This window comes from Dongshaea marina (genome assembly GCF_003072645.1).
Classification (GTDB): domain Bacteria; phylum Pseudomonadota; class Gammaproteobacteria; order Enterobacterales; family Aeromonadaceae; genus Dongshaea; species Dongshaea marina.
In genome coordinates, this window is sequence record NZ_CP028897.1 from 306,995 (window position 1) to 364,665 (window position 57,671).

47 protein-coding genes, 3 tRNA genes and 3 rRNA genes (2 of these 53 running past the window's edge) are annotated in these 57,671 nt (G+C 53.4%); 45 read left to right on the top strand and 8 right to left on the bottom strand.

What is annotated here, in order from left to right:
- The 7 genes from DB847_RS01630 to DB847_RS01660 all read left to right on the top strand — a co-directional run.
- Nucleotides 1–11, top strand: the 3' end of a protein-coding gene (locus DB847_RS01630) for an outer membrane protein assembly factor BamD (protein WP_108649148.1). Its footprint begins 727 nt before the window's first position; only the last 11 of its 738 coding nucleotides appear in the window; its start codon lies off the left edge, out of view; its stop codon occupies nt 9–11.
- Nucleotides 12–647: 636 nt separating this feature from the next.
- Nucleotides 648–2,187 (top strand): 16S ribosomal RNA (locus DB847_RS01635).
- A gap of 66 nt (nt 2,188–2,253) precedes the next feature.
- Nucleotides 2,254–2,330 (top strand) — tRNA-Ile (locus DB847_RS01640).
- Between the two features lie 97 nt (nt 2,331–2,427).
- Nucleotides 2,428–2,503, top strand: a tRNA-Ala gene (locus DB847_RS01645).
- 194 nt (nt 2,504–2,697) lie between these two features.
- Nucleotides 2,698–5,589 (top strand): 23S ribosomal RNA (locus DB847_RS01650).
- A gap of 71 nt (nt 5,590–5,660) precedes the next feature.
- Nucleotides 5,661–5,775 (top strand): 5S ribosomal RNA (rrf, locus tag DB847_RS01655).
- Together the 16S, 23S and 5S rRNA genes with 3 tRNA genes alongside form the textbook arrangement of a ribosomal RNA operon.
- A 48-nt stretch (nt 5,776–5,823) precedes the next feature.
- Nucleotides 5,824–5,900 (top strand) — tRNA-Asp (locus tag DB847_RS01660).
- 112 nt (nt 5,901–6,012) lie between these two features.
- Here the strand turns inward: DB847_RS01660 and DB847_RS01665 are convergent.
- Nucleotides 6,013–6,780, bottom strand: a complete 768-nt coding sequence (locus DB847_RS01665; RefSeq protein WP_108649149.1) for an AraC family transcriptional regulator — start codon at nt 6,778–6,780, stop codon at nt 6,013–6,015.
- Nucleotides 6,781–6,879: 99 nt separating this feature from the next.
- On the opposite strand from DB847_RS01665, the gene DB847_RS01670 reads away from it, so the two are divergent.
- Entirely contained in the window at nt 6,880–7,782 is a 903-nt protein-coding gene (locus tag DB847_RS01670; RefSeq protein WP_108649150.1) for a DMT family transporter, read from the top strand.
- 95 nt (nt 7,783–7,877) lie between these two features.
- Nucleotides 7,878–8,450, top strand: a complete 573-nt coding sequence (locus DB847_RS01675) for a hypothetical protein (protein ID WP_108649151.1) — start codon at nt 7,878–7,880, stop codon at nt 8,448–8,450.
- 102 nt (nt 8,451–8,552) lie between these two features.
- Here the strand turns inward: DB847_RS01675 and DB847_RS01680 are convergent, their stop codons facing one another.
- The gene (locus DB847_RS01680) at nt 8,553–11,717 is read right to left on the bottom strand and encodes an HD domain-containing phosphohydrolase (RefSeq protein WP_159084327.1); all 3,165 of its coding nucleotides are present in this window, start codon (nt 11,715–11,717) and stop codon (nt 8,553–8,555) included.
- A 103-nt stretch (nt 11,718–11,820) separates the two neighbouring features.
- Here DB847_RS01680 and recC point away from each other — a divergent pair, with 103 nt between their 5' ends.
- From recC to DB847_RS01725, 11 genes are all read left to right on the top strand, one after another.
- Entirely contained in the window at nt 11,821–15,147 is a 3,327-nt protein-coding gene (gene recC, locus DB847_RS01685; RefSeq protein WP_108649153.1) for an exodeoxyribonuclease V subunit gamma, read from the top strand.
- On the top strand, nt 15,144–15,689 hold the full coding sequence (locus tag DB847_RS01690; RefSeq protein ID WP_108649154.1) for a UvrD-helicase domain-containing protein: 546 nt from the start codon (nt 15,144–15,146) through the stop codon (nt 15,687–15,689). Before recC ends, DB847_RS01690 begins: the two co-directional genes overlap by 4 nt.
- Nucleotides 15,671–17,737 carry a 3'-5' exonuclease gene (locus DB847_RS01695; protein WP_159084328.1) on the top strand — a complete coding sequence of 689 codons (2,067 nt, stop codon included), beginning with the start codon at nt 15,671–15,673 and terminating at the stop codon, nt 17,735–17,737. The genes DB847_RS01690 and DB847_RS01695 overlap by 19 nt, the downstream gene beginning before the upstream one ends.
- Nucleotides 17,686–18,696 (top strand): PD-(D/E)XK nuclease family protein, encoded by a 1,011-nt coding sequence (locus DB847_RS01700; protein WP_234418479.1) that lies wholly within the window; start codon nt 17,686–17,688, stop codon nt 18,694–18,696. Before DB847_RS01695 ends, DB847_RS01700 begins: the two co-directional genes overlap by 52 nt.
- Nucleotides 18,697–20,541 carry an exodeoxyribonuclease V subunit alpha gene (gene recD / locus DB847_RS01705; RefSeq protein WP_234418480.1) on the top strand — a complete coding sequence of 615 codons (1,845 nt, stop codon included), beginning with the start codon at nt 18,697–18,699 and terminating at the stop codon, nt 20,539–20,541.
- Nucleotides 20,538–20,684 carry a hypothetical protein gene (locus DB847_RS25280; RefSeq protein WP_234418481.1) on the top strand — a complete coding sequence of 49 codons (147 nt, stop codon included), beginning with the start codon at nt 20,538–20,540 and terminating at the stop codon, nt 20,682–20,684. Before recD ends, DB847_RS25280 begins: the two co-directional genes overlap by 4 nt.
- 118 nt (nt 20,685–20,802) lie before the next feature.
- The gene (locus DB847_RS24160; protein ID WP_159084330.1) at nt 20,803–20,964 is read left to right on the top strand and encodes a hypothetical protein; all 162 of its coding nucleotides are present in this window, start codon (nt 20,803–20,805) and stop codon (nt 20,962–20,964) included.
- Nucleotides 20,965–21,256: 292 nt separating this feature from the next.
- A complete protein-coding gene (locus DB847_RS24165) occupies nt 21,257–21,460 on the top strand; it encodes a hypothetical protein (RefSeq protein ID WP_159084331.1) in 204 nt (67 codons plus the stop codon).
- 525 nt (nt 21,461–21,985) lie between these two features.
- Nucleotides 21,986–23,059, top strand: coding sequence for an O-antigen ligase family protein (locus DB847_RS01715; protein ID WP_159084332.1), 1,074 nt, complete (start codon nt 21,986–21,988; stop codon nt 23,057–23,059).
- The gene (locus DB847_RS01720; protein WP_234418482.1) at nt 23,056–23,841 is read left to right on the top strand and encodes a Wzy polymerase domain-containing protein; all 786 of its coding nucleotides are present in this window, start codon (nt 23,056–23,058) and stop codon (nt 23,839–23,841) included. Before DB847_RS01715 ends, DB847_RS01720 begins: the two co-directional genes overlap by 4 nt.
- Complete coding sequence (locus tag DB847_RS01725) at nt 23,838–25,622, top strand: PglL family O-oligosaccharyltransferase (protein ID WP_159084334.1); 1,785 nt, start codon at nt 23,838–23,840, stop codon at nt 25,620–25,622. Before DB847_RS01720 ends, DB847_RS01725 begins: the two co-directional genes overlap by 4 nt.
- 38 nt (nt 25,623–25,660) lie before the next feature.
- Here the strand turns inward: DB847_RS01725 and DB847_RS01730 are convergent, their stop codons facing one another.
- Entirely contained in the window at nt 25,661–26,398 is a 738-nt protein-coding gene (locus tag DB847_RS01730) for a substrate-binding periplasmic protein (RefSeq protein ID WP_159084335.1), read from the bottom strand.
- A 135-nt stretch (nt 26,399–26,533) separates the two neighbouring features.
- Nucleotides 26,534–29,362 (bottom strand): excinuclease ABC subunit UvrA, encoded by a 2,829-nt coding sequence (gene uvrA / locus DB847_RS01735; RefSeq protein ID WP_108649162.1) that lies wholly within the window; start codon nt 29,360–29,362, stop codon nt 26,534–26,536.
- A 271-nt stretch (nt 29,363–29,633) separates the two neighbouring features.
- Here uvrA and ssb point away from each other — a divergent pair, with 271 nt between their 5' ends.
- The 25 genes from ssb (at nt 29,634) to tldD (ending at nt 55,367) form a co-directional block, all read left to right on the top strand.
- On the top strand, nt 29,634–30,227 hold the full coding sequence (gene ssb, locus DB847_RS01740; RefSeq protein ID WP_108649163.1) for a single-stranded DNA-binding protein: 594 nt from the start codon (nt 29,634–29,636) through the stop codon (nt 30,225–30,227).
- A gap of 264 nt (nt 30,228–30,491) precedes the next feature.
- Nucleotides 30,492–32,522, top strand: a complete 2,031-nt coding sequence (locus DB847_RS01745; RefSeq protein WP_108649164.1) for an EAL domain-containing protein — start codon at nt 30,492–30,494, stop codon at nt 32,520–32,522.
- Between the two features lie 2 nt (nt 32,523–32,524).
- Nucleotides 32,525–33,415, top strand: coding sequence for a type IV pilus biogenesis protein PilM (locus DB847_RS01750; protein ID WP_108649165.1), 891 nt, complete (start codon nt 32,525–32,527; stop codon nt 33,413–33,415).
- Entirely contained in the window at nt 33,412–34,038 is a 627-nt protein-coding gene (locus DB847_RS01755) for a PilN domain-containing protein (RefSeq protein ID WP_108649166.1), read from the top strand. The genes DB847_RS01750 and DB847_RS01755 overlap by 4 nt, the downstream gene beginning before the upstream one ends.
- Nucleotides 34,035–34,688: a type II secretion system protein GspM gene (gene gspM / locus DB847_RS01760; RefSeq protein WP_108649167.1), complete on the top strand. Its 654-nt coding sequence runs from the start codon at nt 34,035–34,037 to the stop codon at nt 34,686–34,688. Before DB847_RS01755 ends, gspM begins: the two co-directional genes overlap by 4 nt.
- Nucleotides 34,681–35,004, top strand: coding sequence for an agglutinin biogenesis protein MshK (locus DB847_RS01765; protein ID WP_108649168.1), 324 nt, complete (start codon nt 34,681–34,683; stop codon nt 35,002–35,004). Before gspM ends, DB847_RS01765 begins: the two co-directional genes overlap by 8 nt.
- A 5-nt stretch (nt 35,005–35,009) precedes the next feature.
- The gene (mshL, locus tag DB847_RS01770; protein ID WP_108649169.1) at nt 35,010–36,686 is read left to right on the top strand and encodes a pilus (MSHA type) biogenesis protein MshL; all 1,677 of its coding nucleotides are present in this window, start codon (nt 35,010–35,012) and stop codon (nt 36,684–36,686) included.
- A 2-nt stretch (nt 36,687–36,688) separates the two neighbouring features.
- Entirely contained in the window at nt 36,689–37,579 is an 891-nt protein-coding gene (locus DB847_RS01775; RefSeq protein ID WP_108649170.1) for an ExeA family protein, read from the top strand.
- Nucleotides 37,576–38,136: a hypothetical protein gene (locus DB847_RS01780; RefSeq protein WP_108649171.1), complete on the top strand. Its 561-nt coding sequence runs from the start codon at nt 37,576–37,578 to the stop codon at nt 38,134–38,136. The genes DB847_RS01775 and DB847_RS01780 overlap by 4 nt, the downstream gene beginning before the upstream one ends.
- 104 nt (nt 38,137–38,240) lie before the next feature.
- Nucleotides 38,241–38,753: a tetratricopeptide repeat protein gene (locus tag DB847_RS01785; protein ID WP_108649172.1), complete on the top strand. Its 513-nt coding sequence runs from the start codon at nt 38,241–38,243 to the stop codon at nt 38,751–38,753.
- Nucleotides 38,719–40,479, top strand: a complete 1,761-nt coding sequence (locus DB847_RS01790) for a GspE/PulE family protein (RefSeq protein WP_108649173.1) — start codon at nt 38,719–38,721, stop codon at nt 40,477–40,479. Before DB847_RS01785 ends, DB847_RS01790 begins: the two co-directional genes overlap by 35 nt.
- Nucleotides 40,466–41,692 (top strand): type II secretion system F family protein, encoded by a 1,227-nt coding sequence (locus DB847_RS01795; RefSeq protein WP_108649174.1) that lies wholly within the window; start codon nt 40,466–40,468, stop codon nt 41,690–41,692. Before DB847_RS01790 ends, DB847_RS01795 begins: the two co-directional genes overlap by 14 nt.
- Nucleotides 41,692–42,177 carry a hypothetical protein gene (locus DB847_RS01800; protein ID WP_108649175.1) on the top strand — a complete coding sequence of 162 codons (486 nt, stop codon included), beginning with the start codon at nt 41,692–41,694 and terminating at the stop codon, nt 42,175–42,177. The genes DB847_RS01795 and DB847_RS01800 overlap by 1 nt, the downstream gene beginning before the upstream one ends.
- Before the next feature lie 245 nt (nt 42,178–42,422).
- Nucleotides 42,423–42,866 (top strand): type II secretion system protein, encoded by a 444-nt coding sequence (locus DB847_RS26255; protein WP_108649176.1) that lies wholly within the window; start codon nt 42,423–42,425, stop codon nt 42,864–42,866.
- On the top strand, nt 42,866–43,381 hold the full coding sequence (locus tag DB847_RS01810; RefSeq protein WP_108649177.1) for a prepilin-type N-terminal cleavage/methylation domain-containing protein: 516 nt from the start codon (nt 42,866–42,868) through the stop codon (nt 43,379–43,381). The genes DB847_RS26255 and DB847_RS01810 overlap by 1 nt, the downstream gene beginning before the upstream one ends.
- Nucleotides 43,368–43,904 (top strand): type IV pilus modification PilV family protein, encoded by a 537-nt coding sequence (locus tag DB847_RS01815; protein ID WP_108649178.1) that lies wholly within the window; start codon nt 43,368–43,370, stop codon nt 43,902–43,904. The genes DB847_RS01810 and DB847_RS01815 overlap by 14 nt, the downstream gene beginning before the upstream one ends.
- Entirely contained in the window at nt 43,904–44,713 is an 810-nt protein-coding gene (locus DB847_RS01820) for a prepilin-type N-terminal cleavage/methylation domain-containing protein (protein ID WP_108649179.1), read from the top strand. Before DB847_RS01815 ends, DB847_RS01820 begins: the two co-directional genes overlap by 1 nt.
- A complete protein-coding gene (locus DB847_RS01825) occupies nt 44,703–45,149 on the top strand; it encodes a PilX N-terminal domain-containing pilus assembly protein (protein WP_108649180.1) in 447 nt (148 codons plus the stop codon). The genes DB847_RS01820 and DB847_RS01825 overlap by 11 nt, the downstream gene beginning before the upstream one ends.
- A 321-nt stretch (nt 45,150–45,470) precedes the next feature.
- Nucleotides 45,471–46,514: a rod shape-determining protein gene (locus tag DB847_RS01830; protein WP_108649181.1), complete on the top strand. Its 1,044-nt coding sequence runs from the start codon at nt 45,471–45,473 to the stop codon at nt 46,512–46,514.
- 42 nt (nt 46,515–46,556) lie between these two features.
- Nucleotides 46,557–47,423 (top strand): rod shape-determining protein MreC, encoded by an 867-nt coding sequence (gene mreC / locus DB847_RS01835; RefSeq protein WP_108649182.1) that lies wholly within the window; start codon nt 46,557–46,559, stop codon nt 47,421–47,423.
- Nucleotides 47,420–47,905, top strand: a complete 486-nt coding sequence (gene mreD / locus DB847_RS01840) for a rod shape-determining protein MreD (RefSeq protein ID WP_108649183.1) — start codon at nt 47,420–47,422, stop codon at nt 47,903–47,905. The genes mreC and mreD overlap by 4 nt, the downstream gene beginning before the upstream one ends.
- Before the next feature lies 1 nt (nt 47,906).
- Entirely contained in the window at nt 47,907–48,521 is a 615-nt protein-coding gene (locus tag DB847_RS01845) for a Maf family protein (RefSeq protein WP_108649184.1), read from the top strand.
- Nucleotides 48,503–49,972: a ribonuclease G gene (gene rng, locus DB847_RS01850; RefSeq protein ID WP_108649185.1), complete on the top strand. Its 1,470-nt coding sequence runs from the start codon at nt 48,503–48,505 to the stop codon at nt 49,970–49,972. Before DB847_RS01845 ends, rng begins: the two co-directional genes overlap by 19 nt.
- A 9-nt stretch (nt 49,973–49,981) precedes the next feature.
- On the top strand, nt 49,982–53,803 hold the full coding sequence (locus DB847_RS01855) for a YhdP family protein (RefSeq protein WP_108649186.1): 3,822 nt from the start codon (nt 49,982–49,984) through the stop codon (nt 53,801–53,803).
- 118 nt (nt 53,804–53,921) lie between these two features.
- Nucleotides 53,922–55,367, top strand: a complete 1,446-nt coding sequence (gene tldD, locus DB847_RS01860; protein WP_108649187.1) for a metalloprotease TldD — start codon at nt 53,922–53,924, stop codon at nt 55,365–55,367.
- A gap of 84 nt (nt 55,368–55,451) precedes the next feature.
- Here tldD and DB847_RS25290 read toward each other — a convergent pair whose 3' ends face one another.
- The 4 genes from DB847_RS25290 to DB847_RS01875 form a co-directional block, all read right to left on the bottom strand.
- Nucleotides 55,452–55,595 (bottom strand): hypothetical protein, encoded by a 144-nt coding sequence (locus DB847_RS25290; RefSeq protein WP_234418483.1) that lies wholly within the window; start codon nt 55,593–55,595, stop codon nt 55,452–55,454.
- Nucleotides 55,596–56,034: 439 nt separating this feature from the next.
- Nucleotides 56,035–56,382, bottom strand: coding sequence for a putative quinol monooxygenase (locus DB847_RS01865; protein ID WP_159084336.1), 348 nt, complete (start codon nt 56,380–56,382; stop codon nt 56,035–56,037).
- Nucleotides 56,383–56,529: 147 nt separating this feature from the next.
- Nucleotides 56,530–57,309: a heme ABC transporter ATP-binding protein gene (locus tag DB847_RS01870; protein ID WP_108649189.1), complete on the bottom strand. Its 780-nt coding sequence runs from the start codon at nt 57,307–57,309 to the stop codon at nt 56,530–56,532.
- A protein-coding gene (locus tag DB847_RS01875; RefSeq protein WP_108649190.1) for a FecCD family ABC transporter permease crosses the window boundary here: on the bottom strand, nt 57,306–57,671 show its end. It continues 669 nt past the right edge of the window; only the last 366 of its 1,035 coding nucleotides appear in the window; its start codon lies beyond the right edge, outside the window; the stop codon is at nt 57,306–57,308. The genes DB847_RS01870 and DB847_RS01875 overlap by 4 nt, the downstream gene beginning before the upstream one ends.

The window sequence follows — 57,671 nt, forward strand, 5'->3', positions numbered from 1 at the left end:
GCCGCAGCTAGATTTGGGACCTTCTATATAGACGAGTAAAAGGTGGGCTTAGCCCGCCTTTTCTTTTTTCTGAGCGATGAAGAGAGAGCTTCCGGGTAGCTTCAGCCTCTAATACTGCGGCAGTAGCCTGCAGACATGCCACTCACTCGCCTATCGAACTCAAGGGTGTCGACTATCATCACCGGTAGACTCTGGCTGTCTGGTATCACTATCTCTTCTTCAAGAACATAGAAAGCTGACTCAAAGTGGGCTTGAGCCGTAAGCGGCAGTTGCTTTAGTTCTCTACTTATTGGAACAGTTACTTTGTTGAGGGGCTGAAGTTAAGTTTCTGTGTGAATAATGATCGAAAAAATGCCTTTAAACTGTCTTTTGTATGCTTTTTGAGCGAACGAAAAAAACTTTATAAAAACCCCTTGCGCCGGGAAACGAGATCTCTATAATGCGCTCTCACTGACGGGGCACACGGCGACAAACGCTGAGTGTTCAAGGTCAAAACCTTAACGAGATTAAGGTTCGCTCTTTAAAAATTAGAACAGGCAATCTGTGTGGGCACTCGCAATGAATTGAAGCGATAAAACATATTTTATCTCTTTCTATTGTTGAGTGACTATATAAGTTAATTCAGTGATTAAAGAGAGCAATGATTTAAATTGAAGAGTTTGATCATGGCTCAGATTGAACGCTGGCGGCAGGCCTAACACATGCAAGTCGAGCGGAAACGAGGAGTAGCTTGCTACTTCGGCGTCGAGCGGCGGACGGGTGAGTAATGCATAGAAATCTGCCCAGTTGAGGGGGATAACCACTGGAAACGGTGGCTAATACCGCATAAGCCCTTCGGGGGAAAGAGGGGACCTTCGGGCCTCTTGCGATTGGATGAGTCTATGTGAGATTAGCTAGTTGGTGAGGTAAAGGCTCACCAAGGCGACGATCTCTAGCTGGTTTGAGAGGATGATCAGCCACACTGGGACTGAGACACGGCCCAGACTCCTACGGGAGGCAGCAGTGGGGAATATTGCACAATGGGGGAAACCCTGATGCAGCCATGCCGCGTGTGTGAAGAAGGCCTTCGGGTTGTAAAGCACTTTCAGCGAGGAGGAAAGGGTGCGTATTAATACTACGTATCTGTGACGTTACTCGCAGAAGAAGCACCGGCTAACTCCGTGCCAGCAGCCGCGGTAATACGGAGGGTGCAAGCGTTAATCGGAATTACTGGGCGTAAAGCGCATGCAGGTGGTCTGTTAAGCCAGATGTGAAAGCCCGGGGCTCAACCCCGGAATAGCATTTGGAACTGGCAGACTAGAGTCCTGGAGAGGGGGGTAGAATTTCCGGTGTAGCGGTGAAATGCGTAGAGATCGGAAGGAATACCAGTGGCGAAGGCGGCCCCCTGGTCAGAGACTGACACTCAGATGCGAAAGCGTGGGGAGCAAACAGGATTAGATACCCTGGTAGTCCACGCTGTAAACGATGTCAACTTGAAGCTTGTGACTATAAGTTGTGGGTTTCGGAGCTAACGCGTTAAGTTGACCGCCTGGGGAGTACGGCCGCAAGGTTAAAACTCAAATGAATTGACGGGGGCCCGCACAAGCGGTGGAGCATGTGGTTTAATTCGATGCAACGCGAAGAACCTTACCACCCCTTGACATACTGAGAATTTTCCAGAGATGGATTAGTGCCTTCGGGAACTCAGATACAGGTGCTGCATGGCTGTCGTCAGCTCGTGTCGTGAGATGTTGGGTTAAGTCCCGCAACGAGCGCAACCCTTGTTCACAGTTACCATCATTAAGTTGGGGACTCTGTGGAGACTGCCGGTGATAAACCGGAGGAAGGTGGGGACGACGTCAAGTCATCATGGCCCTTACGGGGTGGGCTACACACGTGCTACAATGGCGGATACAAAGGGCAGCGAACTCGCGAGGGTAAGCGAATCCCATAAAGTCCGTCGTAGTCCGGATTGGAGTCTGCAACTCGACTCCATGAAGTCGGAATCGCTAGTAATCGTGAATCAGAATGTCACGGTGAATACGTTCCCGGGCCTTGTACACACCGCCCGTCACACCATGGGAGTGGGTTGCAAAAGAAGTAGGTAGCTTAACCTTCGGGAGGGCGCTTACCACTTTGTGATTCATGACTGGGGTGAAGTCGTAACAAGGTAACCCTAGGGGAACCTGGGGTTGGATCACCTCCTTACCTATGCGCTTTATCATGCTAGTGTCCACACAGATTGTACTGTTCGATTTATATAAGAGTTTCTATGGGTCTGTAGCTCAGTTGGTTAGAGCGCACCCCTGATAAGGGTGAGGTCGGTAGTTCAAATCTACTCAGACCCACCAATTCATTCCGATGCATCGTTATGAAAATCGTCGCTTAGTGAACTAATCGTCCTCATTTCATGCCTTGTCTCGAAAGGAATTGGTATGACATAGAGTTGGGGCTATAGCTCAGCTGGGAGAGCGCCTGCTTTGCACGCAGGAGGTCTGCGGTTCGATCCCGCATAGCTCCACCAATTCTCGAGAAGTCAGAGAGATGCATTGATGTATCTCTGTGACTTTTCTTGTATAGAAAGTCTTGTTCTTTAAAAATCTGGAAAGCTGATTAAATTCAAAGTTCTTTAGACATAACAAGTGTCTTGGAAACTTGAGGCGGAAAACAACTAATACATTAGTTGCTTTATGACCCTGAGTTCATTTGGGGTTGTATGGTTAAGTGACTAAGCGTACACGGTGGATGCCTTGGCAATCAGAGGCGATGAAGGACGTGCTAACCTGCGAAAAGGGTTGGTGAGCTGGTAAGAAGCGTTATAGCCAACCATGTCCGAATGGGGAAACCCACTCACTTTAGTGAGTATCTCATGCTGAATACATAGGCATGTAGAGGCGAACCCGGGGAACTGAAACATCTAAGTACCCGGAGGAAAAGAAATCAACCGAGATTCCCTAAGTAGCGGCGAGCGAACGGGGATTAGCCCTTAAGTTTGATATGAGCAAGTGGAACGGTCTGGAAAGTCCGGCAATAGAGGGTGATAGCCCCGTACACGTAAGCGAATATTGAATGAAATCGAGTAGGTCGGGACACGTGGTATCTTGACTGAACATGGGGGGACCATCCTCCAAGGCTAAATACTCCTGATTGACCGATAGTGAACCAGTACCGTGAGGGAAAGGCGAAAAGAACCCCTGTGAGGGGAGTGAAATAGAACCTGAAACCGTGTACGTACAAGCAGTGGGAGCATCCTTCGGGGTGTGACTGCGTACCTTTTGTATAATGGGTCAGCGAGTTACTTTCAGTGGCGAGGTTAACCGAATAGGGGAGCCGTAGGGAAACCGAGTCTTAACTGGGCGAATAGTCGCTGGGAGTAGACCCGAAACCCGGTGATCTAGCCATGGGCAGGTTGAAGGTTGAGTAACATCAACTGGAGGACCGAACCCACTAACGTTGCAAAGTTAGGGGATGACCTGTGGCTGGGGGTGAAAGGCCAATCAAACCGGGAGATAGCTGGTTCTCCCCGAAAGCTATTTAGGTAGCGCCTCGGACGAATACTATTGGGGGTAGAGCACTGTTTCGGCTAGGGGGTCATCCCGACTTACCAACCCGATGCAAACTCCGAATACCAATAAGTACTATCCGGGAGACACACAGCGGGTGCTAACGTTCGTTGTGGAGAGGGAAACAACCCAGACCGCCAGCTAAGGTCCCAAAGTTATCACTAAGTGGGAAACGATGTGGGAAGGCCCAGACAGCCAGGATGTTGGCTTAGAAGCAGCCATCATTTAAAGAAAGCGTAATAGCTCACTGGTCGAGTCGGCCTGCGCGGAAGATGTAACGGGGCTAAGTGATACACCGAAGCTGCGGCAGCATACTAGTTATGCTGGGTAGGGGAGCGTTCTGTAAGCCTGTGAAGGTGGATTGAGAAGTCTGCTGGAGGTATCAGAAGTGCGAATGCTGACATGAGTAACGATAATGGGGGTGAAAAACCTCCACGCCGAAAGACCAAGGGTTCCTGTCCAACGTTAATCGGGGCAGGGTGAGTCGACCCCTAAGGCGAGGCCGAAAGGCGTAGTCGATGGGAAACAGGTTAATATTCCTGTACTCGCTGTAATTGCGATGGAGGGACGGAGAAGGTTAGGTGGGCCAGGCGTTGGTTGTCCTGGTGAAAGTGCGTAGGCTGAGTGTTTAGGTAAATCCGGACGCTCATTAGGCTGAGACACGAGACGAACATCCTACGGGATGGAAGCCATTGATACCCTGCTTCCGGGAAAAGCTTCTAAGCTTCAGATTACAGAGAATCGTACCCCAAACCGACACAGGTGGTCGGGTAGAGAATACCAAGGCGCTTGAGAGAACTCGGGTGAAGGAACTAGGCAAAATAGTACCGTAACTTCGGGAGAAGGTACGCCGCTGATGGTGAAGTCCCTTGCGGATGGAGCTGTCGGTGGTCGCAGTGACCAGGTGGCTGGGACTGTTTATCAAAAACACAGCACTGTGCAAACTCGAAAGAGGACGTATACGGTGTGACACCTGCCCGGTGCCGGAAGGTTAATTGATGTCGTTATCCCTCGGGAGAAGCGGTTGATCGAAGCCCCGGTAAACGGCGGCCGTAACTATAACGGTCCTAAGGTAGCGAAATTCCTTGTCGGGTAAGTTCCGACCTGCACGAATGGTGTAACCATGGCCACGCTGTCTCCACCCGAGACTCAGTGAAATTGAAATCGCTGTGAAGATGCAGTGTACCCGCGGCTAGACGGAAAGACCCCGTGAACCTTTACTACAGCTTGGCACTGAACATTGAGCCTGCATGTGCAGGATAGGTGGGAGGCTTCGAAGCGGTAACGCCAGTTATCGTGGAGCCATCCTTGAAATACCACCCTTGCATGTTTGATGTTCTAACCTCGGTCCATTATCTGGATTAGGGACAGTGTCTGGTGGGTAGTTTGACTGGGGCGGTCTCCTCCCAAAGAGTAACGGAGGAGCACGAAGGTGGGCTAAGTACGGTCGGACATCGTACGGTTAGTGCAATGGCATAAGCCCGCTTAACTGCGAGACAGACACGTCGAGCAGGTACGAAAGTAGGTCATAGTGATCCGGTGGTTCTGAATGGAAGGGCCATCGCTCAACGGATAAAAGGTACTCCGGGGATAACAGGCTGATACCGCCCAAGAGTTCATATCGACGGCGGTGTTTGGCACCTCGATGTCGGCTCATCACATCCTGGGGCTGGAGCAGGTCCCAAGGGTATGGCTGTTCGCCATTTAAAGTGGTACGCGAGCTGGGTTCAGAACGTCGTGAGACAGTTCGGTCCCTATCTGCCGTGGGCGTTGGATGATTGAGAGGAGTTGCTCCTAGTACGAGAGGACCGGAGTGAACACACCTCTGGTGTTCGGGTTGTCACGCCAGTGGCACTGCCCGGTAGCTACGTGTGGAACTGATAACCGCTGAAAGCATCTAAGCGGGAAGCAGGCCTCAAGATGAGTCATCCCTAAGACTATAAGTCTTCTGAAGGGCCGTCCGAGACTAGGACGTTGATAGGCAGGGTGTGTAAGCGTTGTGAGGCGTTGAGCTAACCTGTACTAATGACCCGAGAGGCTTAACCATACAACACCCAAGTGAGAGACGCTTGTGTGTCTTGAGAACGAATTAATCACTTTCTGGATTTAAGTTTTTTGTCTGGCGACCATAGCGCGGTGGCCCCACCTGATCCCATTCCGAACTCAGAAGTGAAACGCCGTAGCGCCGATGGTAGTGTGGGGGTTCCCATGTGAGAGTAGGTCATCGCCAGACTTTGATTTTAGTTTTCAGATTTTCGAAAAATCTGAAGGCAAAAAGTTTGGAGCGGTAGTTCAGTTGGTTAGAATACCGGCCTGTCACGCCGGGGGTCGCGGGTTCGAGTCCCGTCCGCTCCGCCATTATCCGAGAAGCCTCATCGAAAGATGAGGCTTTTTTCGTTTATGAACTCCGAACCTTTCCTGTTTCGTTTCTGCAGTTCGTCCACTTCTTGCGTGATGCCACAAAGATGCCTTACTGGTGCCATTGCCTGCTGTACTGCTCGGGTGAGGTTCCGGCATGGCGACGGAACATGCTGATAAAGGCTGATGATGAGCTGTAACCCAGCTCAAAGGCGATCTCCTGGATGGAGTGCGACTCCTTTAACAGGCGGAGTGCGGTGATAAAGCGTAGTCGCTGACGCCATTCATTAAATGTCATCCCGAGCTCCTTCTGGCAGTGGCGAGCCAGGGTTCTCTCCGTGGTAAAAGCGCTTTGTGCCCACTGTTTCTGGCTGCGGCTGTCTCCCGGATGCTCCTGAAGATAGCTGAGAATGGGAGCCAGCAATTTGTTTTGTGTGTTAGGCAGATAGCGAGCGATACAGGGGGCCTCTTCCAATTGATCGATCAACACCCTTGCCATCCGGCGCTGCTTATCGTTTTCGAGATGACTGAGCCCGAGGGTCGAGAATTTTTTCAAAAGCTCCCGGGTCAAGGGCTCCAGAGCCAGGATGCAGGGCTTATCGGGGAGCTGTCCCAGAGCCGGATCGATATAGATAGAGCAGTAGAGCTGAGTTTGTTTATACAGGCTTGAGTGCTCCACATCGGCTGGAACCCAGATCCCATAGTCACTTGGAGCGATCAGCTTCTCATCTGTAATCAGGATCTCCATGATCCCCTGATCAATTGTATTGAGCTGTCCCCATGGGTGACTGTGGGGCGGGATCTCTGTGGTTTGATGAAACATCTCGTACTGAAAACACAGAGGAGATGAAAACTCACTGATGGGCTGGTAGTTTGCCATGATCTTGTCCGATGCGTCGTATACTGTGTCTTAAATTCATTATTCATATTAAATGGGTCATGGCAATCTAGGGCCTCTTATCATTTCTGAGTCACCCCTATGAATCTTATGCTCCCTCTGCTGGCCGTACTCTTTTGGTCAGGCAATATGATTGTGAATAAACTTGCCGTCGGGGCTATCTCTCCCGAGGCTATCTCCTTTTATCGCTGGTTTTTAGCGGCTCTGATCCTGACACCTTTTTGTCTGCCGCAGCTACTTCGCCATTGGCCCCAGGTAAAGGCTAACTGGTGGCGCCTGTTTATTTTAGGTGGGCTCGGGATGGTGATGTTTCAGTGCCTGGCCTATGTTGCGGCTGAGACCATTAGCGCCACTGAGATTAGTGTGATGGTGGCGCTTCTACCCGTGTTTACCCTGCTGTTGGGGGCTGCCCTGTTTCGACATAAGCTAAGCACTTCCGGGGTTATCGGTTCACTCATTTCTTTGGCCGGGGTTGTGCTCCTTGTGAGCAAAGGCTCGCCGATGAAGCTTGTGACCCATGGCTTGGTTATGGGAGATGCCCTGATGCTGTTAGCCGTGACCAGTTACTCTCTGTATAGCCTGCTGTTAAAGCAGTGGAAGATGGATCTTCCGGTCTGGGTCTCTCTGTATGGCCAGGTCGTATGGGCTGTGCTGCTACTGGTTCCTGTTTTCCTGCATTCACAAGATTATCAGATCCATGGTAAGGCCTGGGGTCTTATCGGTTATGCGGGATTGCTGGCCTCATTGGCGGCACCCTACCTGTGGATGCATGGTGTCGCTCGACTTGGGGCGAGCCGGGCCACTATTTTTATGAACCTTATTCCGGTATTCAGTGCGATTTTGGCGATGCTTATTCTTGGAGAGAGGTTAGGGGAGATTGAGCTGCTTGGTTCTGCCATGACCATCTGTGGAGTACTTGTTTCCCAGATCTGGAGTCTGGTTGGTGCCAAGGAGATCAAGGTTCCGGCTGGTGAAGCCTGCTAACGCTAACTTAAGTCGTCTGTAACTCGGTTATTTTTTGCCTTATCCGGATAATATGGTAAAAGCTCAGTTGGAAAACGTAATCGAGGAAGTTAAAGATGGGATACCCGGGTGGTGCAAGGTGGATGACTCCGGTGGCGGCTGGTCTGCTACTGTTAATTGGTGCTGGGCAGGCCGTTGCCGGTGACAGGCCGGATCCGGGTTGGATCAATTACAGCATGGGTTATAGCAGCACCCATTCCAGCATGCATGGCTTCGCCAATACCCTGGCAATTAATGGCAAGACGGATGACAATCACTTCTGGTCGCTGGGGATCGATGGGACTTCCAGCAGTGGGCAGCTATTTAATGACTGTGCGATGACGGGGTTATTTAACTCCTCTTGTGGTAATGGTTCTGATGGCTATGCTTCGGCGGGCTCCCTGCGTTATGGAGTGATTGGCCAGGGGGCTCTAGGCTTTGCCACCATGAGCCTTGGCCCCTCTTATGTTCAGGGCCGCCAGGAGGGGAGCAATGAATCGACCAACCGCGAGCTTGGCCTGGCGCTGGAGAGTCAGATCATGTGGAGCATGAGTCGTCACTTTGCCCTTGGGCTAGTGGTGTTTGGCAACGTGAATGGCAGTAACTCGTTTGCCGGAGCGGGCCTCAACCTGGCTATCACCGATCTATAAGCATCTGCTTGGCATATACCTTTATACACCAAAAGCTATGCCTGCATGGATGCAGGCATAACGAGCTTAGAGGCTTTGGCCACTCCAGCTTAAAACCCGGTGTTACTGCTTCAGATACCTAGCGATCTCCACCTCATCAATCTGCTCCCTGTCCAAGTAGCGTTCGGCGTATTTCAGGTAAACACCCTCGGTGAGAAATAGCTCAAAACAATCGCGATCGATCTGCTTGTTCTGCACCTTTTTGTAAAGAATATCGATGGCTACACTGATCGAGTTTGCCTTCTTGTAGGGGCGATCGGAGGCGGTCAGGGCTTCGAATATGTCGGCAATACAGAGTAATCGCTCGGGGATGCTTAGTTGCTCACCCGATAGCTGACGTGGGTAACCACTTCCATCCATCGCTTCGTGGTGGGTCGAGGCATAGCGAGGAACATTTTTCATCTCCTCGGGGAAGGGCAGGCTTTCCAGCATTCCGATAGTACTATTGATGTGCTCATTGATCTTGAAGCGCTCCTCCGGGGTGAGGGTTCCACGGGAGATAGAGAGGTTGTATATTTCTCCCTGGTTGTAGAGGTGCTCAGGTCTTTGCATATTGATGCCGAACTTTGAATCATAGTCCGTTGAGTCCGAGCCAGAGTGCAGGGTGATATGCTCCGGTTTATCTGCCAGCAGCTTTTCTGTTACTGGCAGGGATGATGCTTCGCCCTCGGGTAAGCGGCGTTCCTCAACGGGTGACAGGCCAATCCGATCGTCAAACTGCCGCAGCCATCTCTTTTCTCCTATCTCTGTAAGTCGCTGCTTTTTGTCATCATCCAGGAACTCTCCACCGATATTACACTCGGCGACAAATTTAAAGTCGGACTGTAGCTGGGCCTGCTGGCTGGTTAATTCAGCCTGAAGTTGCTGCTGCTTCTCAGGGCTCTCCATGAGCTTTTTCAGATAGGCCAGCTCTGCATCCCTGAATAAGACTTCGAAGCGCATCCGGATCTCATGGATCCGGTTGTATATGGTTTCCAGTTTGCTGCCTTTATCGACGACATGCTCAGGCGTGGTGATCTTGCCACAGTCATGGAGCCAGGCCGCGGTGCGGTACTCTCGCCATTGAGTTTCATCGTCCAGCTGAAACTCTTTAAAAGCCGTGGCTTCACTACGGGTTGCGGCATCGGCAAGCATGAGGGCAAGCTCGGGGACTCTCTCACAGTGACCCGCGGTATAGGGCGATTTGTCATCGATGGCCCGGGCAATCAACTGGATAATCGCATCCATCAGCTCTCTCTGGGCGAGTTGATGTGCCTGAATGGAGTCTGACATCTTAACCATCGACTCAGAAAGCTCGCCCAATTCCCGGATATGGGTGGGGACAAGGCGTACCTCGTTAAACTTCAGTCGCCGAACTTTATCATTTTCGTCGGCCAGCAGTCGCACCGGGCGCACGATGGGGTTAGCGAACAGCCACGACATGGGCAGTAGCAGTAACAACAGGGCGGCGGTGATCAGAATCGAGAAGGTGATCTTTTCTTTGAAGGGCGCCATGACCGTATTGACCGGGGTCAGGATCCCTATGTATAGCGAGTTGCTGGCCGATCTCCCTGTCTGGGTGGCATAGATAAAGTACTGTTTCCCATGGATCGAGGTTTCAGCCAGTTTTCCTCGTAACTCAGGAGCATGGGCTATGTTTAGCAATACCTTGGAGGGAACGGTCTGAGCGTAGCTCTGCTCTTTGCTACCCCCTCCGGTTAACCATTTGTCGTTCAGCTCTTCGCTGCGCTGCTCCAGGGCCGCGTCGATTGCCCGGTCCAGCAGCTTTCTCAGCATGGGTTTATCGCTTGCAGAGAAAATATGTAGTTTATCCGGGGTGTGAGCCAGTCCCATGCTGATGTCATCGTTAAATACCACGCCTTCGATGTAATAGTGGCGGACCAGGTAGCGCATGATGGCTCCCATATCGAGCATGGCATCGGCCTTACCTGCGGCGACCTTTTTTATTCCGTCGAGGGTGGAGGAGACTTCGAGGATATTTAACCGGGGGTGAGCTTTTCTGACCAGTGGCAGGATTGACCATCCGCTGGGAATTGCCAGGGTTTTTCCATTAAGATCGTCCAGGCTGTGGACCGGGGGAGCCCCTTTGCGGGTCAGAACGGCAAAGGGCAAGGATACATAGGATTTTCCAGGCAGACCCCATGCCCGGTTGTTGTCGGTCAGCGCTACCGAATGCAACAGATCAAGTTCGCCCTCTCTGAACATTTTTACCAGTTCAGGCCAGGTGTAGCCGTTCACAAATTTAACCGGGATCCCCAGGCTTTTTGCCAGGGTGGATACCAGATCAATGGAATAACCGCTGGGCTTACCCTGCTGGGTATAGTCGATGGGGGGCCAGTCCTGTTCACTGGAGGATTTGAGGGTTCCAAGGGAGCTCAGGTATGCTCGCTCATCCGGGGTCAGTACTATCTTGGGAGCTGGTGGAGTGCGGCTCTGCTGTTGGTGGGAAACATCGGATGCGACCACCAGACCCTCGGCGTTATAAAGATAGATATCGCTATTATCTGATACCCGGAGGCTATCCAGATAGTGAGAGATGGTCGAGAGCGTCATATCTATCCCAACCACGCCCTTTCTATTAGTGAGCTGCTTGGATACTGTGTAGCCGGGAACCCCGAGATGTGAAAACAGGTATGGATCGGAGATCTCGACCCTTCCCGAATCTATCGCTTTGCGGTACCAGGGGCGGATTGTGGCGTTGTAGCTGGCTGGCTCTGAGCGTGTTGCTCGAGGCTTTAACCCATCGTCCAGATAGCGGAAAATCCGCTGTTGCCCACCATCCATGTTGCGCACCGACAGAGTTACCCAACGGTCAGAGGGCAGGGCCAGCAGTTTTTTTCGCGCATTCGGATTGGTATTGAGATTGATGACCTCGAAGAGAGTTCCGTCAGGCCTGCCCACGTAAACACCATAGAGCAGAGGGTTTTCCTGCAGCACTTTGGTAAAAAATTTTATTTGTGCCATTTTGCGATGTGGGGATTGCAGATCAGAGTTATCGGCGAGCAACGCAATTACACTGCTATTGATTCTGTTGATCCCTTCGAGCTTAAGGGCGACGTTATTGGCGGTGGCAGTGTAGAGGTTTGTTGCTGCATCCCGGGCCATGGAGGCACTGAAGTAGTACTGTAGCCCGATGGCGACCGTTGCAATCAGGGTGGTTGCCAGGATAAAGACTGCGACAACTGTGAGTCGAATCGAGGAGCAGATCTGAGTGGGTCTGAATTTCATCGATAGGTGATCCTTCATATGTATCGTGTATTAACAGGGTATAGATTTTGTCAGTGCTGTGCCGGGGCCCTCTATACCGTTAAGCATTGCACCCAGGCTGGCGATGGCTCACAATCGACAGTCTCACCTGTTGCCCGGAATTGTTATGCTCACTCTCTACCAATCTAATCAGCTGGATATCCTTAAATCTTTGCTGGCCAGCCAGCTATCCTCTGCGAACGATGGTGATCCATTCGCTCAGGAGAACGTTTTGGTTCAGAGTCCCGGAATGTCTCAATGGCTTAAGCTCGAGCTTGCCACCGAGCTTGGTGTCTGTGCCAACATCCAGTTCCCTCTGGCTGCAACCTTTATCTGGAAACTCTTCACTTCACTTCTGCCTGAAGTGCCTGCTCGCAGCGCTTTCAGTAAGGAGGCGATGAGCTGGCACCTGATGTCTGTGCTGGACGACTTTTCTGATGATCCCAGATTCGCCACCATTAGTCACTACCAGCACGATGGTGATCCCCTCAAGCGCTATCAGCTATGTGTTATGATAGCCGATCTCTTTGATCAATATCAGGTTTATCGTCCGGAGTGGATTCTGGGCTGGGAGCAGGGCGATGACAGCGTGGCGGAATCTCAGCCCTGGCAGCCGGTGTTGTGGCGAGCCCTGCTTGAGCGGATCCGCAGCCTGGATCTCTCTCTTTATCACAGGGCGTCACTCTATGAGCGTTTTGTGAAGCTGCTCAAGGTCTATCCGCCTAAGGCGCTTCCAGAAAGACTGTTTGTGTTTGGGATCTCAGCTCTTCCCCCTCAGTATTTGCAACTGCTCAGCCAACTCTCTAGCCATGTAGAGATCCACCTGTTTCAGCTCAACCCCTGTAATCGTTACTGGGGGGATCTGATGGATGCGCAGCAACTGCTGGCTCTGGGGCTGGATGAGGCGAGCATGGGACACCCTCTGCTGGCATCGATGGGCAAGCTTGGGCGTGATCACTTAAGGCAGCTGGCAGAGACGGATTGCCGGCAGATTGATGCTTTCTCTGAGCCTTATCCGTTAAATGGGGCGGTAGGACTGAACCTGCTGCAACAGGTTCAGTCCGACATTCTGAATCTGCATAACCGGGCGCCTTTGCATCTTAGCGCCGAGCTGGTGAAGAGTAGTCAGCATAAGACGGAGCTCGCAGAAGATGACAGAAGCATACAGTTGCATCTGTGTCATAGCCCGCTGCGGGAGGCGGAGGTGTTGCATGATCAGTTGCTGGATCTATTCGAGCAGGATCCTGAGCTTTCACCGCGTGATGTGGTGGTGATGATGCCGGATGTCAACAGCTACGCCCCCTTCATTCAGGCTGTTTTTTCTGCTGCGCCACGTGAACGCTATATTCCCTTTGCGATTGCGGATCTGGCCGCTTCTCAGGAGGCGCCGCTGATAGGTAACTTTCTGCGCCTGCTTAAACTTGGTCAGAGCCGCTTTAGCTGTAGTGAGGTGCTGGAGCTTCTGGAGATCCCGGCGGTGATGGGACGTTTTGCTCTTAAACAGGATCAGTTTGACAGGCTCAAGCGCTGGGTGGAGGACTCTGGTGTTCGCTGGGGGCTGGATGCAAGGGATGGTGAGCGCTTTGGTATCGGCTCTGAGCTTAGCAACAGCTGGGAATTTGGACTGCAGCGCATGATGCTGGGAATGGCCTGTGGCGGAGATAACCTTTATCAGGAGATCCTTCCCTATGATGGCATTGAGGGGCTGGAGTCGGCGACCCTGGGCAAACTGGCCCAGTTTATCTCGACCCTCAAAAACCTGCTGCAGGAGTTTCAAACGCCACGCTCCGTTGAGGAGTGGCAAGGCTTTATCCTGGCGTTGCTGGAGGAGTTCTATCTCGGTGATGATGAGAGTGAGGGGGCGCTGCAGCTGATTCGTGACGAGTTGCAAAAGCTGGGTGAAATCCTGGCTGAAAGCCGCTACCGGCAGGGACTGCCGATCGAGATCCTGAGTTACCATTTTGAGCAGAGACTTAATGAATCCCACTCCGGACACCGCTTCTTAGCGGGACGGGTTAACTTCTGTACCCTGATGCCGATGCGCTCAATTCCTTTCAAGGTGGTCTGCCTGCTTGGAATGAACGATGGTGCTTACCCGCGTTCAATCGCGCCCTCAAGCTTTGACCTGATGATTGAGCACCCCTGTCTGGGGGATCGTTCACGGCGTGATGATGATCGCTACCTGTTTCTGGAAGCCCTGATGTCTGCTCAGCAGCAGCTTTATATATCCCTGGTTGGCTTCAGCCACAAGGATAATAGTGAGCGAGTTCCCTCTGTGCTGGTGAGTGAACTGCTCGAGTATATCGGCCAGGGTTTTTGTTTGGCTGATGACAGGGATCTCGATCTGCAGACAAGCAGCGAAAGGCTGCAGAAGCACCTGTCTGTCGCCCACTCCCTGACACCCTGGAACAGTGACTATTATCGGCTCGATACCCGGCGTGCCCACTCCTGGGTTGCCGAGTGGCTGAGCGTGGTGCGTGGCCAGGGAGAGCCCGGAGTGTTTATCGATGGGGCGCTGCCGGAAGTGGATCCCTCGGAGAGGCTTGCTGAGCTTGAGCTGGCCGATCTATTGCGGTTTTACCGGGATCCTATTCGCTACTGGTTCAACCGCCGTCTCAATATCTACTTCTCACAGCAGCTGGCGGCTCAGGAGAATGATGAGCCCTTTGAATTGGATGCTCTGGCACAGTATCAGCTTCGTGAACAGCTCCTGGAAGCATCTTTACAAGATCAAGCCGGTTTGATGATGCAGCAAAAACAGCTGCACTCCGGGCACCTTCCCGGAGGCGTTTTCGGGCCTTTACAGGCCCAGAGCCTGCTGCAGAGCGTACAACCTCTGGTACAGCAGGTCTCTCCCTGGTTGCAAAGCTGCACCGGGCGCTGTGAGGTAAGAATCGAATTAAGTGCACAACGCCTGACGGGGTGGCTCAGAGGTGCCGGAGACAATACTCTGCTGCGTTATCGAAGCGGTGGGCTGCATGGTAAGTATCTCTTAGGTTACTGGATAGAGCATCTTTGCATGACGCTGTCGACCCAGTCTGAGATCACAACCCGTATTTTTGGTCGCAGCAAAGAGGATGTCAGGAGCCTGTGGTTTAAGCCCGTAGAGATACCTAAGGCCCGAGAACTCCTTGAGCAGCTGATTGATGGATATTGGCAGGGGCAGTGTGCTCCGATGTGGCTTCGTCCCTCCAGTGGCGTTGAATTTCTGCAATCCGAGCCGGAAAAGGCCCAGGCGAATCTGATGGCCGCATTTAAGGGGGATTTCAATCGCATTGGGGAGTGTGAGGACCCCTATCTCAGGCGATTACTGGTCGACTGTGAAGAGGAGGCGATCCTGATGAGCCAGCAGCAGCTGGCCCGGGACTACCTGAGCGAGATGCTTAATCACCTTGAGGAGGCGGGAGAATGACTCAGCAACTGGATCCGATGCGTTTTCCGCTGCAGGGGCGGGCATTGATTGAGGCTTCGGCCGGAACAGGAAAGACCTATACCATTACCGGGCTGGTGCTGCGCTTATTGCTGGGGCACGGCGATAGGGATACGGCGTTTGTTCGGCCATTGACGGTGGAGCAGATCCTGGTGGTGACCTTTACCGAGGCGGCGACCGAGGAGCTGAAGTCCAGGATCCGCAGCCGGATTCAACAGGCGCGGATGGCATTTTTGCTGGGGGAGAGCGATGATCCTCTCCTGAAGCAGCTTCTTGAAGAGTGCCCGGATCACTCGCTGCAGGCCCAGCGTTTGCTGTTGGCTGAGCAGTCGATGGATCAGGCGGCGATCTTTACTATTCACGGTTTTTGCTCGCGGATGCTGGGCCAGTTTGCGATCGAATCTGGTTCCCCCTGGATCAGGGATTCACCAATGATGAACAGCAGATCCTGTTTGAGGCGGTTGCAGATTACTGGCGTAACCGCTGTTATCCGATGGAGGAGATGTTGGCCCGGGAGGTATTAAAACTCTGGTCGGGCCCGGATGCGTTATTGAAGGCGCTGCGTCCCTATGTCGGAAGCCATGAGCTTGAGATCCAGGTGGCCGAACCTGGTTCGCTGGAGGAGCGAATCACTCTGCTGACCGGGCTGATCGACTCAATTCGCCAGCAATGGCAGGAGCAGCGTGAGCAGGTGATCGAGCAGACCGATGGCAGGGTCTCGCGCTATACGGGAAATAACTACGCAAAGTGGTTGGGAGTGATCGATCTCTGGGCTGCGAGTAACCAACGAACACTGTCGGTCCCCAAGGAGCTATTTAAATTTTCGGCGTCGACTCTGGTTCAGAAGCTTAAGAAGGGGCAACCGAGCCCAACACTTGAGATATTCGATGTCATTGAGCGGCTTGAGAGTCTCCCGAGAACCCTGGCTGACGTGCTGTTTGCCGAGGCACTTGTTGAGGTTAGAGAGCGCTTTAAGCGTGGCAAGGAGCGCCTGCACCAGAGAACCTTTGATGATCTGCTGACCGGCCTGGATCAGGGACTCGTTGCTGAGGGAGGTGAGGCGTTGGCCCGGCAGATCCTTAACCTCTATCCGGTGGCGCTGATCGATGAGTTTCAGGATACGGATCCGCTTCAATATCGGATCTTTAGCCGTATCTATTCGGCGCAGGAGCCTCTGGGTCTTTTTATGATCGGCGATCCCAAGCAGGCGATCTATGCGTTTCGCGGGGCGGATATCTTCACCTATATTCAGGCGCGCCGGGAGGTGACCGACCACTTCACCCTGGGAACCAACTATCGCTCGACCCGTAGCATGGTTGAGACGGTCAACCTGCTATTCGATGAGGCGGAGCAACGCAGTGAGCGTGGCGCCTTTATCTTCAATCGGGATATCAGTTTTAGTGCGGTGAATGCAGCGGATAAAAGTGCTCCCTTGCGACTCGACGACGAGCTCTACCCTTCGCTGAACTTTAGCTACTATGACGACGGCGAAGAGATCAACCTTGAAACCTACCGGGATGTGATGGCGAAGGCCTGCGCCCGGGAGATAGGCTCTTTGCTGCAGGCAGGGCTGGAGGGGCGTGCCCGGATCAACCAACAGGCGCTAAAGCCCAAAGATATAGCGATCCTGGTGCGCAGCAAGCATGAGGCCGCCCTGGTTCGCCAGGAGCTAAGAAAGCTAAATATTCCGAGTGTCTATCTCTCCGAGCGCGATAGTGTATTCGAGACCCGCCTTGCCTCTGAGCTACTTTTGCTGTTGCAGGCGGTGCTCTCCTGTGAGAATGAAACCCGGATCCGCTCAGCCCTGGCGACCCGGTTGCTGGGCGTTAGTGCCGATGAGTTGGAGCGTTTCAGAACCGACGAAGCTCTATGGGATCATGAGATGCAACGTTTTGCCCACTACCGTTGGCAGTGGGAGCGTTTCGGTATTTTGGTGATGCTGCGACGGTTGATTTTTGAGCGGGAGCTGGCGGCTCGGCTACTGGGGCTAGAGGGGGGAGAGCGGGATCTCACCGATCTTTTGCATCTGGGAGAGCTATTGCAGCAGGCTCAGATCACCCAGGAGGGGGCTCACGCCCTACTGCGCTGGTTTGAAACTCAGTTACAACGTCCTAATCAGGAGCATAAGGATCAGCAGCTCAGGCTGGAATCGGAGCGAGAGCTCTTAAAAGTGGTCACCATTCATAAATCCAAGGGGCTCGAATATCCTCTGGTGTTTGCTCCCTTTGTATGTGCGGTGCGTAGTAAGGCCCCCAAGGAGACCCTTTATCATAGAGAGCAGCAGATCCTGCTGGAGCTGAACGCCTCGGATGAGGCAAAAGAGCTGGCCGAGCAGGAGCGCCTCGCCGAAGAGTTGCGACTCTTGTATGTTGCCCTGACCCGGGCAGCTTGTGCCTGCTGGATAGGAGTTGCCCCCTCAAGGGACTTAAAAATAAAAAAACCGGTGGTTACGATACTGTGCTTCACCGAAGCGGTCTCGGGTATTTGCTACAGCATGGTGAGATACGAGATAAGCAGGGGTTGGAGCGGGCTCTGCATGAGCTGGCCAATAAGCATCCCGAGATCGAGGTGAGTGAACCTCAGCTCACGGAGATCCCTGCTCTACAGTGGGATGATGCGCTCCCGGAGCAGGAGTATGCGGCCAAGCATGTGAGTGAATCTCTGATCAGGCGTCTTGGGGATCGCTGGGATATCGGCTCTTACTCATCCCTGGCCCATGGTCAGAGTGGTGCGGAGCGCCCCTTTGACTGGAAGCTGATCGATGCTGAATCATTTGTCGGGGATGCCGGTAGTGAACAGAGCCAGGAGCCATCGTTGCAGTTGCCGCGAGGAGCCCGATTCGGCACCTTTTTGCACTCTATTTTTGAAGAGATAGATTTTGCGATCTCCGGCCCTAAGCTTCGGGAGTATCTGCTGCAAAAGCTTGCCAGTGAAGGGATGGAGCCAGAGTTGTGCGAGCCGATGGCACAGATGGTGGAGGGGGTGTTGCACTGTCCTTTGCAATCTGGACTGAGCCTGGCTGCGCTTCCGAGTGAAGATCGCCTGGTTGAGATGGAGTTCTGGCTGCCGGTTGCTGAACTTGATGCGCGTTCACTGAGCCAGCTGTGTCGCCGCTATGATCCCCTGTCCCGAGAGGGTGAGGGGCTGAGCTTTCGTCAGCTCAAGGGGATGCTCAAGGGGTTTATCGATCTGACGTTCCGCTTTGAGGGGCGCTATTACCTGCTTGATTATAAGTCGAACTACCTGGGCGACGAAGAGGAGGCGTATCACCCGGACAGACTGGGGGAGGCGATGCTGGCGCACCGTTACGATCTCCAGTATCAGCTGTATGCCCTGGCTCTGCACCGGATGCTCAAACAGCGAATCGCCGACTATGATTTTGAGCGCCATTTTGGCGGTGTTTATTACCTGTTTGCCCGGGGGATGACCCCCAATCACCCCGAGCTCGGAGTTTTTCACTGTCGTCCCTGTGCAGAGCTGGTGGAAGGATTGGATGCACTGTTTGCCGGAGCCGAGTTGGGAGAGGTTTAGATGTGGGAGATTCTTGAAAACTTATGTCGTGAACAGAGACTGCAGTGGGTCGATCTACATTTTGCCAGGTTCTGCCTGCAGTTTGAGTCCAGGGAGCCGCTACTGGTGTTGGCGGCTCTGGTCAGCCGGGAGCTGTCCCGTGGCCATGTCTGCCTGAAGCTGACAAAGCTTAAGCCGTTTTGCACAGAGTACCCCGAGCTTGAACCCTGGCTCGGTGAGATCTCAGGTTCATCGATGTTTGCCGATTCACTGCTGCTGGCTGAACATGGCCCTCTGTGTTTTGAATTTGAGCGATTGTACCTGCGCCGCTATCGCAACTATGAGCAATCGATCGCCGATTTTTTATTAGAGGCATCCGGGGATGCAGCCAGTATCGATATTCATGACAGCCTGCAGCGACTGTTTGCCAAAGATAGCAACAGGTTATGGCAGCAGTTACAAAAGTTGCGTCTGGAAGGGGCCCTGGAGTCTGCCCAGGTGTGTTCGCTGTTGGATATCGTTGAGCCCGAGCGGGTTGCTATGCCTGAGTTACTGGAGCAGCTCAACCGGGCGGGCGGCCCTGCAGATCTCGAGAGCCTGCTCCGGCAGCTCGATCCTGGAGCCTGTTTTGACGGACAGCAGGTTGGAGCCGCGGTGGCGACCCGTCAGCGCTTTACCCTGATCTCTGGAGGACCCGGCACCGGAAAAACCACGACTGTGGTCAAGTTGCTGGCTCTGTATATTGAGCAGCAGCGTAGCCTGGGCAGCGAGCCCCTGATCCGTATGGTTGCTCCTACCGGAAAGGCTGCGGCTCGCCTGAGCGAGTCCGTTGGGATGGCCCTGGATACACTGCCTCTGAATGATGATGTTCGCCAGCTCCTGCCAAGGCAGGCCAGCACCATTCACCGCCTGCTGGGTGTAGTTCCCCATCAGCAGGGGTTTCGTCATAACAGGGATAACCCCCTGCACCTTGATCTATTGGTGGTGGATGAGGCCTCCATGGTGGATCTGGCGATGATGGCTAAGCTTATCGATGCTCTTCCCCGGGGAGCCCGGCTTATCCTGCTGGGAGATAGAGATCAGTTAGCTTCGGTCGAGGCTGGTGCTGTATTGGCGGATATTTTCAGTTTTGCCGAGGCGGGTTACAGCCCGCAGCAGGTTGAGTGGTTAAACCGGCAAACCGGTTTTTCGCTAAAGCCTGGATCCCGGAGCCTTAGTCCGATTCAGGATAGCCTGTGTCTGCTCAATAAGAGTTACCGTTTTGATCAACATTCCGGGATTGGACAGCTGGCCCGAGCGGTGAACTCAGGAAGTGCGACACAGCTGGAGTCGGTTCTTGGCAGAGGCTTTTCAGATATCTCAGTTTACTCGCTTGGCGGTGCTCAGCTGCTGGCTCAGACGGTGCATGGATATCGGCCTTACCTGCAGCGGATGCCAGATACGGCTCAGGATGAGAGCAGGATCCGTGAGTTATTGAGCGCTTATCAGGGGTTTCGGGTGCTGGTGGCCTTGCGCGAGGGCCCCTTTGGTTTAAACACCATTAATCAGCAGGTCGAGCAGCAGCTGACCAAGGCTGGTTTGATCCGTCCCGAAGCCGGACGGGAGTGGTATGAGGGGCGGCCTGTGATGATTGAGCGTAATGATCATGGACTGGGACTTTACAACGGTGATATAGGGATCTGCCTCAAAGACTCCCAGGAGAAGCTCAGGGTGTACTTTGAGATGGCGGATGGCAAGCTGCGCTCTTTTTTACCAGGGAGACTGCCGGAGCATACCACAGCCTACGCGATGACGATTCATAAGTCCCAGGGATCTGAGTTCGCTGAGGTGTTGATGCTACTCCCCCCAAGGAGGGCTCTTTGTTGACTCGTGAGCTCCTGTATACAGGGATCACCCGCAGCAAGCAGAGGCTGCATCTGTATGCAAATGTTCAGTTGTTATCCAGGGCGATTCGCCGTCAGACCGAGCGTTTCTCCGGGCTGAGTCAGCGACTGACACTGGGTTCCTGAGCCTGGGAATCGCCTGGCTGGTGTTCGAAAATGAGGGCGGAGTTCTGACTTAAGGTTTCGTTAAGATCTGTGTGATTGAATGGATTTGAGAGGAAGATTCAGATAGAGGGGGACACCTATGAAGCTCTTGGTTCTTATCATTGTCTGTGTGATTGGCTATGTAGTGTGGAAAAAAATTTCGCGGAACAAGGCTTATAAGCAAAAAGTGCTCAAGGATGTATCGTCTCATGGCAAGACGGCTTTTAAGATCTTCAGAAAATACCGGGGCAAGTTTAAGTAGGCGCCTGCGAGGCCGGGAACCAGAGTGAACTGGAGAGACAGATGAGCCGTGACTACCAGCAACAGACACTTTGCCTTTTGAAGTCTGAGGCCTATATCAATAACAAGCACAAGATCATCAGGCAGAGAATCGAGGAGAGCGAGCTGAATATCGAGGAGCACTGGATCGTGCGCCTCAGCTTCGGGGATGTATTCAGGCTCTATCCCGGCTGGATCCCGCGTCTAACCATGATGCTTCGCCTGTTGCCGCTGTTTAAGCTGGATGTGTATATCTTGCGGGGGAGGATGCCATCATGCAGATGGACGGGCTCAAACACCGGATACGTCGGGAGCTTTGGAGAGGGCTGCATATCAAGGGGGGATTTTTGCATGCTCCGGACTCACAGGCTGAGGCTCATAGCCATCGAGCGATTCTTCAACGCAGGATTATCCGTCAGCGCTCAATCAGCAAAGAGCATATCTTGCTGAATTACCGCCCTGAGTCGGGGATGCGCTGAGCGATCCGGCTGTGAGAGATTGCCCATTGCAAATGGGAGTGATCACGGATGCCGGTGTGCGAATCCAGGGTAACATGATGAAGAACTTTACTGTGGGATCTATCTAACTATTTGATTTTTAACGATTTGAATATAGGTCTGACCAATTCATCCCTCAACTCTGTTGTCTGGCACATTGTTGTCTGAGCCGGCTCGGGTATAGTGACAACCACAGGACAGATACTTCAGGATGAAGTTTCAGCCAGAAAGTCCTGCTCACACAGGGATGACAAGGATGTAACCGCGACATCGGGATGGTGTCAGGCCAGGATGGTCAGGGAACAGAGCTTGGAAGCCAGAAGCAGGGAGTGCTTCAATAGGACAGGAGTCCGGAAGGGATTCATAAAAACACATATGGATATGTGATCGCTATCGATTAACGGACAGTCTTTGACTGTCCGTTTTTTTATATCTGCGACAGATGTCTTGTGTTTTACCTAGTTTCACGACACTCTGAATAGATGATGAGATCACTGGAGCATGGATGTGTCCGGGTCACCTCTGTTCTCTCCCCGAGCTCTGTTTGTCGGTTGCTTATCCCTCTATCTGCTGATCGGAGTGCATTTTTACATGGCCAACCCGGGCGGCTCCGGGCTCTATCTTCCCTACAATATTGTCGGCTGGTGTTTTGTTTCTCTGTTGATTAGTTTTGGTTGCTGGCAGTTGGTTCGCACGCGTGAGCTGATTATCAGCCCCCTACATCTTCTGGGCTGGCTTGCCTTTATCTTGCTGTGTATCCCCATCGCCTATCCCAATGTTTTGAATATCGATTATGCCCTGCCAAGACTCCTAGGCCTGGGCGGCGGACTAGCCCTGTATTTTGCTCTGCTACAGTTTCGTTTTACCCCGGCGCAGCTTCGCTCCGGGCTCTACCTGGTTCTGGGATGTGCTGCGATCGAGTTAGTGTTGGGAATGGTGCAATATTTTGTCCTCACTCCGGGAAACTGGCTTGGCTATAACACCCTGGCTAACCGTCCCTATGGGATTTTTCAGCAGCCCAATGTCATGGCAAGCTTTGTAGCCACCTCATTGGGGATTAGCCTTTACCTGTGTGGTCAGCTCCCGGGAAAGCAGCTGAAACTGTGGCAGCTAATGTTGCACGGCTGGGTGATTATTGCCGGGGTCCTGTTGCTGGTGGTTTTGCAATCACGTACCGGTCAGGCGGGCGGGATCCTGGCTGTCGTACTGCTACTGCCTTTGGTTGTGAAAAAAGCACCAGTCCGGGCGCGTAACTGGCTGTTTGCGGCTCTGCTGGGTATAGGATTGGGGATCGCAAGCTACTATGGGGTGGCCGGGAGTAAGCGTCCGGATACCATCTATACTCAGCCAGGTTTGCGAGCCGTGATCTATAGCCAAAGTATTGATCTTTTCACAGAGCAGCCCTGGCTTGGGGCTGGCTATGGGAACTTTGAGCGAGCCTTTGTGCTTCATTATGCGAAGAGTCCTGATCGCAAGCCTGAGGATGCGCAGATACTTCAGGGGCTAACCTATCCACATGATGAGCTTCTTTACTGGGCTGTTGAGGGGGGATCGTTCCTCTTGTGGGGATCTTGCTGGTGATTGCTGGTGTTATCATTCTGGTTTGGCGTTCTCCCTGGCGGCAGGGGCTTGGATATCTGGGGTTACTGGCCCCGCTCTGTCTTCATGCTTTGACTGAGTTTCCCTTTTACATCTCATTGGTTCACTGGGTACTGTTTGTGGGTCTGCTCTACCTTTTGGATCGGCGTTTGGGAGATTCGCGGTGTATTCCCTGTTCGGCAACCCTGCTTCCCGGAGTGTTTGGCTGGCTACTTCCTTTGCTGGTTATTCCCTTTATGCTGACAACCCTGCAAGCGGCTTACCTGGTGACCCGCTATGAGAAGGGCGGAGGGAAAGAGCCTTATCTTCTGACTGAGGTGATCAACCCTGTGGGCTGGGCCGAACGTTTTACCTATGACAGCATGTTGCTGCGTTTAAAGTCGGGTGAGGTCACCGGCAATCATGAGGATCTTCGCGCTTATTACCTCTGGGCTCAGAAGTTTGTTTTACACAGGCCACGCATGGCGGTGTATTACAATATGGTCCTTGCCCTGCAGCACTTGGGAGATGAGCGACAGGCAAAGCGTCTGTTGGCTTACTCCCGCTGGTTGTTTATGGATGATCCCATGTTTGATCGCCTGTTAAGGAGTGGGGCTCAGCCCGTATTTGATCAACTGAAGCTCGAACATTGGCAGCTCCCCTGCGGCGCAAAGTTTCCATTCAGCCGGATGGAATGTGAGGTGACTCAATTGGGCTTGATGTTTGTCCGCGATGAATTCAATCTTAATGAGAAAGACTCATGGATGAGGAGAGAAAACCTATGATGATTGGTGCGGGTGATCGGCTCAAACAAGCCTTTATGATCTGCTTTTCCCTTTATCTTGTGCTGGGAATGCATTTTTTTATGCATAACCAGGGGGGAGCCGGGCTCTACCTCTCCTTTAATACCGCGAGTTGGTTATTTATTCCGATCCTGATCGGATTTGGCTTATGGCGGGTGACTCAGACAAAAGAGCTGGTTATATCAAGGTTTCATCTGCTGAGCTGGCTGTTTTTTCTGTTGCTGTTTATCCCGCTTTTTTATCCCAACGCTGACCAGCGGGGCTTTGTTTTTCCGAGGTTTCTCGCATTAGCTGCAGGTCTGCTGTTTTACTTTGCGCTGCTGCAGTTTCGTTTTAGTGCATCAGAGCGACGGGCCGGGCTCTATCTCATCCTGGTTGCGGTTGCGATTGAATCAGCATTTGGGCTGGTTCAATACTTTTTACTGACGCCAGACAACTGGATTGGCTATAACACCCTCGCCAACCGTCCCTATGGGATCTTTCAGCAGCGCACCGTGATGGCAAGCTTTTTGGCGAGCGGTATGGTTGTTAGCCTGTTTCTGTGTAGTCAGCTTCCCGGGCGAAAACTGGCGCTGTGGCAGAGGTTGCTTCATCTGTTTGTCATCCTGGCGGGAGCCTGCTTGCTGGTGGTTCTTCAGTCCCGTACCGGCCAACTGGGTGCAGTGATCGGCTCTTTACTCCTGCTGCCTCTGGCCTGGCGCAGATCCAGGCGGCGTACAGTGACCTGGGTCAGTGTGGCTGTGTTTGGGGTTCTGCTAGGTCTTGCCTCCTTCTATGGTATTTCGAGTGATAAGCGTGGAGAGCTTTATTATCAACCCGGGGTGCGCAGTACCATCTATCAGCAAACCTGGCAGATGATGAAGGAGCATCCGTTGCTTGGTGTGGGCTATGGTGGGTATGAGCGAGCGTTTCTTGACCATTATGCCAAGGATCTTGGACGAGATCCTAAAGAGGCCCAGGTCTTAACCCTGTTGGATCATCCACATAATGAACTGATGTTCTGGGCAACCGAGGGGGGAGTGATCCCTATCCTTGGATTTGTGATGTTAGCGCTGGCTTATTTGTGGATGCTCAGGCGTGGTCCGTGGCGACAGAGTCTGGGTCTGTTAGGAGTTCTCTTTCCGCTGTTGCTGCATACCCAAACCGAGTATCCCTTCTACTCCTCCATAACCCACTGGATCCTGTTCCTGGTATTTCTCTATATGGCCGACATACGGCTGGGCAAGATTCAGGGTCATCTGTGCCGACCCGTGTTGCTACTGCGGACTCTGGCGATCTTGATCCCTTTGCTGGTGGTTCCCTTCATGCTGACGACCCTGCATACCAACTACATAGTGACCAAATATGAACGTGAGGGGTATCAGCAACCGATGCTACTCAAGAAGATCATCAACCCGATCGCCTGGATATCCCAGATTGAGTATGATCTGAATAATCTTCGTCTCTATCATGGACTCAAGACCGGAGATAAGAAGGAGCTGCAGGCTTACTATGACTGGGCCAGTCACTATGTGAATCACAGGCCAAGATCGTATCTCTATTACAACATGGCCGTTTCCCTCTATCACCAGGATCACCCCAAGCGGGCCGAGAAGCTATATCAATATGCCCGCTATCTTTATTCGGGGGATCCTAAGTTTGCACCTCCGACCCTGCGTCAGGCCATTGAGATCAGAAAGGCAGAGCAGAAAGCCCGTAAGGAAGCGAAAAAGGCGAAACTGGCAGGCTCAGTATCCCTGGCAACCTCCTCGTCAGTTCGCTGAGTTTGTAGCTGAGGATGCTGCCGGGATGGGGATAGCCTTCATGGTGTATTTGGCAAATGCCCCTGGATATAGCCTGCCTGGTATAGGGTGGCCAGGGTACGGTTAAATTGATCCACAACGGGTTTAGGGGTTAATCGCTTAGAAAAGCCGATGTGGTAGTCGAGGGTCTTGTCCCTGCCGGCATAACGAATGTTGTTGAGCCCAAGCTTATAGATGAGGGCGAGTCCGGCATCCTTGTTGGAATAGACCGCATCGACCCGGCCAACGGAGAGCTTTTTAAAAGGGAATTCATCGTGAGGATTCATGTCTATCTTGATCTGATTATTCTGACGTTTCAGGGCCTCAAGAGCATTGGCTGTATTGGAGGGACCATAGACACCCACGGTGTAGTCCTTCAGATCTGAGGCCTTATGGTAGTTCAGGGGATTATCCTTTTGGACAAACACTCCATACTCGGTGCGTACCAGTGCCGGGCTAAAATAGAGCCATTGCGCTCTTTCCTGGCTCCAGCCGATCACAAACAGGCCGTTCATCAACCCGACTTCGACATAGCGTGTGGCTCTGGACCAGGGTAAAACCTTGAAGGAGCATTTGAACTTATTGATATCACATACTTTTTTGATAATCTCTACCACGGGGCCTGAGATCCTGGAGCCTATGGTATAGCTAAAGGGAGCAAACTCCTGGGTGGCAAACTTAAGCTCGGTGTCTGCCATGGTTAAGCTGTTATAAAGGAGCAGAGGGCAGCTAAACAGGACCAACCAGCGAGTTTTCATAGCCTTTACCATGGGACAATCATTGGGTGTTACTTCAAGGGTAGTTTTTTCCGGGGCGGGTGTCAGTAAAGTGCGGACAGACAGCCCCCTGCTTTCACAGGGGACAGTCTGTATTAGGGGGATGAGCTCATCGAGCTATCCCTTATTCAGCAGAGGCTTGAGGAACTGTCCCGTATAGGAGCGTTCACACTCGGTGACGGTTTCAGGCGTACCGGCCACCAGGATCTCGCCGCCGCCGGAGCCGCCTTCAGGTCCGAGATCCACCAGCCAGTCGGCAGTCTTGATCACATCCAGGTTGTGCTCAATGATCACCACTGTATTCCCATGATCACGTAGTCGATGCAGGACATTCAGCAGCTGCTGGATATCGTGAAAGTGTAAGCCTGTGGTGGGTTCATCCAGGATATACAGGGTTTTTCCCGTATCGCGGCGTGAGAGCTCCCGCGCCAGCTTGACCCTTTGAGCCTCTCCCCCGGACAGGGTGGTGGCAGCCTGCCCGAGACGAATATAGGAGAGCCCTACATCGATCAGGGTCTGGAGTTTACGGGCCAGGGCCGGGATCGCCTCAAAAAATGCGCGGGCATCTTCGACCGTCATCTCCAGAACCTCATGGATGTTTTTGCCCTTGTAGCGAACCTCCAGGGTTTCCCGGTTGTAACGCTTGCCCTTACAGACATCACAGGGCACGTAGACATCGGGGAGGAAGTGCATCTCGACCTTAATTACGCCATCGCCCTGGCAGGCCTCACAGCGTCCTCCCTTGACGTTAAATGAGAAGCGTCCGGGCTTATAACCCCGGGAGCGGGACTCCTGGGTTCCGGAGAACAGTTCGCGGATCGGGGTGAAGATCCCGGTATAGGTGGCCGGGTTGGAGCGTGGGGTGCGGCCGATCGGGCTCTGATCGATATCGACCACCTTATCCAGCTGCTCCAGCCCCTCGATGCTCTGGTAGGGCGCCGGTTCACTGGTGGTCGCCTTATTCAGCTGCAGGTGGGCAATCTTGTACAGGGTATCGTTGATCAGGGTCGATTTTCCTGAGCCGGAGACCCCGGTGACACAGGTAATCAGCCCCAGCGGGATCTTAAGTTGAACCTGTTTGAGGTTATTGCCGGTCGCGCCGCTCAGGGTGACCCATTGCTCTTTGGGCGGGTGGCGCTGGGCCGGAACCTCAATGCTTTGACGCCCGCTGAGGTAGCTGCCCGTGATAGAGCGGGGGTTGGCGATCACATCCTCGATGCTGCCATGAGCGACAATCTCGCCACCGTGGACCCCGGCGCCCGGACCTATGTCGATGACAAAGTCAGCCTGGCGGATCGCATCTTCATCATGCTCAACCACGATTACGGTATTCCCGAGATCCCGCAGATGGGTCAGAGTTTTGAGGAGCCGCTCGTTATCCCTTTGATGCAGTCCGATTGAGGGTTCATCCAGCACATACATCACCCCAACCAGGCCGGCACCGATCTGGCTGGCCAGGCGAATTCGCTGCGCCTCTCCTCCCGATAGGGTTTCTGCGCTGCGTGACAGGCTCAGGTAATCGAGTCCGACATTGACCAGAAAACCAAGGCGCAGCCCGATCTCCTTGAGGATTTTCTCGGCGATCTTGGCCCGCTGGCCACTCAGAGCTAGCTTCTGAAAAAACTGCTCTGCTTCGGCGATCGACATCCGGGTGATGGCGGGCAAAGTGGTACTGTCGATGAAGACATGGCGTGCCGCCTCTTTCAGGCGGCTTCCCTTACAGTGCGAACAGGCGCAATTGGTGATGTAGCGGGACAGCTCTTCACGGATTGAGTTGGACTCGGTATCCCGGTAGCGGCGCTCCATGTTGTTTACCACCCCCTCAAAGGGGTGATTACGCACCACTACATCCCCGCGGTCATTGCGGTATTTAAACTCAATCTTGTGATCGCCGGAGCCAAACAGTACCTTGTTTTTTGCGTCATCTGTGAGATTGTCAAACGGCGTTTCCAGCTCAAAGCCATAATGCTCGGCAACCGAGCTGAGCATCTGGTAGTAATAGAAACTGCGGCGATCCCAGCCGCGGATCGCGCCTCCAGCCAGGCTGAGCTCCGGATTGACGACTATCTTCTGGGGGTCAAAAAACTGCTGAACCCCTAGGCCATCACACTCGGGACAGGCGCCGGCCGGGTTATTAAAGGAGAAAATCCTGGGCTCGAGCTCTGACACACTGTAGCCACATTCGGGGCAGGCAAAATTGGCGGAAAATAGCAGAGGCTCAGGATCTTCGGTGTCCATCGACAGCACGGTTGCCAGGCCGCCGGTCAGACCCAGGGTGGTCTCAAAGGATTCGGCCAGCCGCTGCTGAATATCATCACGGATCTTAAAACGATCGACCACCACCTCAATGGTGTGTTTCTTGTGAAGCACCAGGGGGGGAGGATCGGAAAGATCGCATACCTCACCATCAATGCGGGCCCGGATAAAACCCTGGGCGCTGAGATCATCCAGTAGCTTCTGATGTTCCCCCTTACGGTTGCGTACTACGGGAGCGAGCAGCATCATCCGCTCCCCCTCCGGCATCGCCAGCACCTGATCGACCATCTGGCTGACCGTCTGGGCTTCGAGCGGCAGGTGATGAGTCGGGCAGTAGGGAGTGCCGACCCGGGCGAACAGCAGGCGCAGGTAATCGTAGATCTCTGTGATGGTACCAACGGTTGATCGCGGGTTATGGGAGGTGGATTTCTGCTCAATAGAGATTGCTGGAGATAAACCCTCAATATGATCGACATCCGGTTTATCCATCAGGGAGAGGAATTGCCGGGCATAGGCTGAGAGTGATTCCACATAGCGGCGTTGTCCCTCTGCATAGAGGGTATCAAAGGCCAGTGAAGACTTACCTGAGCCTGACAGGCCAGTGATCACTACCAGCTTATCCCGTGGAATGGTGAGGTTCACGTCTTTGAGGTTGTGGGTACGTGCGCCACGGATCTCGATTGTGTCCATCGTTACCAGCAAATTAAGAGACAAAGGGTTAGTATCGCATAGTTAACAGGCCTGAGACACCAAGAGCTGAGATTTGCTCGGGTGGATTCAGCCGAAAATCGCCGGATCTTTAATCGCCATTGGCTCTTGTCAGCAGCGATTCAGTCGCTATACTTTCAAGGTTTTGCAGCCTCTGAATGATTTAGCCTTCTATTTCGCGAGTGAGGGTTGCAAGCATCCTAATTGCATAGCTGCTGGCGCATGGCCAGCGAGAGTTTAAGTGGAGTGTTCTATGGCCAGTCGGGGCGTCAATAAAGTGATTCTTATCGGAAATCTGGGGCAAGACCCGGAGGTCCGTTACATGCCTAACGGCAATGCGGTAGCAAATATCACGGTAGCAACTTCAGAGACCTGGCGTGATAAGCAAACCGGTGAGCAAAAAGAGCAGACGGAGTGGCACCGGGTTACTCTGTATCGCCGCCTGGCTGAAATTGCGGGTGAATACCTGCGTAAAGGTTCCAAAGTTTATCTGGAAGGACGCCTGCAGACGCGTAAGTGGCAGGATCAGAGTGGCCAGGATCGCTATACGACAGAGATCGTTGCCAATGAGATGCAGATGCTGGATAGTCGTGGCCAGGGCGCTTCCAACGGCAACGGCTTTAGCCAGAGCGCTCCTCAGCATCAAAATAATAACTGGGGACAACAGGCTCCTCAGCAGCCATCTGCTGCACAGCAGGCTCCGATGCAGCAAAATAGCTGGGGGCAACAGCCCGCACAGCCTCAGAGCCGTCCGGCGGCTCCTCAGGCGCCAGCTAAGCCTCAGCAGCAGAATGCTCAGAGCTATAATGAGCCACCGATGGATTTTGATGATGACATTCCGTTCTGAGTTAACCCTAGAGCGCTAATGTAAAGAATCCTGTATCTAAGCCCTTTCTATAAGGGCTTTTTTGTTATGCGCCCGTGATCGCGATATGCATTGTAAAAATGGCATACAATATGAATGAGCATTTCGGCTCGCGCAAAGGGGTTGTGGCGGCTCACTCCCGGCAGCGTTATCAGATGTTCATGTAGAATCACTACAGCACACATCTTCGGTCTTGCTGGATGAACAAATAGCCGACAGCTGAGCGAATTCAATCAGGGAGTGATTGTGAACAGTTTTTCCGGACTAAATCGCTTTATCTCCTCCTGTGTTATCGCCGCCATGGTGATGATGCTGCTGGGGGCCGGAGTTAGCTTATGGTTGATTAGTGTCGACCATCAGCAGCGACTCTTCTCCTCGATCTCTCAGATCGTGGATGAGCAGTTGACGCAGGAATCAAGCCCTGATGCGTTTGCCCACGCTATGAATCCTCTGATGGATGCAAGCTCCCTCATCAGTGTTGATATCTATAAAAACCAGCAGCCATTTTTTAAGTTTCAAAACCCCGGGCAACAAGCCGCCAACTACTACCTGCACCGGGTCAGCTTCCAGCTTCCAGAGCATCCTGAATATAAGATTGTGATCTATGCCCAGTGGCCTCTGGACGATCTGCACCTGTCGCTGCTCAATATTTCCGGGTTGCTCGGGGCTGCGCTTTTGGTGCTGCTGGGGCTCTGGGGTAGCCTGAGACGTTTGAAGTATCACCTTGATGGAGCTGAGAGGCTGATGCTGCGGGCTAAGCTTATCTCCCGCGGAGAGCTGTATCGCTTGCAGCACACCCGGGATCAGGAGTGGCCTCCGGTGATAAGCCAGGTGATCGATGATCTGCAATCTAAGCTGGAGGATGCGAATAAGGAGCGCAGCCGTTTCGATGCATTTATGCGCAGTAACGCTTTTGTCGATAGTCGCTCAGGCATAGGAAACCGGATCTTTTTTGACAACCGGCTTGAGGCGGCCGTCAGTGACAGGGCTTCACTGAGCGGAGCCATCTTACTGATTGAGATAGCACCCTTTGAAGAGATCTTGTCTCGCGAAGGGGAGGAAGCAGCAGAGCAGTGTTTCAATGACTGCAGTTCACTGGTTAGCCAGTTTGCCCGCAAGTATCCGCAAGCCCTGGTGGCCCGCTATGATGAGCACATTATCGCCATGCTGATCCCACACCTGTCGGAGGTGGCAGTTGATAGTGTCGGGCTAAAGCTCTATAAGAGCCTCTCCCAGCTGGAGCTTCCGGATTTTGTGAGCCGGGATCACTGCTTCTATATCGGAATTGTCTGCTTTCAATACGGTGAGTCGGCAACCCAGGTCGAGAATGAGGCAGAGATGGCGCTGCGCGGCGCCAGTCTGCAGGTCGATGGTGGCTGGTACCTTTATGAAAAAGGCTTAGAGGGGCAGACTTCCGACAAGGGCACGGTGCGCTGGCGTACCCTGCTGAGCAGGGTTTTGTCGACAAAGCAGGTGACTCTGCTGCTGCAGCCAGTGGTCGGTAAGGATGGCAAGACCATCATTCAGCGGGAGCTCTTTGGCCGGATCCCTGATGAGGATGGGCGGATGCTGTCTGCCGGGGTTTTTATGCCGATGGCTGAAAATGTCGGTTTGCATGTTGAGTTTGACCGACTGATGATCACCCAGATGCTGGAGCTGATGAAAAGCAGCCAGGATCAAGTCCCCTTAAGCGTCAACCTCAATGCTTCCAGCCTGCTGCAGAGAGGGTTTCATCGTTGGCTCAGTATGGAGCTGCTCCAGCTTCCGAAGCAGCGCCTCCAGCAGATCATCTTTGAGGTATCTGAGCACCAGATCAGCCAATACTTTGAGACCCTGAAGACACCTATGCTGGCCCTGCATAAGCTGGGGTGCAAGCTATGCGTCGATCATGCAGGGCAGGATGTGGTGAGCACCCAGTACATTAAAGAGTTCTCCATTGATTATCTCAAGCTGCATACCAGCCTGGTGCGCAATATTGAAGAGCGCCAGGTAAATCAGATGGCCGTTCGCAGCTTGCTGGGTGGGGCTGGCCGCTCGACTCAGGTGCTGGCGGTCGGGGTGGAGACGCATCAGGAGTGGAGCACCCTGGTCTATCTGGGGATCCGGGGGGGCAGGGTTTCTACTTTGCTCGGCCTAAGCCTTACCTGCCCGAAGAACATAGGTAAAAGTAGGGATTGTGGGAGCCAAGTCCATGGGGTTCACTATATTTTTCCCGGGCTATGGCTTAAATTGAATCTGAGGGTACCAATTGATTACTTAAGTCTGGGATTGGATTAGGGATGATATTTTCGAAGTGGATTCGTTTTACTAAACAAGCTGGCCGGGCACGGATCGGCCTGCACTTGTCCCCGCAAAAGATCCTGGCCGTGAAAGTTGAAGGCGATGAGCCTGAGTTTGAGCAGCGCAGTGTTCCCTCTGCAGATAAGCTGATTGCCACAGTAAGCCAGCTTTTTTCCGATACAGGTTGGCGTGGCAGGGTGCAGGTTGCCCTATCGGCGGAGCTCTATCAGCAGTTTCAGATGGAGAAGCCTAAAATTCCAGAGGAGGAGGTTAGCGCGGCTCTCGGTTGGAATATTCGCGATCTGGTGAAAGAGCCGGTCACCGAGCTGGTGGTTGATTATTACGACCTACTGCAGCATGCGGTGTCTGCACCCAAGGTGAATCTGGTGTGTACCCGGCGCTCTTTGGTGCAGGAGCTCGGGGAGGCGATCGCCGAGGCAGATTGCTACCTGCAGGGGGTAACGACCTGGGAGCTGGCACTGGCTGATCTTATCACTGAGCCTGAACCGGTTCAGGTCCTGTTGTTTCAGCCTGCCGGTGCAGAGCCACTGCTGTTGGCGGTTCATCAACATCAACTCTGTTTTTCCCGGCAACTGCGGGGGTTTAGCGAGCTGGCAAATGCCCCGCTCGGGACCCTTGAACCCTTCATTTTTGACAACTTCAGCCTGGAGCTACAGCGATCCTTTGACTTTATCGTCAGCCAGTTGAAGCTTCCTGAGACCGGCAAGATCTATGTTGCCTCTGCGGCTCCGGATCTGGGGGCCCTGGTGAAAAAGCTTCATGATGTCTTTGATCTACCTGTAACCCTGCTGGTGAATAAGGCGATCACCACAGGGGTTGAGTACCTGCCCGCATTTGCAGCACTGACCGAAGCGGAGGGGGCCGGATGAAGACACGCATCAATCTTTATCCCTCTGAGCTCAGACCCCGTCGTCAGTGGGGAACCTTGCCGCAGATGGTATTGGTATGGGGTGTGTTGCTGATCCTGATGGCGGGCTGCTACAGCGGGATATGGTTTATGGAGCGCCAGCAGGCGGCAAACAATCGTCAGCTGAGTCAGCAGCTAAGCTCCCTGCAGCAGCAACTCGGGGAGCAGACCAAGCAGCTTAAAGACAGGCACCCCAGCAAGCAGCTTCAGCAGCGGGTTAAGTTGCTACAGGAGGAGCTATTAGCCAAACGCGGACTGATGACGAACCTGCATGGGCGGGATCAGGAGCTCAAGGGGCAGTTTGCCGATCTCCTGTATGCCCTGGGGCGGCTCAAGCAGCCCTCAATCTGGTTGCAGCGAATTCTGATGCAGGGCCAGGTCATCGAATTAGAGGGGATGACTCAGGAGTCCAGGGCCTTGCCACTATGGATTGCTGAGTTTTCACAGTATCCGGTGCTGGCTCAGCAGTCCTTTGCCAGCATCACCCTGGGAGCAGATAAAGGGGCGATGCGCTTTATGCTGGTCAGTCAGCTTAAGATGCTTCAGGGGCAGGGCCAGGGGCCACAGCAAGGAGTCCAGGAGTGAAGGAGCGTTGGTTACAGCTATCAGCCAGAGTCGCCTCAATGAGCGAGAGGGAGCGACTGCTTATCTTCATTGCCGGTGTTGTTCTGGTGCTGTTTGTCGGATACCTGCTGTTTATTGAACCCCTGTGGATCTCCTATACCAAGGCGCGTTCCAGCTATTGGCAGCAGCAGCAAACCCAGCTTCAGACTCAGCAAAGCATACGGCAGAATGAACTTCTGCTTAAGGCTGATCCCGATGTCGCACTCAAGCGCCAGCAGCAACAGGTACAGCAGCAGATCAAAGCCGTGGATCAATCATTGAAGGAGCTGATGATCTCTTTGATCCCGCCGCACAAAATGACCCGGGTGTTGGAGCGAATGTTGGCCTATTCGGGAAAACTTAAGCTGATCTCTCTAAAGTCGCTGGCTCCGAGTGCTCTGCAATCGGGTGAAAAAAGCAAAGCGGCTGCGGTTGCTCTGTACCGGCATGGCATAGAGTTGAAGTTGGAAGGAAATTATCTGGATATCTATCACTATCTGGCGGCGCTTCGAAAATTCCCGGAGCATTTTTATTGGGAGCGGATGGATTATCGGGTCCTTGAGTATCCACAGGCAGAGGTGACGATCGAACTCTATACCCTAAGTACCAGTAAGGATTTTATCAGTGGCTAAATGGTGGATCTTGTTGTTGTGGATGGTGAGCCTCACGGGGATTGCAGCCCCCGAGGTGTTAAAGGACCCAACTCAGCCCCCGGGGCAAGCGGGGATCGTCGCTGAAGGGACCCAGACCGGTGAGCTTCGTTTGCAGAGTATCATTATCCGGGGCTCGGCCCATGAGGCGATTATTGATGGTCAGCAGGTCCGGGTCGGGGATGAACTTCAGGGGTATAAGGTCCTGCAGATTGATCCCATGAGTGTGACATTGAGTAAAGCAGGTAAGGAGCGAGTGCTCAGGATGTACGACTCGAAGATTAAGATTAGGAGGTAAGGCAGATGATTAGATTAGGGCTCGTCAGTTTACTGTGCCTCCTCTTCGTGGCGGGTTGCCAAAGCTATCATCCGGGCTATCAGCCCAATGACCCGGGCGACATTCGTGATGTGATTCAGCAGGGGATCGCGGATAATGATCGCTTAGACTCTCAATCCGTGGTGGTTCCCCGGGAGGTTGAGCAGTCTCTGTTGCCTGATAGTGGATTATCTGCTCCCAAGTCCTTGCTGGCTCAGCAAAAGCGTTTTGAAGTCTCCGCCCATGATGTGAATGCGGTTGATTTCTTCGGCTCTTTGTTTCGCGATACTCCCTACAGTGTTGCGGTTCACCCCGGTGTCAGCGGGACTATCTCGCTGCAGCTTCGGGATGTGACTCTGGCGGATGTGCTGAACATAGTTTCGGATATGTATGGCTATGATATCGAGCATAGTGGCAGCATCTATAACATCTATCCAGCGGGGCTTAGAACCGAGATCTTCCCGGTCAATTACCTGATGATGACCCGTCAGAGCACCTCACGTACCACGGTCAATATGGATACCAATGGTGGGGGGAGTTCAACCTCTAGTGGCAGCTCCAGTTCATCGAGCAGCTCCAGCTCGTCGGGTAGTAGTGTGGTGGGAACCGATATCCGTACCGAGTCCGGCAGTGATTTCTGGGCGGGTCTTCAGACGACTCTCAGTGCAATGGTAGGCAGTGGTGACGGGCGAACCGTGATGGTATCTCCTCAGTCTGGATTGGTGACGGTACGGGCCTATCCCAAGGAGCTACGGGAGGTGAAAAAGTTCCTGAATGATGCCCAGCGCAACTTACAGCGCCAGGTGATTCTGGAGGCGAAGATTCTGGAGGTGACTCTCAAGGATGGCTATCAGCAGGGGATCAACTGGACCGAGCTGGGCAGTAACTCTTTTAATTTCACAACCGCCACTACGGGAAATATCCCAAGCGGTGAACTGACCACCATGACCTCAGCTATTGGCGGGGGTGGTCAGCTTAATGTTAACCGGGGTGACTTTAAGGGGGCGATCACTCTGCTCAAGAGCCAGGGGGATGTAAATGTGCTCTCCAGCCCTAGGGTCACGGCGCTGAATAATCAGAAGGCGGTGATCAAGGTGGGGGATAATGAGTACTTTGTCACCAGCATCTCCTCGGATGCTTCTGAGGTGAATGGTTCCACAGTCACCACCCCCACCATTGAGATGGAGCCCTTCTTCTCGGGGATTGCCCTGGATGTGACGCCGCAGATCGATAAAGATGGCACAGTGACTCTGCATATTCATCCAGCGGTGGTGGATGTCACCTCTCAGGAGAAGGATATCGATCTGGCTGGATTTACCCAGGTTGCGAGTGAGGGGCAGGACACAACTTTGAAACTCCCAACGGCTAAAAGCGCTGTGCGTGAGTCGGATACAGTGGTTCGCGCCCGTGACGGCAGCGTGGTGGTAATCGGCGGATTGATGCAAACCATGCAGGAGCAGATTCAGTCGAAGACTCCACTACTAGGGGATATCCCCGGCTTGGGCGAACTCTTTACCAATAAGCGAAACGTGACAGTGAAAACAGAGCTGGTGATCCTCCTCAAGCCGATTGTGGTCGACCGTGATACCTGGAAACAGCAGTTACGCAAGCAGGCTGAGTTGCTGGATAAATGGTATCCGACGGCGGATGGCAAGGGGGGCTAGGCGTGTATCTTGATTTTTTTGGGCTTAATGAGGCTCCCTTCGGCCTGACGCCAAATACTCAGTTTTATTACCAGCTTCCTCCCCACGAAGAGGCGCTGGAGGTTTTGCTGACTGCCCTGCAGAGCGGGGAGGGTTTTATCAAGGTGACCGGAGAGGTGGGAACGGGTAAAACCTTGCTGTGCCGAAAGCTCCTCAATGAGCTTCCGGAAAGTTTTGTGACCGCCTATTTTCCCAATCCCTGTCTTAATCCGGAGAAACTCAATCAGGCGCTGGCTCTTGAGCTTGGGATCAATGTCGGCGAGCCTAGCGCCCTGAGCCTGACCGATCGCATCCACCACCGGCTGGTTGAGCTCAAGGCGCAAAACCGCAGAGTGGTGGTACTTCTTGACGAGGCCCAGGCCCTTCCCGATGAATCGTTGGAGTCCCTGCGGCTATTTGGGAACCTGGAGACCGAGTCCAGTAAGCTGCTGCAGGTGGTGATGTTTGGTCAACCTGAATTGGATCTTCGCCTGGCCAGGGGGCATCTGCGGCAACTCCGACAGAGGATCTCTTTTTCCTATCAGCTACGAGCCCTACAGTCCGGGGAGGTCGGAGCCTATATTGAGCACCGTCTGCGAGTGTCTGGTTACCGGGGAGCAAGCCTTTTTAGTCCCAGAGCGGTTCGACTGATCAGTCGTGGTAGCCGAGGGATCCCAAGGCTTATCAACCTGTTAGCTCATAAAAGTCTGATGTTAAGCTTTGGCCAGGGGCAGTTTGCGATTGGTCACAGGGAGGCTCGGCGTGCAATCAAGGATACGGAGGACTCCTCTTTGCCACGAGTCACTTGGCGCTGGTGTATGGCGGGGGGAGTGCTGGTGGTAATTGGTTTGATTGGAGCCGGATTTATTTTATGAGTGTTATCAATCAGATGTTGCGGGATCTGGAAAAAAGAGAGCAGGCGGGGCCATCGGCGGCTCCCGTGATGACGGTAGCTGGCAGCAGAAGTCGCTGGTGGATCTGGCTGTTACTGGGGCTGGTGATCCTGCTGTTGTTGGGGGCTGCCCAGTACTGGTGGCTGAGTCATAGCCTGAAAAGCACGCCCGATGTAAAGCAGCAGGGAGCCATAACTGTTGCTGAATCTAAGGTGCAAACCGAGCATTCGGCGAGGGAAAGCAAGGTGACTCTCCCGGCCGTTACTGGTGATGAGAAAATTGCCGTAACTTCGAACCCGGAGCCAAAGAAACCAACTGAGCTTGCGGCATCGGGCATCACTGCCGCGGTCGAGGTTACTGCGGCCTCCAAGCAAGTTAAAGAGCCAGGACTCGCTCCCTCACTCCGGGAAGCGGCGCCCTCAAAGTCAGGCCCGGATTCGAGCCTCTTACCAACGAAACATGCTGCGGTGAGCCCTGTTCAGAATGTTAAGGCCCCCCTCAGACAGAGAAGCAAAATCAGCTGTCGATTCGTGAAGTAAAACTCAGCGATAGCCAGCTGGCTGCGCTTTATGCCAAGCGGGGCAGAGAGGCTCTGGAGAGTAATGATGGCCCGCAGGCCTCTAAGCTCTTTAACAAGGCTCTGGTGTTAACCCCGGCCAATAATCAGGTGCGTAAAGAGCTGGTCGCCCTCTACTATGGGCAGGGAAGTGAGGGGCAGGCGATGCATCTTTTGCATCAGGGGATGGCGGTTTCTCCCGGATATGCCGACTTTCGCCTGATGGCATCCAGGATTTATCTTGGATCCGGAGACATGCAGCAAGCCTATGATGTTCTGAATAACCTGTCTCCAAGCCTGGCGCACAACATCGATTATTACGCTACCCTGGCGGCTCTTGCCCAAAAGCTGAAGCATTACTCCCAGGCCCAGCAGATCTATCAAAACCTGCTACAGCTGCACTCCAAAGAGGGGCGTTGGTGGCTTGGTCTTGGGATTGCTCTGGATAAGGAGGGCCAGGGGCGCAGAGCCCTTGAGGCCTATCAGCACGCTAGTCGCTCCGCAGGACTGACCGGACCTTCGCGCAGTTATCTCGATCAACGCATCGCTCAATTGGAAAAAAACTATGATTCGACCCCAGCTAAAAAAGCGACTCGGTGATCTTCTTGTCGAAGAGGAGATCATCTCCCAGGAGCAGCTGGATCTTGCCTTGCAGCAGCAAAAACAGACGGGGCGCAAGCTGGGGGCTTCCCTGGTCGATCTCGGGTTTATCGGTGAGCAGCAGCTGGATGAGTTCTTAGCCCAGCAGCTTTCTATTCCCCTGTTTAACCTCAACCACCTGACGATCGACCCCAAGGTGGTGGAGCTGCTGCCCGAGGTGTTTGCCCGGCGGCACCGGGCCCTGGCGATCAATGATGATGGTGAGCATGTCACTGTGGCTATGAGTGACCCTGCGGATCTCAGGGCGTTGGATCTTGTTTATCATGAGCTTAGCCCGCGTGAGGTCCAGTTCGGGGTTGCCAGTGAGGGGCAGATCCTGGAGGCTTTCGATCGTTACTATCGGCGAACCAAGGAGATAGAGTCCTTTGCAGAGCAGCTCCAGGAGGAGTACTCCCAGACCGAGGATCTGACACTTGGCTTGTTAGATGACACGGTTGAAGAGGAGGGGGAGGCCACGGTAGCCAAGCTATTGCGGACCCTGTTTGAGGATGCGGTGCAGGTTGGAGCCTCAGATATCCACATCGAGCCGGATGAGAATAAACTCAGGATCCGTCAACGGGTCGATGGGGTGCTCCATGAGAATGTTCTCAACGAGGTGCAGATCGCCTCGGCCGTAGTATCCCGCCTTAAGCTGGTCGCCAATCTGGACATTTCAGAGCGGCGGATGCCTCAGGATGGCCGCTTTAACATCAAGATCCGTGGCAATAATATCGATGTGCGCCTTTCCACCATGCCGGTTCAACATGGTGAGTCCGTGGTGATGCGTTTGCTCAATCAATCGGCGGGCCTTTTGAGCCTGGAGGAGACGGGAATGCCAGCAGAGGTGCGCGAGCACTTTCGCCGCCAGCTGCACCGCCCCCATGGCCTGATTCTGGTGACCGGACCGACCGGAAGCGGTAAGACCACGACTCTCTATGGGGCCTTGTCGGAGCTTAATAGCCCTGAAAAGAAAATCATCACGGTAGAGGATCCGGTCGAGTATCGCCTGCCGCGAATCAATCAAGTGCAGGTCAACAGTAAGATAGGTCTGACCTTCGCCCATGTATTGCGGGCAACCCTGCGTCAGGATCCGGATATCCTGCTGGTCGGTGAGATGCGTGACCATGAGACCATGGAGATCGGTTTGCGGGGTGCTCTGACCGGACACCTGGTGCTGACCACATTGCACACCAATGATGCGATCACCAGCGCGTTGCGCCTTCTGGATATGGGGGCTCCCGGCTATCTGGTTGCCAGTGCCTTGCGCTGTATTATTGCTCAGCGTTTGGTTCGCCGGCTGTGCCCGCACTGCAGCCAAATCCACACTGTGGATGAGCAAACGGCATTGCGTCTAAGGCGGCTATTAAACGGCGTGGAGGCAGAGAAAAACTATCAGAAGGGGCAGGGCTGCCAGAACTGTAATTTCACCGGATACCACGGACGCTTCGGGGTGTTTGAAATGCTGGAGCTCAATGAGCCTATGATGGAGGCGATGCGTTTAGGTAATCCGGATCAATTCTCCAAGGAGGCGCGCAGGGTGCCCGGGTATCAGCCCCTGGCCATCATGGCTTACAAGTATGCCTGCCAGGGCGAAACCAGCATTGAAGAGGTGCTCCGTCTGGCTGAGGATGTGGCTTATTCCATCGAAGAGATGATAGATGAGGAGTCGCCGGATGCCTCGGTATAGCTACAAGGGGCGAGACCGAAGTGGTAAGGCGGTCAACGGCCAGCAGGTGGCGGCCGACGAGCAGGCGGTTGCCGAGCAACTGATCCGCCAGGGGGTGATCCCAATTCAAATCACAGAGGTCGCAGAGAAGGCTAAATCGCTGGAGCTTCCCGCCTGGCTGACTCGCAGGCAGGTGACACTCGATGATCTCCTGTTATTTTGCCGGCAAATGTATTCGCTGACCCGGGCCGGCATATCGGTGATCCGCGCGGTCAACAATCTCAAAGACTCCATTACCAACCGAGCTCTTGCCGAAGCACTTACCGATATAGCCGATGAGTTGCAGCGGGGCTTATCCCTGGCTGTTGCGATGCGAGCCCATCCAAGGGTCTTTCCCTCGCTGTTTGTATCGATTGTCCATGTGGGTGAAAACACAGGTCATCTCGATGAGTCTTTTCAGCAGCTCTCTGATTACTATGAGCTGGAGATGGAAACCCGCAAGCGGATCAAGACGGCCACCCGTTACCCCAGCTTCGTGGTGACGGCGATCGCCATAGCGATCGTCGTTCTCAATATCTTTGTGATCCCTCAGTTTGTCGGCCTGTTTGAGCGATTTGGCGCAGACTTGCCTTTGCCTACCCGGATCCTGATGGCTACCTCCAGCTTCTTTGTGAATGATTGGTGGATCCTGCTGTTGATCGTGGCAGGTATCACCTTGGGGGTTCGCCAGTTTTTGAGTACAGAAAACGGCAGGCAGAGCTGGGATCGCTATAAGTTACGCTTGCCGATTATTGGCTCTATTCTCGAAAGAGCCCTACTGGGGCGCTTTGCCCGAAGCTTTGGGATGATGGTCCGCTCCGGGATCCCTTTGCACCAGGCCCTTGGGCTGGTGGCGGATGCGGTTGGCAATGCCTATATGTCGAAGCGGTTGCGGGGGATGCGCGAGGGTATCGAGCGCGGAGAAAGCCTGCTCAGAACCGCTGCCGCCAGCGGCTTGTTTACCCCCCTGGTGCTGCAGATGATCGAGGTCGGAGAGGAGACAGGTCAGGTCGATGTGCAGATGGTTGAGGTGGCTGGCTACTATGAGCGGGAAGTTGATTATGATTTGAAAAGCCTTACCGCCAAGATTGAGCCTATCCTTATAGGTATCGTTGCTGTGATGGTGTTGATTCTGGCATTGGGTATCTTCCTGCCGATGTGGAACATGATGAACGTGATGAAGGGTGGTGGCTGATGAGTAGTGAGCGACAGGTCAATGAGCGAATGCTGGCCTTGCTGCTGCGAGTGGTTGCCGTCCTTGTCATCTTAGCTTTAATTGCCGTGTTGCTCTCCTGGTACAGGCACTATCGCCAGCAGACCGAGGAGGTGACCTTCCGGGTGTTGAGTACCACCTTTGCATCACAGGTCACCCGGTTGCATGAGGTCTGGTTGATCCGGGGTGAACCAAGCTCCATCTATCGTACCGCCGGAGATATCTACTTTAGCTCCTCGGGCTGGCCGACCCATGTCAGCAGAACACAAGAGATCTCACCACAAAAAGGCTGCAGGGAGCTTTGGGAGCAGTTGTTGGGGCAGCCTTCAAAGATCGGGGACGCCGAGGTTGGAGTGGTCTCGGCCGGAGGGGGCTGTCAGTTTATTTTACGTGGCGGTCTGAGTATCAGCTATCGCTTTGATAATGGCCAGGTGAGTTTTCACCGGCCAGTGGAGATGGAGTCATAGGCTCTGTTGACGCTTCAGATTTGCTTCAAAATTAGAAACGTCAACAGAGCCTGGCATTGTGGTCTGGATATTGCGTGATTATTGCTGATCTGGATTGGAGATCTGACGGTTACACTGCCAGTTTGGAATCAAATGGAGCTTTTTTTGCCGGGCTAATCTGACTGACTGGGTTAAGGTTGTCGTATAGAGCCAGAGGCGACTATGATTTAAGCAGTGCAGTGACAAGATTACGGGAAGGGCGCGCTATGAGAAAAAATTCTGGTTTTACCCTGATAGAGCTGGTGATCGTGATTGTGATTTTGGGGATTTTGGCTGCGACGGCGGTGCCAAGGTTCGTCAATATGCAGGCGGATGCCCGGGGGGCGGCGATCAATGGTCTGAAGGCTGCCATTGTCGGTGCTGCCGATCTGGTCTATAGCAAGGCGGTGATCGATGGTATCGAAACTAATGCCACAGGCTCTGTAACTGTGCAAGGTCAATCTATAGGCACTGTTTATGGCTATCCAAGCAGAGGTAGTATCGCTAGCGCGATTAATGGTGGCAATGATTGGACCTTTAATAATAGCGGAGGTACTGCGGTATATGGCTTTATCAGTGGTGCTGCCTCTACCGGTTGTAATGTCACTTATACTCAGGCTACATCTAGTGTCGCGCCTCCGACGGTTAACGTACTAACAACGGGTTGTTAATGAAGTGTGGTTTTGAGCGGGCCACCTCGGTGGCTCGTAATCGTTTTATTGCAGGCTTTACCCTGGTCGAATTGGTGGTGGTAATCGTCCTGATTGGGATCTTAAGCGCGGTAGTGGCACCGCGCTTTTTAACGCGTTCGGATGTCAATGCCGATGCCTATCGGGACCACTTGCTGCGGCTACTGCAATTGACACAGCAGCGTGCCATGTATAGCTCGAACGATTGTGCACTGGTGTTACTAAAGGATAATCGTTTTGGTATTCCGGATCCCTGTAGTGGTTCCTCGTTCCCTACCTCCTGGAAACATCAATTCTGGGGCGTGAGCGCCGGGGAGTACAGTGATGATTTTTCCGGAGTAACCTTGTCTCAAAATAACTATAAGATTGGTTTCAACTCTAACGGAGAGCCTGAGCAGGATTGTGGCAGTAATGGCTGCACAATTACCGTCAGTGGCGCAGGCGTGTCTCGTAGCGTGGTGATCGCATCATCGGGGTATATCTATGCGACGAACTGAGGGATTCACCCTGATTGAGCTGGTGGCCGGTATCGTACTAGTCGCCGCGGCTCTGTTGGTGATTATCACCTTCACTCGTAACCAGGCGAGCCGTCAAACCTCCATCATCTATCAGATCCACGCCAGTGAGCTAGCAGGAGCGATGATCCACCGGGCGCAGGCGTTGCGCTTTGATGAGGAGTCAAATGAGTTGGGTGGGGAGCCCTTCTGTGGTGATACCGGCCCGGCTTGTACCGCTCCGGCAAGCTACGGTTCTGAGGGGAGTGAGAATGGGGTTTTGACTTTCAATGATATCGATGATCTCAATGAGTATTGTGATAATCCCCTGAGTGGTAGCGATTTTGCCCTGGCCCTGGGACTGGATCCGACCGTATATGGCAACTACCAGTTGAAAACCTGTGTGACCTCAGCCCCGGGCTTTGTCGGGGCGGCGGGGGATGATGCGGCCAAGCGCTTGGACCTGACGGTAATACTACCCAATAGTCAAACTATTGCTTTTCGTGGTTACTGGAGCAACTACTGATGGTGCGGCGCGGTTTTACCCTGGTTGAGCTGGTGTTGGTATTGGTGATCCTGGGGATCGTCGCCGTCTTTACTTCGCGCTTTTTAGGTTCATCCATGCTGCTGTATCGGGACTCCCAGGTGAGTAATGAAAGGTTGGCTCAGGCCAGCTTTATGCTAACCAAGATGGGCCGGGATATTGCGGGTTCGTACTCTTCGAGCGTTCGTCTGTTTGGTTCAAATAATGGAAAATATAAGTGTATTCAATTTGCTCCGGTTCGCGGCGGAGGGGCTTATTTGAACAGTGTCTCTAATCTGAGTAGCGCTATCGGAATTGCCAGTAAGGATTTTATGCCCGGTAGTGGCAATTTTGATAACTTAAGGGTGGTGATTGGTGCAACTGCTGCAGTTGATATCTATCAGAGTGACTCAACGCTTCAAACAGGTAGTGGTGCTGTAGGGATTATTGATAGTTATGATGAAAACAATCCTGAAACTGGGTTGGCGACTATCACCCTGGAAGGGACACGCAAGTTTTCAGGGGACTCGGATGGTCGGCGCTACTTTATTCTTGGAGCCTCTTCCGAGGCTTACTGTTTCACCGGAAGTAATCTGATGCTCTATGAAGGCCTGAACTGGAGTACTTACAGCACAGTTCCGGTCGGAGCAGGTATTGTAGAGCGACTGACAGGTAATCAGCTTAACTTTTCGCAGAGTGCCTTTGCATTTGATGCCTTGGCTCAGACGGTATCAATTCGCCTGGTGCTGGATCTGCCCGATAATAAGACCCTGGTCCTTAATCAACTGGTATTTATGAACTATGGCCCCTAATAGCACAATCCACGGACAGCGCGGCAGCATGCTGATGATCGCCATAGTGATCATTGTGGTGTTTTCACTGCTGGCGGCGGTGTTGGTTAAACTCCAGGGGCTCTCCTCACAGTCGAGCATCTATCAGGTCACCAATCAGCGGGCCCTGTTGGCAGCAGAGAGTGGGATTCAGTATGGCTTGTACCAGCTGCTTCGCAATAACAGCGGCTGTGAGAGTGGAGTGGATAAAATCGATGGCTTTAACCTGAACTTGTCCGGAGAGGGCCCGGGCCTGGGTAGTTGCAGCGTGGAGTTAAGCTGCGAAGCGCTGTATCCAAAAACCGGAACCCCCAATTATATGCAACTTACTTCAAAGGCTGAATGCGGCAGAGGCTTTCAGGACTCAGACGATAACCCTCTGGTTACCCGGGAGCTGGAGGTAGAACTTCGCAGGTAGTCGGGTTTTATGAGTTCACGACAATTCATGGCTAAGCAAAATTGTGATCCGGAAGCGACTTTTGTAGAAGCATATTGAGTATAAGCCCCCTGGTGCGACTGTTTTTTAAACAATCTCTTGTAAAGGTCCGGCTAAATATGAGTCTTGGAAGAGAATATATTTTCAGATAACGGCCACGAACGTGAACTTATTGTCGTGATCTCTTGTCATAATGGCTCGGAACTGGCTCCCTCGGAGTCGGGTGAGCTTGCTGAAACTGGGCTGCGTTGGTAAAGTTAGCCGAACGATCGCTGGTTTCTCAATTCAGGATTCCCCAAGACTATGTTTAAAAAGCTAAGAGGCTTGTTTTCCAATGATCTTTCGATCGATCTTGGAACAGCTAACACCCTTATTTATGTCAAGGATCAGGGTATCGTACTCAATGAACCTTCAGTGGTTGCTATCCGTCAGGAGAAAATGGGTACATCTAAGAGTGTTGCCGCCGTGGGTCATGCCGCAAAGCAGATGCTGGGACGTACCCCGGGCAATATTTCGGCGATTCGTCCTCTCAAAGATGGGGTGATTGCAGATTTTTATGTGACTGAGAAGATGCTGCAATACTTCATCAAACAGGTCCATGAGAACAACTTTTTCCGACCAAGCCCCAGGGTTTTGGTTTGTGTTCCCTGTGGCTCGACCCAGGTTGAGCGTCGGGCGATCCGTGAATCGGCCCTGGGCGCAGGGGCTCGTGAAGTCTACCTGATCGATGAGCCGATGGCTGCGGCGATTGGTGCCGGGCTGCCGGTGTCTGAAGCAACCGGCTCCATGGTGGTGGATATCGGTGGTGGTACCACTGAGGTTGCAATCATCTCTCTTAATGGTGTGGTCTACTCCTCTTCGGTTCGTTTAGGGGGAGATAAGTTTGATGAGTCGATCATTAACTATGTACGCCGTAACTATGGCTCGCTGATCGGAGAAGCCACCGCTGAGCGGATCAAGCATGAGATTGGTTCAGCTTATCCTGGTGATGAGCTTAAGGAACTGGAGGTGCGTGGGCGCAACCTGGCAGAGGGTGTGCCAAGAAGCTTTACTCTGAACAGCAATGAGATCCTTGAAGCGCTTCAGGAGCCTCTGAGTGGTATCGTCAGCGCGGTGATGGTTGCCCTTGAGCAGTCTCCGCCTGAGCTTGCTTCCGATATCTCAGAGCGCGGCATGGTATTAACCGGTGGTGGCGCACTGATCCGCGATCTCGATCGCCTGCTCGCAGAAGAAACCGGCATCCCCGTGGTGGTCGCCGAAGATCCTCTCACCTGTGTGGCCCGTGGCGGCGGCAAGGCGTTGGAGATGATCGATATGCACGGTGGCGATCTCTTCCACTACGACTAATCTCTGGGCCGATCCTGGATCGGCCTTTCAAGATCCTGTTACATGAAACCTATATTTGGTCGAGCTCCCTCTCTACAGTGGCGGTTGCTGCTGGCTGTGATTATTTCGTTGGTCCTGATTATCGGCGACTCCCGCTCCGGATATTTCAATGAGGCGCGTACCTGGCTCAGTACTGTGGTGAGCCCTCTGCAGTATGCGGCGAATACACCACGCTTGCTCCTCGATGGCCTGGTGAAGCAGTTTAAGAGTCGCCAGCAGCTGCAGGAAGAGAATCAGCAACTGAAGAAGAATCAGTTTTTGCTTCAGGAGCAGCTATTGCAACTGAGCGATCTGCAGCATGAAAACCAACGACTTCGCCAGCTACTAAAGGCACCTATGCCCAAGCCCTATCCTGAGAAGATGGCAGAGATCATGTCGGTGGTCTCCGATCCCTTCAGTCAGCAGGTGGTGATCAACCGAGGACTGCTTGATGGTGTCTATCAGGGGCAGCCGGTACTCAATGATCAGGGAATCGTGGGGCAGGTACTGCATGTAGGAACCAATACCAGTCGGGTACTATTGATCAGCGATCCCAGTCACTCGATCCCGGTGAGGGTTCAGCGTAACGATGAGCGAGCCATAGTATCCGGAACCGGCGAGCCCGACAGCCTGGTACTGAATAACATTCCGCGCAGTACCGACATCAAGGCGGGCGATCTTTTGGTGAGCTCAGGGCTAGGAGGACGTTTTCCCGAGGGAATACCAGTGGCCCGGGTGACCTTATTTCAGTATATTGAGGGAAGGGCGTTCGCCAGGGTGGAAGCCAAGCCGGTTGCCGATCTGAGTCGCCTGCACTATCTGTTGCTGGTTTGGCCAAAGGAGTTGTCCGATGCACAGAAAAGTCATCCTCAGACAGGAGGCAAGCAGTGAGCTCTTCAATTAAGGGGCTGCTGTTAGTTTATCTCTCTTTTTTGCTGGCATTGGTGCTGGCTATCCTGCCCCTGCCTGTTCAACTCAACCCCTATCGCCCCGACTGGCTGGTGATGGTAATGATCTACTGGGTGATGGCCCTGCCCCACAGGGTGGGAATGGGGACGGCCTGGATCTCCGGGATGCTGCTGGATGTCCTGTTGGGTGGAACTCTTGGGATCCGAGCTCTGGCGATGGCACTCATCGCCTACTTTACGGCGCTCAATTCACAACAGATCCGCAATTTCTCTTTGTGGCAGCAGGCGATCATCGTGGGTGGTCTCTCTTTATTGGGGAAGCTGGTGGTGTTCTGGGCCGAACACCTGTCATCGGAAGTGACCATACATACCCGCTTTTTCTGGTCGGTGATCCCGACCATGATTATCTGGCCCTGGCTATTTTTACTGCTGCGTAAACTAAGGCGCCAGTTCAGGATTAAATAACATGATGCTCAATGAAACGATAACCCTCTATCTGGCTTCGCAATCCCCACGGCGCAAGGAGCTGCTGTCACAATTGGATTACCCCTTTGAACTGTTACGGCCGGATGTGGTTGAGCAGCGGGAGGCGGATGAGAAGGCCGAAGATTATGTGTGCCGATTGGCCCAGGAGAAGGCGAAGGCTGGTGTTGAGATTGCGCCCTCAGAGCTGCCGGTTTTAGGGGCGGATACTATAGTTGTGGTTGGGGAGCGGATTTTGGAAAAGCCCCTGGATCTGACGGATGCCAAAGATATGCTGGAGATGCTCTCCGGCACCACACATCAGGTGATGACGGCGATCGCTTTGGCGACACCTCATAGCTGTGAAGTACGCCTGGTGGTGACCGATGTTACCTTCCGCAAGCTGTTGGAGCACGAGATTGAGAATTATTGGCATACCGGTGAGCCCTGCGATAAGGCCGGAGCCTATGGCATTCAGGGCATAGCAGGGAAGTTTGTCAGTCGCATTGATGGCAGCTATACGGGAGTGGTCGGTTTACCTTTGCTTGAGACCGATCTTCTGATCCAAAGCTATCTGGAAAAACGGGCCAAGGAGTCTCAATGTCTGCAGAGCTGCTGATTAATGCTACCCCATATGAAACACGCGTTGCCCTGGTGGAACGGGGGATCCTGCAAGAGGTTCACATTGAGCGTGAAGCGCGGCGGGGTCTGGTAGGAAATATCTACCGGGGCAAAATCAGTCGGGTTCTTCCCGGAATGCAGGCTGCCTTTGTGGATATCGGAATGGAGAAGGCAGCCTTTCTGCACGCCTCGGATATAGTGCCTCACACCGAGTGTGTTGCCTCCAAAGAGCAGGAAAAGTTTCAGGCGGGAAATATCGCAGAGCTGGTTCGCCAGGGACAGGATATGCTGGTCCAGGTGGTCAAAGATCCTCTCGGCTCTAAAGGAGCCCGGCTGACCACAGATATCACCCTGCCATCCCGTTACCTGGTACTGATGCCGGGGAGTGCCCATGTCGGGGTCTCTCAGCGGGTTGAGAGTGAAGATGAACGTGAGCGACTCAAGACGATCGCGGCCAAGCATGTGGATGAGCAGGGTGGCTTTATTGTGCGCACCGCCGCCGAGGGCGCCGGAGAGGTAGAGCTTGAGCAGGATGCCCGCTTCCTCAAAAGGCTGTGGAGCAAGATCAGTGAGCGACGCAAGCGAGCGCGCCCCTGTGACATGCTGTATGAAGATCTGCGGCTGGCTTTTCGGGTGGTGCGGGATTTCGGCGGGGTGGAGCTGGATAAGATCCGCATCGACTCCAGGGATCTGTTTGAGGAGCTGCAAAGCTTTGTCGGCGAGTTTGTTCCCGAGCTCAGTGATAAGCTCGAATACTACCCGGGTGAGAGCCCGATTTTTGATCTCTATGATGTGGAAAATGAGATCCAGCGAGCCCTGGAGCGCAAGGTCGAGCTTAAATCCGGTGGCTATCTGATTATCGATCAGACCGAGGCGATGACTACGGTTGATATTAATACCGGCGCCTTTGTCGGTCATCGTAACCTTGAAGAGACCATCTTTAATACCAATATCGAGGCAACTCAGGCGATCGCCCGGCAGCTGAGGTTGCGCAATCTCGGCGGGATTATCATTGTCGATTTTATCGATATGCAAAATGAGGATCATAAGCGCCGGGTGTTAGCCAGCCTTGAGCATGCCCTGACCCGGGACCGGGCCAAGAGCAGTATCAGCGATTTCTCGGCCTTAGGCCTGGTCGAGATGACGCGCAAGCGTACCCGTGAGAGCCTGGAGCATGTATTGTGCGCCGAGTGTAGCTCCTGTCATGGACGAGGCACTTTAAAAACCGTAGAGACCATCTGCTATGAGATACTGCGGGAGATCATTCGGGTCAACCGGGCTTATGATGCGGATCAGTTTGTGGTCTATGCATCTCCGGCGGTGACCGATGTCTTTCTTGGTGAAGAGTCTCACAGCCTGGCAGAGCTGGAGGTCTTTATTGGCAAGCAGATCCGCATTCAAACTGAGCCCCTGTATGGTCAGGAGCAGTTTGATGTGGTGATGATGTAGGGCTTTGTCTTGGTATATCGTTGTTTAAGCTGGCTCTGGTTCAGCATAGGCTTGCTGATTTTCCTGTTGGCGATCCTGATAACTGCCAGTCGTTACGGACCCAACTGGTTCAACAGTGAGCGGCAGCAGCTGCTGGACTGGCTATTTTCCGATTATCAATTTTCTGTTTCAGCCAGTGAACTGGCCTTAAGCTGGCATGATGGTGGTCCGGCACTGCTGGTCACAGATGTCGAGCAGAAAAAACAGCAAGGGCAGGCGATTCGGCTGGAGATTGGTCGGGTCTATCTGCACCTGAAGATTTGGAAGAGCCTGCAACAATGGCGGCTGCAGTTCGACAGCATCAGCTTTGAAGATCTGCACCTTTTGGTGAATCGGGATCAACTGGGTGCTTCCCAGGGGAAATTTGCACCGGATCAGTACGCCTCCCTGACCAAGCTGCTGTTGCAGCAGGTCAGGCGCTTCTCTTTGACCGATAGCTCCATCTCCCTTCTTAGCCAGGGAAAGGTTGAGCGTAGCCTCAAGATCAAAAATCTGAGCTGGATCAATGGCGCCTCTAAACACCAGGGGGTCGGATTGCTGCGACTGCGTGACGGCAGCAGTGATAACTACCTGAGGTTCGTTCTGAATGTGGCGGGAGATCCTGCCCACCCTAGCACCCTTGATAGTGAGCTGTACCTGGATTCCAACCAACTGATGATCAATCAGAACATCAGTGGCTATCACTCCTCTGATAGTGAACTTAGTGCAGAGCTTGGATTCAAGCTGTGGGCACGCTTTAAGGGCGTGCTCCCTCAAAGTGCGACCCTCCAGCTTCTCCCGGAGAAACTTAACTGGAGTGATGGTGGTAAGAAGCATCAATTGGAGGTGCCATCCGGCGGGCGAATCGACTTTCAACGCCTTGAGAAGGGTTGGGTTCTAGCCAGCAGCGGGATCAGCTCCCGATTGGATAAGGGAAAGGTACTTCCCTGGCAGTTTCGAATTCAGCAGACCCGGGGCCAGGTGGTCGGGGATTTTGATGATCTCGACCTGTTGCGCCTTAGCCGCTATGCGACGATTTTTATTCCGGACAAGGGCTGGGCAAAACGACTGTATGCGATGGATCCCCAGGGAAGCATTCGCCAGCTCAAGCTGACGGCTCCGGCCGATCTGAGTGATTTTACTTTAACCGGGGTGCTGGATCGGGCGAGTTGGCGTTATACCAAGTGGATCCCGGGGGTGAAGGAGGCCGATGGACGCTTTTCTATCAGTCGAAATCATGGCTCTTTTGAGCTGAACCTTACCAAGCAGCAGCTAGCCAGTGGCTCCCTGTTTAGCCAGCCCTTGGAGCTTGAGTCGTTTAAGCTGCCTCTGAGCTGGCATAAAAACACCTCCGGCTGGCAGCTTGATAGTAAGTCTGTGGTACTAAACACGGCCGATCTTAAGGTGCATGGCGCCTTTAATCTCTCTTTGCCGTCTCATGGCGATCCCAACCTTGCTATCTATTCTGATATCGATCTGCTGGATGCCTCCAAAGCTAGTAATTACTTTCCCCATGGGCTGATGGATGAGGAGGTCATTGATTACCTGCATCAGTCGATTCAGGGCGGCTCGGTCCATGGCGCAAGACTCCTTTGGTATGGCGATCCGAGTCAATTTCCCTATGCCGGACACCAGGGTATTTTTGAGGTGGATGTTCCGCTAAAGAAGGCAACATTCCAATTTGATCCCGAGTGGCCTGCGTTGACCAATCTTGATCTCAATCTTGCATTTAAAAATGATGGATTGACCATGCGCAGCGATCACCTGATGTTGGGTAAGGGGAAAGCAACCAGCCTGGTCGCCAAGTTTGACAGTTTTGATCCCCACTCTGTATTGAAGATTCAGGCCGATCTGGATGCCTCCGGTAAGTCGGTGACCGATTATTTGTCCCAGTCCGCGCTTAAGGACTCCATAGGTCAGGTGCTCAAGCAGGTGCAGGTGAAGGGGCCGGTCAAGGGCGACCTGTCGCTGGCGATCCCGCTGGATGATAAGCCGGTTCGGGTCAATGGCCATGTTCAGTTTAAAGATAATCAGCTACTGATTACTCCGCTGGGGATGCCGCTTAAGGGGGTGACCGGGACTCTCAAATTTAGCGACCATGACTCCTCCATGAGTGACTTGCAGGCGACTTTTCACGACATGCCGATGCGCATCGACTATAGCGGTGTGAAATATGCCGATCGTTTTGCGGTGGATCTGAAAACCAAAGGCAAGTGGACCAGCTCCTGGCTTCGAAAAGAGTTAAACCTGCCTGAAAATAGTTGGTTTAGCGGAGGCTCACCCTGGAGCAGTCAGCTCAAACTCTCTTTGCCGTCCGAGGCTCCCGGGTTCAGTTACCAGTTCAATCTGGACTCTCCTATGACCGGGGTGGAAATTAAGCTGCCGACACCATTTATCAAGGCTGCGGATGCAACGAGCTGGCCCCTGAACCTGGATGTCAGTGGTGACGAGAAGCAGGCGAAATTAACCGGTGGCATGGGCAAGCTGGTGCGGTTAAATGCCTTGCTTGATTATCGCAAGCAGCCGCGCTTCAATCTGTTTGCACTGAAACTTGGAGATCGCCCCTTTCCGAAGGCCAGCTCAAATAAAAGCTCGGCCAGCATTCAATTTGCACTGGGTCAGTTAAAATTGGCTGACTGGTTGACTGTGATCTCTGAGGCTGCAAGTCCAGAGCACGGGACCGGAGAGCACGCCTCACTCTGGCCCTCTCAATGGTCTTTGAATGGCAGTGCCGATAAGCTGCTGATCGATGGGATAACACCAGCGCCGATGACCCTGCAGGGAACCCTTACTGCCAAAGAAAGCACACTGACCTTCAGTTCGGGCAGGCAGCATGGTGTGGTGGTGGTTCCGACCCAATCCGATAAGCCTTTGCAGATCACCCTCCACGATCTTCAGTATCAGCTATCGGCCCGGCAGGCGGATCAGAAAGCATCCACTCAGGATCAAAGGCTCAGGAGTCTTCCCTGGCTGACCTTTAACTGTAGCTCTTGTTCCCTTAACGGTAAGCAGTATCAGCAGCTATCGGCCGAGCTCAAACCCACACAAGATGGGGTCACACTGCAGAATTACCGGGTAGAGATTGCTAATTCGATACTGGAAGGTAAGGGTGCCTGGAGTGAATCGAAGGAGCAAACCGAGCTTTCGGGGGAGTTGACCAGTCCAAGTTTGCAGAAGCTGATTGAGGCTTATGGTAATCACTCTCCGATCAAGGATGCGCCAACCAAGGCCAGGTTTGACTTTAACTGGAAGGGGACTCCCCTTGATTTTGCCCTGGCCAGGCTCAATGGAAGTTTTTCGGCCAGCACCGATTCAGGCTCGCTGCTGGAGGTAAGCGACAAGGGAACCCGCTTACTCTCTATTTTGAGCTTTCAGTCACTGATCCGAAAGCTCCGGCTCGACTTCCATGATGTATTTGATAAAGGCTTTCCATTTGACTCATCCACCCTGTCGGGGACTCTCAGTAAGGGTGTGGTCAACGATGGCAAGATGGAGATCAACGGTGCTGCCGGCTTGCTCAGTGGCAAGGGGAGCATTGATCTGGGTAAGTGGCAAATCGACTCTGAAGTGGCTTTCTCGCCGGATGTGACAGGTAGCCTGCCGGTATTGGCAGCGTTCGCGATCACTCCGGTGACCGGGGTGGTGGTTTATGCCCTTTCTAAGATCTTCGCGCCGGTGATCAATGTGATCACCCAGATCCGTTTCAGGATCGTGGGCGATCTCAGTAATCCGAAGGTCGAGGAAGTTGGACGTGAGCAGGGTAAGGTCAAGGTCGGAAGCCTGACCGGCAAGGGTGGCACTGTGACCCCCTGAGTTATGTTAGACTTGCCGCGAATTCTCAAAATAATGATAAAGGTCCCTGGACTGCACCCTGGTATCGGGCATTGATCCCGGCGTTGGCATGGCAGCTAAACCCTTGCTGGAGAAAGTGATGAGATTACAGAAGGCTACTCAATCGCTGCTAACCAATAATGATTTGGATCATGACGCACTGCAGCGTTACCTGGCGTCACTGATGAGCCATGAGCTTGATTTTGGAGAGCTCTATTTTCAAACCTCCCGTCACGAGGCATGGATGCTGGAAGATGGGATAGTGAAAGATGCCAGTTATAACATAGAGCAGGGGGTTGGGGTACGGGCCGTTACCGGAGAGAAAACCGGCTTTGCTTATTCTGATGAGATTGCTCCGGTTGCATTGGAGCAGGCGGTTCATGCCGCCCGGGGGATCGCCCGCCATGGCGGACAGGGCAGGGTTTGCGCCTGGAAAGCAGACAAGGCGCCCTCTCTGTATGGGGAGGCGGAACCCCACCAATCTCTGACTCAGCAGCAGAAAATTCGCCTTCTCGAAGAGATGGATGCCTTTGCCCGTAGCCTGGATCCCGCCGTGACCCAGGTGATTGCCAGCATCTCAGGGGTCTATGAAGAGATTTTGGTCGCCGCCACCGATGGTACACTGGCTGCTGATATTCGTCCCCTGGTTCGTCTCAACTGTAGCGTGCTGGTTGAGAAGGATGGCCGCCGCGAGCGCGGGAGCTCAGGAGGCGGTGGTCGCTTCGATTACAGTTACTTCCTCGAGACGGTTGGAGATGAGCAAAGAGCCTTTGGCTATGTGCGCGAAGCGGTTCGCCAGGCTCTGGTAAACCTGGATGCACAACCAGCCCCGGCAGGATGTATGCCGGTGGTTCTGGGTGCTGGCTGGCCCGGTGTCTTGTTGCATGAGGCGGTCGGTCATGGTCTGGAGGGAGACTTTAACCGCAAAGAGTCTTCGGTCTTCTTCGGGCGGATTGGCGAGCAGGTGGCATCGAAGCACTGTACCGTGGTGGATCAGGGAGATATTGCCGATCGCCGGGGCTCGGTAAGCATCGATGATGAAGGGACCCCGGGTCAGTATAATGTGCTGATTGAAAATGGGATCCTCAAAGGCTACCTGCAGGATAAACTTAATGCCCGCTTGATGGGGGTTGAGCCGACCGGTAATGGGCGTCGTGAGTCCTATGCCCACCTGCCGATGCCGAGGATGACCAACACCTTCATGCTACCCGGGGAGCATACGCCCGAAGAGATCATCGCCACCGTGGATAAGGGGATCTATGCCCCCAACTTTGGCGGTGGTCAGGTGGATATCACCTCGGGTAAGTTTGTGTTCTCCGCCTCCGAGGCTTATCTCATCGAAAATGGCAAGATCACCACGCCGATTCGCGGTGCAACCCTGATCGGCTCGGGTGCCGAGGCGATGCAGCAGATCTCCATGGTGGGCAATGATCTTAAACTGGATGCCGGGGTTGGGGTATGTGGTAAGGATGGCCAATCGGTACCCGTTGGCGTTGGCCAGCCCACCCTGAAGCTGGATCAGATGACTGTGGGGGGAACGGAGTAAACTCTGTTTCTCCTACGGATAAAGCATGAAGGGGGAATCTTCCCTCTTCAGCCCCTGGTTTTTGCCTTGGCTATGATTGCACTATCATGCAGAGGATTCGGCTTCGCCGAAATTGTCGGTCTCGCCCGACTGGCGAGTCACTTTTCTGTCAAGAAAAGTAACCAAAAGCTCTCTACGCGTGATGCATTTATCATCCCTGATAAATTTCCCCAGCTCGATGGTGACCATCCTTGTTCACCCGTCCCAGTTCAGCACCCTGCTTCTCGTTTCATTGTTCTACAAGCAATTCCACCCTATCTCGCGTTTTATTGCTCCGGGAGCAATTACACCCTGCCTCGATAAGAAAAAGCATAGCCTTTTGTGGTTCCCCTAAGCACCTGCTTACGGTGTGGGGGTAGCCCCGTCTATTTGCGCCGAGAGTTTCAAGTAGGAGCAAAGGATGAGTGGCATGGATGCCGTGAAAAGGCGGTCAGTACATGGAAGTACTGTCTGCCTGTACCTTTGCGAGTTTGAAACTTGAGGAGAAAGCAAATATCGGGGTGTCCTTGAGAGTCCAGAGGGGGTTGGACAAGCAATCCCCTTTGGTTGCCGTCGGCAGGCCGACAACTGTGCCGCAGGCGCAAACAGCCGCCCGCAGGGTTAATAAGCATGACTTTACAGCAACATCTTACTCAATAACTTTATAGTAGGCAGGCTCAGCATACTCATACATGCTCACCAGTCTTTCAGGCAGTAAACCTCCGGGTTTGGGAGGACCTAACAGGATGATGAGCTGTCTGATGTGTTCGTTGAGATTCTCCTCGCTTTGCCACTGTTCGTGTAGGATGAATTCGTTTGGATTGTCCTGCTTTTGGTTGAATGAGTAAGAGATACAACCCTTTCTTTTTCCTAGAGTTTCCCGGGTAAGCAGGGAGGCGATCTCCAGGAATTCATCGAGGCATTCTTTTTTGACTTTGGCATGAATCATAATTGTCAGCAAAACACGGATTTCCTTTTCCGGTATGTCACGAGGCAAGGATGCCGATCCGCGAAGTTCTGCGGAGGGACCCGCAGTGCGTAGCGAGGTTTTGCCTACTTTTGACGATACAAAAGTAGGGCGTTGTCGGGCGCCCCCGACATCTGTGTCGCAGGCACAAACAGCCGCCCGCAGGGCAAAACTAAATCAAGCCGCATAGACCTGCGGCACTCCCAGGGTGGGATGATTAGCAACCGTAATCGGGCAGCCATAGACCCGGCTTAGCTGAGTGGCGGTTAGCACCTCGGCCGGGGAGCCATCGGCCTGGATCAGTCCCTGATCCAGCAGCAGGATCCGGTCTGCATACTGGGCTGCCAGATTCAGATCATGTAAAACCATTAAAACCCCAACTCCTTCCCTGGTAAGTTTGCGTGCCAGCTGAAGGCACTGGTGCTGGTGGGCCAGATCCAGGGCAGAGGTTGGCTCATCCAGCATCAGGAGGCGGCTCTGACTATCATCACTGAGTTGCAGCAGTACCCGGGCCAGGTGAGTTCGCTGTTTTTCTCCCCCGGAAAGTGTGGGGTAACTGCGCTCAGCAAGGTGCAAGATACCGACTTTTTGCATCATCTGTTGAGCCCGGTTTCGACACTCTTTGTAGGTTAGTTGCAGGGGAAGGCCTCCCAGTTCAACGACCTGCCGAACACTGAAGCCAAAGGTCAGCTGACTGCTTTGGGGGAGGACGCTAAGGCGCCTGGCAAGTCGGCTTCGACACCAATCCGGCATGGGTTTGCCAAATAACCGGATATTCTGGTAGGTCTGATGGGTTCCACTCAAGGCGTTGAGTAGTGAGCTTTTACCCGTGCCATTGGGCCCCAGCAGTACCGTCAGCTGCTGGCTATACAATGTCAGAGATAAGTCCCGCACCAACTGCCTGGGGCCGACCTTCAGTGTTAGATCATTGCAGGAGAGGATCTCATCGTGAATCATAGGGTTTTACCTCTCTGCTGACATAGCAGCATCAAGAAGAAGGGGGCACCCAGCAGGGCCGTGATGATCCCGACCGGGAGTTCGGCCGGAGAAACGATTACCCGGGCCAACATATCCGCGAGTAGCAACAACAGTGCACCGAGCAGGGCGCTGATGCTGAGCAGGCTGCGATGATCCGGCCCGGATAGCATCCTGCCTAAGTGTGGGATCACCAGACCAATAAAGCCGATGATCCCGGCAACGCTCACGGTGATCCCGACCCCTATGGCACTCAGAAAGATGAGACGTCTTTTCAGGGCATTGACCCGGATCCCAAGGTGAGCCGCTTCCGCATCTCCCAGCAGTAGCGCGTTGAGCGCCCT

Bases quoted from the DNA above. Each gene is read 5' to 3' on its own strand.
- DB847_RS01665 (WP_108649149.1), bottom strand. From the start codon at position 6,780: ATGGCAAACTACCAGCCCATCAGTGAGTTTTCATCTCCTCTGTGTTTT.
- DB847_RS01670 (WP_108649150.1), top strand. From the start codon at position 6,880: ATGAATCTTATGCTCCCTCTGCTGGCCGTACTCTTTTGGTCAGGCAAT.
- DB847_RS01675 (WP_108649151.1), top strand. From the start codon at position 7,878: ATGGGATACCCGGGTGGTGCAAGGTGGATGACTCCGGTGGCGGCTGGT.
- DB847_RS01680 (WP_159084327.1), bottom strand. From the start codon at position 11,717: ATGAAATTCAGACCCACTCAGATCTGCTCCTCGATTCGACTCACAGTT.
- recC (WP_108649153.1), top strand. From the start codon at position 11,821: ATGGCTCACAATCGACAGTCTCACCTGTTGCCCGGAATTGTTATGCTC.
- DB847_RS01690 (WP_108649154.1), top strand. From the start codon at position 15,144: ATGACTCAGCAACTGGATCCGATGCGTTTTCCGCTGCAGGGGCGGGCA.
- recD (WP_234418480.1), top strand. From the start codon at position 18,697: ATGTGGGAGATTCTTGAAAACTTATGTCGTGAACAGAGACTGCAGTGG.
- DB847_RS24160 (WP_159084330.1), top strand. From the start codon at position 20,803: ATGAAGCTCTTGGTTCTTATCATTGTCTGTGTGATTGGCTATGTAGTG.
- DB847_RS24165 (WP_159084331.1), top strand. From the start codon at position 21,257: ATGCAGATGGACGGGCTCAAACACCGGATACGTCGGGAGCTTTGGAGA.
- DB847_RS01725 (WP_159084334.1), top strand. From the start codon at position 23,838: ATGATGATTGGTGCGGGTGATCGGCTCAAACAAGCCTTTATGATCTGC.
- DB847_RS01730 (WP_159084335.1), bottom strand. From the start codon at position 26,398: ATGAAAACTCGCTGGTTGGTCCTGTTTAGCTGCCCTCTGCTCCTTTAT.
- uvrA (WP_108649162.1), bottom strand. From the start codon at position 29,362: ATGGACACAATCGAGATCCGTGGCGCACGTACCCACAACCTCAAAGAC.
- ssb (WP_108649163.1), top strand. From the start codon at position 29,634: ATGGCCAGTCGGGGCGTCAATAAAGTGATTCTTATCGGAAATCTGGGG.
- DB847_RS01750 (WP_108649165.1), top strand. From the start codon at position 32,525: ATGATATTTTCGAAGTGGATTCGTTTTACTAAACAAGCTGGCCGGGCA.
- DB847_RS01755 (WP_108649166.1), top strand. From the start codon at position 33,412: ATGAAGACACGCATCAATCTTTATCCCTCTGAGCTCAGACCCCGTCGT.
- mshL (WP_108649169.1), top strand. From the start codon at position 35,010: ATGATTAGATTAGGGCTCGTCAGTTTACTGTGCCTCCTCTTCGTGGCG.
- DB847_RS01780 (WP_108649171.1), top strand. From the start codon at position 37,576: ATGAGTGTTATCAATCAGATGTTGCGGGATCTGGAAAAAAGAGAGCAG.
- DB847_RS01790 (WP_108649173.1), top strand. From the start codon at position 38,719: ATGATTCGACCCCAGCTAAAAAAGCGACTCGGTGATCTTCTTGTCGAA.
- DB847_RS01795 (WP_108649174.1), top strand. From the start codon at position 40,466: ATGCCTCGGTATAGCTACAAGGGGCGAGACCGAAGTGGTAAGGCGGTC.
- DB847_RS01800 (WP_108649175.1), top strand. From the start codon at position 41,692: ATGAGTAGTGAGCGACAGGTCAATGAGCGAATGCTGGCCTTGCTGCTG.
- DB847_RS26255 (WP_108649176.1), top strand. From the start codon at position 42,423: ATGAGAAAAAATTCTGGTTTTACCCTGATAGAGCTGGTGATCGTGATT.
- DB847_RS01810 (WP_108649177.1), top strand. From the start codon at position 42,866: ATGAAGTGTGGTTTTGAGCGGGCCACCTCGGTGGCTCGTAATCGTTTT.
- DB847_RS01815 (WP_108649178.1), top strand. From the start codon at position 43,368: ATGCGACGAACTGAGGGATTCACCCTGATTGAGCTGGTGGCCGGTATC.
- DB847_RS01820 (WP_108649179.1), top strand. From the start codon at position 43,904: ATGGTGCGGCGCGGTTTTACCCTGGTTGAGCTGGTGTTGGTATTGGTG.
- DB847_RS01825 (WP_108649180.1), top strand. From the start codon at position 44,703: ATGGCCCCTAATAGCACAATCCACGGACAGCGCGGCAGCATGCTGATG.
- DB847_RS01830 (WP_108649181.1), top strand. From the start codon at position 45,471: ATGTTTAAAAAGCTAAGAGGCTTGTTTTCCAATGATCTTTCGATCGAT.
- mreC (WP_108649182.1), top strand. From the start codon at position 46,557: ATGAAACCTATATTTGGTCGAGCTCCCTCTCTACAGTGGCGGTTGCTG.
- DB847_RS01845 (WP_108649184.1), top strand. From the start codon at position 47,907: ATGATGCTCAATGAAACGATAACCCTCTATCTGGCTTCGCAATCCCCA.
- rng (WP_108649185.1), top strand. From the start codon at position 48,503: ATGTCTGCAGAGCTGCTGATTAATGCTACCCCATATGAAACACGCGTT.
- tldD (WP_108649187.1), top strand. From the start codon at position 53,922: ATGAGATTACAGAAGGCTACTCAATCGCTGCTAACCAATAATGATTTG.
- DB847_RS25290 (WP_234418483.1), bottom strand. From the start codon at position 55,595: ATGGTCACCATCGAGCTGGGGAAATTTATCAGGGATGATAAATGCATC.
- DB847_RS01870 (WP_108649189.1), bottom strand. From the start codon at position 57,309: ATGATTCACGATGAGATCCTCTCCTGCAATGATCTAACACTGAAGGTC.